Source organism: Enterococcus sp. NPDC086594, from assembly GCF_044746145.1.
GTDB classification, from domain to species: Bacteria; Bacillota; Bacilli; order Lactobacillales; family Enterococcaceae; genus Enterococcus_D; species Enterococcus_D entomosocium.
Genome location: NZ_JBIVBP010000002.1, coordinates 173015 through 230345 on the forward strand (window position 1 = coordinate 173015; position 57331 = coordinate 230345).

58 protein-coding genes and 1 other annotated feature (3 of these 59 running past the window's edge) are annotated in these 57331 nt (G+C 40.9%); of the genes, 37 read left to right on the plus strand and 21 right to left on the minus strand.

The annotated features are described in order from the left end of the window. From ACIPK1_RS05245 to ACIPK1_RS05305, 13 genes are all read left to right on the plus strand, one after another. Positions 1-518 carry the 3' portion of a Gp15 family bacteriophage protein gene (locus ACIPK1_RS05245; protein ID WP_400450115.1) on the plus strand. The gene continues 64 nt to the left of window position 1, outside the view, so 518 of the gene's 582 nt are visible here — the last part of the coding sequence; its start codon lies beyond the left edge, outside the window; it ends in the stop codon at positions 516-518. Beyond that, positions 505-5235 (plus strand): tape measure protein, encoded by a 4731-nt coding sequence (locus ACIPK1_RS05250; protein ID WP_400450116.1) that lies wholly within the window; start codon positions 505-507, stop codon positions 5233-5235. Before ACIPK1_RS05245 ends, ACIPK1_RS05250 begins: the two co-directional genes overlap by 14 nt. Then, the gene (locus ACIPK1_RS05255; protein WP_400450118.1) at positions 5232-5987 is read left to right on the plus strand and encodes a phage tail protein; all 756 of its coding nucleotides are present in this window, start codon (positions 5232-5234) and stop codon (positions 5985-5987) included. The genes ACIPK1_RS05250 and ACIPK1_RS05255 overlap by 4 nt, the downstream gene beginning before the upstream one ends. After that, positions 5984-9154 carry a phage tail spike protein gene (locus tag ACIPK1_RS05260; RefSeq protein ID WP_400450120.1) on the plus strand — a complete coding sequence of 1057 codons (3171 nt, stop codon included), beginning with the start codon at positions 5984-5986 and terminating at the stop codon, positions 9152-9154. The genes ACIPK1_RS05255 and ACIPK1_RS05260 overlap by 4 nt, the downstream gene beginning before the upstream one ends. Next, complete coding sequence (locus tag ACIPK1_RS05265; protein ID WP_400450122.1) at positions 9151-9597, plus strand: DUF1617 family protein; 447 nt, start codon at positions 9151-9153, stop codon at positions 9595-9597. The genes ACIPK1_RS05260 and ACIPK1_RS05265 overlap by 4 nt, the downstream gene beginning before the upstream one ends. Further along, the gene (locus ACIPK1_RS05270) at positions 9584-9805 is read left to right on the plus strand and encodes a hypothetical protein (protein ID WP_400450124.1); all 222 of its coding nucleotides are present in this window, start codon (positions 9584-9586) and stop codon (positions 9803-9805) included. Before ACIPK1_RS05265 ends, ACIPK1_RS05270 begins: the two co-directional genes overlap by 14 nt. Before the next feature lie 13 nt (positions 9806-9818). Further along, complete coding sequence (locus ACIPK1_RS05275; RefSeq protein ID WP_400450125.1) at positions 9819-10946, plus strand: hypothetical protein; 1128 nt, start codon at positions 9819-9821, stop codon at positions 10944-10946. A 48-nt stretch (positions 10947-10994) separates the two neighbouring features. After that, the gene (locus tag ACIPK1_RS05280; RefSeq protein ID WP_400450127.1) at positions 10995-11267 is read left to right on the plus strand and encodes a hypothetical protein; all 273 of its coding nucleotides are present in this window, start codon (positions 10995-10997) and stop codon (positions 11265-11267) included. Between the two features lie 6 nt (positions 11268-11273). Next, on the plus strand, positions 11274-11576 hold the full coding sequence (locus ACIPK1_RS05285) for a hypothetical protein (RefSeq protein WP_400450129.1): 303 nt from the start codon (positions 11274-11276) through the stop codon (positions 11574-11576). Between the two features lie 4 nt (positions 11577-11580). After that, positions 11581-11718 (plus strand): XkdX family protein, encoded by a 138-nt coding sequence (locus ACIPK1_RS05290; protein ID WP_400450131.1) that lies wholly within the window; start codon positions 11581-11583, stop codon positions 11716-11718. A 79-nt stretch (positions 11719-11797) separates the two neighbouring features. Continuing rightward, a complete protein-coding gene (locus ACIPK1_RS05295; protein ID WP_241655697.1) occupies positions 11798-12244 on the plus strand; it encodes a phage holin family protein in 447 nt (148 codons plus the stop codon). A 35-nt stretch (positions 12245-12279) separates the two neighbouring features. Further along, entirely contained in the window at positions 12280-12543 is a 264-nt protein-coding gene (locus ACIPK1_RS05300; RefSeq protein ID WP_400450133.1) for a DUF6275 family protein, read from the plus strand. Between the two features lie 19 nt (positions 12544-12562). Beyond that, entirely contained in the window at positions 12563-13609 is a 1047-nt protein-coding gene (locus ACIPK1_RS05305; protein WP_400450136.1) for an N-acetylmuramoyl-L-alanine amidase, read from the plus strand. A gap of 78 nt (positions 13610-13687) precedes the next feature. On the opposite strand, the gene ACIPK1_RS05310 is transcribed toward ACIPK1_RS05305, so the two are convergent. From ACIPK1_RS05310 to ACIPK1_RS05325, 4 genes are all read right to left on the minus strand, one after another. Further along, complete coding sequence (locus tag ACIPK1_RS05310; protein WP_400450138.1) at positions 13688-14098, minus strand: hypothetical protein; 411 nt, start codon at positions 14096-14098, stop codon at positions 13688-13690. Continuing rightward, entirely contained in the window at positions 14098-14697 is a 600-nt protein-coding gene (locus tag ACIPK1_RS05315) for a hypothetical protein (protein WP_400450140.1), read from the minus strand. The genes ACIPK1_RS05310 and ACIPK1_RS05315 overlap by 1 nt, the downstream gene beginning before the upstream one ends. Before the next feature lie 338 nt (positions 14698-15035). Beyond that, on the minus strand, positions 15036-15296 hold the full coding sequence (locus ACIPK1_RS05320; RefSeq protein WP_400450142.1) for a hypothetical protein: 261 nt from the start codon (positions 15294-15296) through the stop codon (positions 15036-15038). Positions 15297-15693: 397 nt separating this feature from the next. After that, positions 15694-16209, minus strand: a complete 516-nt coding sequence (locus ACIPK1_RS05325; RefSeq protein ID WP_400450144.1) for a DUF308 domain-containing protein — start codon at positions 16207-16209, stop codon at positions 15694-15696. 520 nt (positions 16210-16729) lie between these two features. Here ACIPK1_RS05325 and ACIPK1_RS05330 point away from each other — a divergent pair. Together ACIPK1_RS05330 and ACIPK1_RS05335 are read left to right on the plus strand one after the other, a co-directional pair. Continuing rightward, positions 16730-17035, plus strand: a complete 306-nt coding sequence (locus ACIPK1_RS05330; protein WP_400450146.1) for a hypothetical protein — start codon at positions 16730-16732, stop codon at positions 17033-17035. 123 nt (positions 17036-17158) lie between these two features. After that, positions 17159-18112 carry a peptidyl-prolyl cis-trans isomerase gene (locus ACIPK1_RS05335; RefSeq protein ID WP_400450148.1) on the plus strand — a complete coding sequence of 318 codons (954 nt, stop codon included), beginning with the start codon at positions 17159-17161 and terminating at the stop codon, positions 18110-18112. Positions 18113-18735: 623 nt separating this feature from the next. Here ACIPK1_RS05335 and ACIPK1_RS05340 read toward each other — a convergent pair. Beyond that, positions 18736-19110 carry a hypothetical protein gene (locus tag ACIPK1_RS05340; protein WP_252709004.1) on the minus strand — a complete coding sequence of 125 codons (375 nt, stop codon included), beginning with the start codon at positions 19108-19110 and terminating at the stop codon, positions 18736-18738. 181 nt (positions 19111-19291) lie between these two features. Here ACIPK1_RS05340 and ACIPK1_RS05345 point away from each other — a divergent pair, with 181 nt between their 5' ends. Beyond that, positions 19292-19750 carry a GNAT family N-acetyltransferase gene (locus ACIPK1_RS05345; protein WP_400450149.1) on the plus strand — a complete coding sequence of 153 codons (459 nt, stop codon included), beginning with the start codon at positions 19292-19294 and terminating at the stop codon, positions 19748-19750. A 151-nt stretch (positions 19751-19901) separates the two neighbouring features. Here ACIPK1_RS05345 and ACIPK1_RS05350 read toward each other — a convergent pair whose 3' ends face one another. From ACIPK1_RS05350 to ACIPK1_RS05370, 5 genes are all read right to left on the minus strand, one after another. Then, positions 19902-20546, minus strand: coding sequence for a lytic polysaccharide monooxygenase (locus tag ACIPK1_RS05350; protein ID WP_252709002.1), 645 nt, complete (start codon positions 20544-20546; stop codon positions 19902-19904). A 2050-nt stretch (positions 20547-22596) separates the two neighbouring features. Continuing rightward, a complete protein-coding gene (locus ACIPK1_RS05355; RefSeq protein WP_400450152.1) occupies positions 22597-22809 on the minus strand; it encodes a hypothetical protein in 213 nt (70 codons plus the stop codon). A gap of 15 nt (positions 22810-22824) precedes the next feature. Next, complete coding sequence (locus ACIPK1_RS05360; protein ID WP_252709000.1) at positions 22825-23178, minus strand: hypothetical protein; 354 nt, start codon at positions 23176-23178, stop codon at positions 22825-22827. 371 nt (positions 23179-23549) lie between these two features. Next, positions 23550-23723, minus strand: a complete 174-nt coding sequence (locus ACIPK1_RS05365) for a hypothetical protein (protein ID WP_005236653.1) — start codon at positions 23721-23723, stop codon at positions 23550-23552. Between the two features lie 149 nt (positions 23724-23872). Next, the gene (locus tag ACIPK1_RS05370; protein ID WP_400450154.1) at positions 23873-24892 is read right to left on the minus strand and encodes a branched-chain amino acid aminotransferase; all 1020 of its coding nucleotides are present in this window, start codon (positions 24890-24892) and stop codon (positions 23873-23875) included. Between the two features lie 209 nt (positions 24893-25101). Here ACIPK1_RS05370 and ACIPK1_RS05375 point away from each other — a divergent pair, with 209 nt between their 5' ends. Then, on the plus strand, positions 25102-26070 hold the full coding sequence (locus tag ACIPK1_RS05375; RefSeq protein WP_005236650.1) for a pyridoxal-phosphate dependent enzyme: 969 nt from the start codon (positions 25102-25104) through the stop codon (positions 26068-26070). Positions 26071-26165: 95 nt separating this feature from the next. Here the strand turns inward: ACIPK1_RS05375 and ACIPK1_RS05380 are convergent, their stop codons facing one another. From ACIPK1_RS05380 to ACIPK1_RS05400, 5 genes are all read right to left on the minus strand, one after another. After that, a complete protein-coding gene (locus tag ACIPK1_RS05380) occupies positions 26166-26603 on the minus strand; it encodes a helix-turn-helix domain-containing protein (RefSeq protein ID WP_008381614.1) in 438 nt (145 codons plus the stop codon). A 9-nt stretch (positions 26604-26612) separates the two neighbouring features. Beyond that, entirely contained in the window at positions 26613-28163 is a 1551-nt protein-coding gene (locus tag ACIPK1_RS05385) for an ABC transporter ATP-binding protein (RefSeq protein WP_016613270.1), read from the minus strand. A 97-nt stretch (positions 28164-28260) separates the two neighbouring features. Further along, positions 28261-29082, minus strand: coding sequence for a TPM domain-containing protein (locus ACIPK1_RS05390; protein ID WP_005236637.1), 822 nt, complete (start codon positions 29080-29082; stop codon positions 28261-28263). Next, complete coding sequence (locus ACIPK1_RS05395; protein ID WP_008381609.1) at positions 29079-30200, minus strand: hypothetical protein; 1122 nt, start codon at positions 30198-30200, stop codon at positions 29079-29081. The genes ACIPK1_RS05390 and ACIPK1_RS05395 overlap by 4 nt, the downstream gene beginning before the upstream one ends. Before the next feature lie 16 nt (positions 30201-30216). Beyond that, positions 30217-31446, minus strand: coding sequence for an SPFH domain-containing protein (locus ACIPK1_RS05400; protein ID WP_016621227.1), 1230 nt, complete (start codon positions 31444-31446; stop codon positions 30217-30219). 283 nt (positions 31447-31729) lie between these two features. Here ACIPK1_RS05400 and dnaX point away from each other — a divergent pair, with 283 nt between their 5' ends. The 13 genes from dnaX to ACIPK1_RS05465 all read left to right on the plus strand — a co-directional run bounded on the left by dnaX (position 31730) and on the right by ACIPK1_RS05465 (position 42206). Further along, a complete protein-coding gene (gene dnaX, locus ACIPK1_RS05405) occupies positions 31730-33451 on the plus strand; it encodes a DNA polymerase III subunit gamma/tau (RefSeq protein ID WP_016621226.1) in 1722 nt (573 codons plus the stop codon). Positions 33452-33471: 20 nt separating this feature from the next. Further along, positions 33472-33786, plus strand: a complete 315-nt coding sequence (locus ACIPK1_RS05410) for a YbaB/EbfC family nucleoid-associated protein (RefSeq protein ID WP_005236633.1) — start codon at positions 33472-33474, stop codon at positions 33784-33786. A gap of 14 nt (positions 33787-33800) precedes the next feature. Continuing rightward, entirely contained in the window at positions 33801-34397 is a 597-nt protein-coding gene (recR, locus tag ACIPK1_RS05415; RefSeq protein ID WP_005229813.1) for a recombination mediator RecR, read from the plus strand. Between the two features lie 20 nt (positions 34398-34417). After that, positions 34418-35065, plus strand: coding sequence for a dTMP kinase (tmk, locus tag ACIPK1_RS05420; protein ID WP_005229815.1), 648 nt, complete (start codon positions 34418-34420; stop codon positions 35063-35065). Positions 35066-35097: 32 nt separating this feature from the next. Then, positions 35098-35427 carry a cyclic-di-AMP receptor gene (locus ACIPK1_RS05425; RefSeq protein WP_005229817.1) on the plus strand — a complete coding sequence of 110 codons (330 nt, stop codon included), beginning with the start codon at positions 35098-35100 and terminating at the stop codon, positions 35425-35427. Between the two features lie 14 nt (positions 35428-35441). After that, entirely contained in the window at positions 35442-36374 is a 933-nt protein-coding gene (gene holB / locus ACIPK1_RS05430; protein ID WP_005236622.1) for a DNA polymerase III subunit delta', read from the plus strand. A 29-nt stretch (positions 36375-36403) separates the two neighbouring features. Next, positions 36404-37204, plus strand: coding sequence for a stage 0 sporulation family protein (locus ACIPK1_RS05435; protein ID WP_400450157.1), 801 nt, complete (start codon positions 36404-36406; stop codon positions 37202-37204). 19 nt (positions 37205-37223) lie between these two features. Continuing rightward, the gene (locus ACIPK1_RS05440) at positions 37224-37571 is read left to right on the plus strand and encodes a DNA replication initiation control protein YabA (protein ID WP_077452675.1); all 348 of its coding nucleotides are present in this window, start codon (positions 37224-37226) and stop codon (positions 37569-37571) included. A 74-nt stretch (positions 37572-37645) separates the two neighbouring features. Further along, positions 37646-38506: a 16S rRNA (cytidine(1402)-2'-O)-methyltransferase gene (rsmI, locus tag ACIPK1_RS05445; protein ID WP_400450159.1), complete on the plus strand. Its 861-nt coding sequence runs from the start codon at positions 37646-37648 to the stop codon at positions 38504-38506. 172 nt (positions 38507-38678) lie between these two features. Further along, positions 38679-39896: an ammonium transporter gene (locus ACIPK1_RS05450; RefSeq protein WP_005236611.1), complete on the plus strand. Its 1218-nt coding sequence runs from the start codon at positions 38679-38681 to the stop codon at positions 39894-39896. Between the two features lie 16 nt (positions 39897-39912). Further along, the gene (locus tag ACIPK1_RS05455) at positions 39913-40254 is read left to right on the plus strand and encodes a P-II family nitrogen regulator (RefSeq protein ID WP_005229830.1); all 342 of its coding nucleotides are present in this window, start codon (positions 39913-39915) and stop codon (positions 40252-40254) included. 150 nt (positions 40255-40404) lie between these two features. Further along, entirely contained in the window at positions 40405-41529 is a 1125-nt protein-coding gene (gene dinB, locus ACIPK1_RS05460) for a DNA polymerase IV (RefSeq protein ID WP_005236610.1), read from the plus strand. A 20-nt stretch (positions 41530-41549) separates the two neighbouring features. Next, positions 41550-42206: a DNA alkylation repair protein gene (locus tag ACIPK1_RS05465; protein ID WP_008381592.1), complete on the plus strand. Its 657-nt coding sequence runs from the start codon at positions 41550-41552 to the stop codon at positions 42204-42206. A gap of 135 nt (positions 42207-42341) precedes the next feature. On the opposite strand, the gene nrdG is transcribed toward ACIPK1_RS05465, so the two are convergent. Then, positions 42342-42938 (minus strand): anaerobic ribonucleoside-triphosphate reductase activating protein, encoded by a 597-nt coding sequence (gene nrdG / locus ACIPK1_RS05470; protein ID WP_005236608.1) that lies wholly within the window; start codon positions 42936-42938, stop codon positions 42342-42344. Between the two features lie 80 nt (positions 42939-43018). Continuing rightward, positions 43019-45214, minus strand: a complete 2196-nt coding sequence (nrdD, locus tag ACIPK1_RS05475) for an anaerobic ribonucleoside-triphosphate reductase (protein ID WP_005236607.1) — start codon at positions 45212-45214, stop codon at positions 43019-43021. Between the two features lie 286 nt (positions 45215-45500). Between nrdD and ACIPK1_RS05480 the strand changes: the two genes are divergently transcribed. The 6 genes from ACIPK1_RS05480 to ACIPK1_RS05505 all read left to right on the plus strand — a co-directional run bounded on the left by ACIPK1_RS05480 (position 45501) and on the right by ACIPK1_RS05505 (position 52293). Next, the gene (locus ACIPK1_RS05480) at positions 45501-46265 is read left to right on the plus strand and encodes an ABC transporter ATP-binding protein (protein ID WP_005236606.1); all 765 of its coding nucleotides are present in this window, start codon (positions 45501-45503) and stop codon (positions 46263-46265) included. Then, positions 46255-48309 (plus strand): FtsX-like permease family protein, encoded by a 2055-nt coding sequence (locus tag ACIPK1_RS05485; RefSeq protein ID WP_400450161.1) that lies wholly within the window; start codon positions 46255-46257, stop codon positions 48307-48309. The genes ACIPK1_RS05480 and ACIPK1_RS05485 overlap by 11 nt, the downstream gene beginning before the upstream one ends. A gap of 135 nt (positions 48310-48444) precedes the next feature. Continuing rightward, complete coding sequence (locus tag ACIPK1_RS05490) at positions 48445-49527, plus strand: M42 family metallopeptidase (RefSeq protein ID WP_005236602.1); 1083 nt, start codon at positions 48445-48447, stop codon at positions 49525-49527. A 9-nt stretch (positions 49528-49536) separates the two neighbouring features. Further along, positions 49537-50322 (plus strand): DUF975 family protein, encoded by a 786-nt coding sequence (locus tag ACIPK1_RS05495; RefSeq protein WP_253271647.1) that lies wholly within the window; start codon positions 49537-49539, stop codon positions 50320-50322. Between the two features lie 207 nt (positions 50323-50529). Further along, positions 50530-51270: an MBL fold metallo-hydrolase gene (locus tag ACIPK1_RS05500; protein ID WP_005236590.1), complete on the plus strand. Its 741-nt coding sequence runs from the start codon at positions 50530-50532 to the stop codon at positions 51268-51270. An 18-nt stretch (positions 51271-51288) separates the two neighbouring features. Next, complete coding sequence (locus ACIPK1_RS05505) at positions 51289-52293, plus strand: lipoate--protein ligase (protein WP_400450163.1); 1005 nt, start codon at positions 51289-51291, stop codon at positions 52291-52293. A gap of 47 nt (positions 52294-52340) precedes the next feature. Here the strand turns inward: ACIPK1_RS05505 and proS are convergent, their stop codons facing one another. After that, positions 52341-53774 carry a proline--tRNA ligase gene (proS, locus tag ACIPK1_RS05510; RefSeq protein ID WP_016621221.1) on the minus strand — a complete coding sequence of 478 codons (1434 nt, stop codon included), beginning with the start codon at positions 53772-53774 and terminating at the stop codon, positions 52341-52343. Positions 53775-53815: 41 nt separating this feature from the next. Then, positions 53816-54020, minus strand: a binding site (T-box leader). A 96-nt stretch (positions 54021-54116) separates the two neighbouring features. Beyond that, on the minus strand, positions 54117-55958 hold the full coding sequence (locus ACIPK1_RS05515; RefSeq protein WP_400450165.1) for a hypothetical protein: 1842 nt from the start codon (positions 55956-55958) through the stop codon (positions 54117-54119). 178 nt (positions 55959-56136) lie between these two features. On the opposite strand from ACIPK1_RS05515, the gene ACIPK1_RS05520 reads away from it, so the two are divergent. Continuing rightward, positions 56137-56655, plus strand: a complete 519-nt coding sequence (locus tag ACIPK1_RS05520) for a signal peptidase I (RefSeq protein ID WP_016613282.1) — start codon at positions 56137-56139, stop codon at positions 56653-56655. Positions 56656-56717: 62 nt separating this feature from the next. On the opposite strand, the gene ACIPK1_RS05525 is transcribed toward ACIPK1_RS05520, so the two are convergent. Continuing rightward, a protein-coding gene (locus tag ACIPK1_RS05525) for an energy-coupling factor transporter transmembrane component T (protein WP_086372801.1) crosses the window boundary here: on the minus strand, positions 56718-57331 show its 3' portion. 67 nt of this gene lie beyond the right edge of the window; only the last 614 of its 681 coding nucleotides appear in the window; the start codon falls outside the window, past its right edge; it ends in the stop codon at positions 56718-56720. Continuing rightward, positions 57325-57331: the final stretch of an ABC transporter ATP-binding protein gene (locus ACIPK1_RS05530; protein ID WP_400450167.1), read on the minus strand. 1406 nt of this gene lie beyond the right edge of the window; only the last 7 of its 1413 coding nucleotides appear in the window; its start codon lies off the right edge, out of view; it ends in the stop codon at positions 57325-57327. The genes ACIPK1_RS05525 and ACIPK1_RS05530 overlap by 74 nt, the downstream gene beginning before the upstream one ends.

A 57331-nucleotide genomic window follows, 5' to 3' on the forward strand; every position in this document is an offset into this window, starting at 1 on the left:
TTTCTTTTGATACGGTACTACGCCTTTTTGATTTACTAAAGGATCCAGATCTTTCAGAACCAGAGAAAATACTTTTAGGCTTGCAGCTCTTATTAGGTGTTTCGTTCCTTTATGACATTGAGATACAAAATGATATTTTTTTATCCGTGTTAGAAGCATTCGATATCTGGAAAAGACCAGAACCTCGATACGACGTGAATGGCAATCTTCTCAAACCCAAAGTAAAAGATGTAGCAGAACAACAGTTTTCGTTTAACTATGATGCAGATATTATCTATGCTGCATTCTACCAAACTTATGGCATTGATCTTTTTGAGCAACAAGGAAAAATGCGTTGGGAAAAGTTTATTGCCCTTTTCGGCGGACTTCCGGATGAAACGAGATTTAGACAGATTGTATCCATTCGAACCAGAAAACCACCTAAAGGAAAAGGTTCTAAAGAAGCCAAGGATGAACTAAAGAAATTGAAAGAACTCTACGCACTACCGAAAGAAGGTGAAGAAGATGAGCAGAAGTGATGGCAAGGTAACGATCGACATTATCGTCAATGGAAAACAAGTCACTAAAGAAATCGATATGGTCGAACAAGGTTTTTCCCGACTAGGTAAAAATGCCGACGATGTGATGAAAAAAGTCGGTTCTGATATGGGAACAAACACCGAATCAGGTGCCAAGTCCGCTAATAAAGCGGTGGATTCGGTGGAAAAGACGGTTTCAGATCTAGGTAAGTCGACTGAATCATCAACGGCAAAAGCAGGTAAATCAATCGGTGATAACTTTGATTCAGGATCAAAGGGAGCCAATCAAGCGACTGATAGTGTGGCCAAGACTGTCGCAGATCTGGCATCATCTGTCGAATCTTCTGCACCAATTATGGGGCGCAGTATTAGTGAAACTTTCTTAAGCTCTGCTAAAGATTCAGAAGCATCTACCTACAAGATCTCAAATGCGACAGGGGAAATGAGCGGAGCTGTTGAAGCCCATGCGACTCGAGCATCCAATTCAATAGCCAAAGGCTTCGAATCTGGGGCCAAAGATGCAAGCAACTCCACAGATGGAATCACTAAATCTGTATCGAATATGGTTGGTTCAGTAGAAATAGCCATGCCAGGTCTTGGTGGAGCAATCAGCGAGCCGTTTATTATAGGTTCGAAACATGCCACCGCATCAATGGACGCTATCAAACAATCCTCTGCTAAAATGGTGCCCGAAGTAAATTTGGCTGCAACAGCAGCTGGAAATAGCTTGTCTAGGCACTTAGAGGCTGCTGGGAAAGATGGCGCACGATCGATTGCAGATGCAGTTGCTATCATGAAAAAGGATCTTGGTGATCTCGGAGATAGTGCAGAACAGGTAGGAAATCAAACAGGCAATGCCTTTCATATTCCAGAACCGAAGGCGCAAAAACTAACCGGAACGATCGGACAATTAAGTGCAGCTATGTTACTCACTAAAGGTGCAACTACAGCACTGTCTATGGCCAAAGGATCATTGGACAGTGCTTTTGGTCGTATAGATACCTTAAATAACTTTCAAAACACGATGACACGTTTGACCGGAAGTTCCGAAGAAGCCGAACAAGGGATGGAAGGTGTGCGAGATGCAGTAGTTGGTACCAACTATATGCTTGATAGTGCAGCACAGACAGTCCAACGATTGGTCTTACAAAATAAAGACCTTGAGAAGTCAACAGAGAGTTATAAAGTCTGGGGCGATGCCGTCGCTTTCTATGGTGATGGATCCGCCGATGCAATGGATAACGTCATGGATGCGATGATTCAGATGCGTGCTACTGGTACCGTCAATATGGCACAGATGGACCGCATGGTGCGTCGTGGTGTCGATCCATGGGAAATCTACGCAGATGCGACTGGTCGCAGTGTGGCGGATGTCAGAGATGCTATGCGCGATGGAGAAATGAGTGCTGGAGAATTCTTTGATGCTGTAGAGCATGCCATGAGAGAAGGGGGCAATGAACTAGCTTCTGTTACCGGGATGGCTCAACAAGCAGGGGATACATGGAAAGGTTCATTTGCGAATATGGCTACAGCCACTGCACGTGGAACCGCCAGTATTATTGAATCTATGGATGACGCATTTTCCGAGACACGTTTTGGCTCAATGAAAGAAAATGTCCAAGGATTTGGGAAAACTTTCGAGGGTGTATTAAACGGTGTAGCTGGCGTGATTCCACCTGTTGTCTCAGCAATTGACACGATGGTTGGTGGGATTATTGACCTTAAAGAATCATCGGTAATTTTGGCGCCAGCCATTATTGGCGTAACCACCGCAATCGCAGGGTATATGGTCATAAAGAAAGCAGAGTTGTACACTCGCGGCTTTATCGCTTCAATTAAAACCTTAACTGGTGCTAAAACAGCGGCAGCGACAGTTACAAAGGCAATGACCGTAGCTGAGAGATCACATCTTAGTGCTGCTGCTCAGACAAAAGCGATGACTGCAGGTTCAACAGCAGCTACTAAAATGCACACTATTGCAATGAAGGCTAAGGCGATTGCGGCAGCTGCATTGAAAATGGCAACCAGTGGTGTTGGGTTAGCTATGGGAGCTGCAGCTGTAGTAGGGGCTGTTTTATTCAAGCGCTGGAATGATAATCGAAAAGCGGCAAAAGAGTTAGCAAGTGAAATTGATGGTTTAGGTGATGAATTTGATGGCCTAAATGATGCAACGGAATCCAATGCAAAAGCATTTGAAGCACAAGGAAAAGTCATTGATTCCAATGCTGAACGAAACAAAGACCTAGCTGCAGAATTAGAACGATTGACCGCAATAGAAGGCAAGTCAGCTGTTGAGAAGCAATTAATGGCCGATACCGTGGAAGAGTTAAATAGTTCAGTTACTGGGTTGAATCTTGCCTATGATCAAGAATCAGGCTTGTTAAATGCTACCACTGAGGAAATCCAAAAACGCATTGAAGCTTCTAAAGGCATGGAAGAAGTCAATAGCTTGGTAGAACGTCAAAACCAACTGACGCAAGAAGCCGCTGATTACGAGACTACCCTTAAGGAAGTTGCGAAAGAGCGAGCAATGCTTGAATATGATGCTGCTGTCTCAGGAGTTGACGGAAAAAAAGCTGTCCAGGAATCCCTAGCAGAATTGGATGCTAAAGAAGCAGAGGCTATGGAGAATCTCGAAGGTATTTATGCCGAAAAAGACCGACTTTCGGATGAAGAGCAAGCAAAAAGGCAAGAAACATCCGAAGCGACGGCGGCAGCAAACGAAATGATGATTGTTTCTTATGCAAATTTGAGTGACAGTCAAAAGGCATTAGTCGACGAGTTAAATAGTCAGTTAGATAGTTTTCAAAAGAAGAACGAGGATGTTTTCAAAGATGTCCCTGAAAAAGTAGAATACGGCATGGGGCAGGCTAGGCAACACCTGAAAGATCATCTCACCTATCAAGCCGAACACGCTGACAATATGGAGAAATTGTGGGCACGAGCCGGGGATGGTATGGATACAGGCTTGCTTGAGAAGATGGCAGAAGGCACGCCAGAAATGCGCGCTTTAGCTGCAGATATGGTCAATGCTTCTGAAGAGGAAATGTCGAAGCTGTTAGAGGAATACGCCAAAATAGGTGAAAATGCACCGAAACAGTTCGCCAAAACCCATGGCCTTGGGGAAGAAGATGTGCGACTCGCTTCACGAGAGTTAGCCAATGTATCTGTGGGTACTCTTCGGGATGAGTTGGATAAAGCGGATTTGACCTCCGTCGGCAAAAAAATTCCTGAAGAAACTGCAGAAGGAATGGCTGAAGGTGAAGACCAAGTTGCAGAGGCAGCAGAGAATATCGCACAAGTTCCGGGACAAGTGATTGAAGAAACGATTGCTAATACCAATTACGCAGAAATTACAGATCCACTTGCCGTTGGAACAGCAGACGGTATTTTGGCAGGGATCCAACCTGTTGAAGATGCATCGAAAGAACTAGCTGAAACGCCTGAGAAATTATTTGGTGAAGTGATCGATCAAGATGTTTTTGTCGCTCACGGTGAGACGCCGGGTAAAGGATACGTTGAAGGCATCGATCGAAGTAAGGAAGCAGTTCAGGCAAGTGCCGCCGAATTATCAGGTGTGCCACGAGAAGTCTTTGAAAAAGAAATGGATCCAGAAACATTTAAAGGATTCGGTGTAAATATTGGGGAAGGTGCAGCTGGAGGTATTGATCAATCCGCACCGCAAGTCGAAAATGCCACAAAAAATATGGCTGAATTGGCAAATAAAACCTTCCGTAAGGTTAATGATATCAATTCGCCCTCCGGAACCTACAGGGAATACGGCGGCAACATTACAGCTGGACTAGCACAAGGAATCAACCAGAACAGTAAGGGTCCCGAACAGGCAATCACACAGCTAGCTAAAAAATTGATGTCTTTATTAGATAAAGAACTCAATGCCAATCAGATGGGCAACCAGATTGGTAAGCCGATGATGCAGGGGATCGCTCGAGGGATTGATCAGAATTCTTCCAAAGTATTGACATCGATTGCCAAAATGACAGATGAAATGGTTAAGCAGTCCAAAAAGGCTACAGAAGACGTCGTCAAGGAATTTGAAAAGATGGATCGTGATGTTGATCGAACCTTGCAGAACATGCCAAGGATTGCCACAGCTACCATGCGTGAATCAAATCAAGCCTACCGTGAGGGAATGCGAGAGGCGAACGACATAATCCGAGAGGGTGCTCAACGCATGCCAGATCAGATGAGTCATTTGCCTGATCAGTTTTATCGCATCGGACAAAACTCCATGATTGGGCTAAACAATGGCTTAGTCGCAGGTCAAGCACAAGTATTGAACACTGCAGCTACGATTGCCAATCAAGTAGCCCAAACGATGCAGAGAGCCTTGGACATCAATTCACCATCAAAAGTGATGATGATGGATGTGGGACGATGGATTCCAGCTGGTATTGGTGAAGGGATTGAGCGTTTCAAGCATTTTGCGTTAGATGCCATTGAGGATTTGGGCGCACAACTTGTTTTGCCGAATATCCAAGCCGAGTCAGTGGCCATTGCTGGTAACGCTGGCTTTGGCTTATCATTACCAGTTGCGAAGAGTGAATCGAGAATAACCAACCAAACGATCCATAATACACCGCACATCGACATTCATTTTGACGAGATCACCATTCGCAACAATCAAGATGTAGCAGAACTAACACAGGATATTGCCCAACAAACTGCAGACGAGATAAGGAGGTCATTAGAATGACGAATGAACCGTATTTTGAATTTAATGGCCAGAGATCAACCGCCAAGAACCTCTATCTCCTAAATGAGATGGAGTTGACGATTCCTGAATCGGATCTACGCTTTGACGAGGTCGATGGCCGACAAGGTGCGATCATTTACGACAATGAACGAGAAAAAGATATTATCAAGACATTTCCCATGGAACTTAGAAAAGAAGCAGACAAGTCGCTTTTCCAGCAAGTCAGAGAAATTACTCACTGGCTGAAGGAACCCAAGCGATACAGTCGGCTTCTTTTTTCTGAGGATCCGGAATACTTCTACGAAGGCATCTTTCATTCGCAAGTTCGTATTCTCGATCGATGGCGTGATCACTTTGACGTGGCCTTGCCTTTTCGATGCAAGCCAGTAATGTTTCGGCTTGATGGCCAAACTTCAACTGCCCACGTGTCTGGGCGAACCTTGGAGAACCCCGAACCAATTGAATCATTGCCGTTGATCCAATTTAGATATAGCGGTACGGCAGACGCGACCCTGACCATTAATAGTCGGCAGTTTCGAATCCTGAGAGCGGCCGGTGCTGGCATGATTACGATCGACAGCGAGCTAGGAACGGCTTATCGAGATGGCATAGCCAATATCTCAAGTGCGATCTTGATGCAAAGTGATGGCTACCATGTCCCCGAGTTACGACCGGGAACAAACACGATTTCGTTTACAACTCAAATCACACAAATGACGATTACGCCAAGATGGAGGGTGACTGCAATATGAGTGTGCCGATTTTATACGACAAAGCAAACAATGATTACAGCACGCTTGGTCTAGGGCTTTTAAAAGAGTCAAGCAAAGTTTTTGCGACAAGAAAAAGGAATAACTTTCCTTTTTTAGAGTTTACCTATCCTGTGTTTGGTGTCCTATTTTCACAGCTTGAGAAAGGGAAGAAAGTTGTGGTCGATGTAGGACCAGGAACGAGATCAAAGCATCAACGATTTGAAATCGTCCGGATCACTAAACCACAAAATGGGATTGTATCGGTTTACTGTGAACATATCGCATTGATTACTGAAAAAACAGCACTAAACAAAGGACAGAAGCACACTGCTATTTCGGCGCAAGAAGCGTTGAATCAGTGGCGTGCTCTTTTAGTTCCGCAACGTGATTTTAGCGTGTTTACGGATCTGACGACCGTCACCGCGATAGACTTTTCCGAAGTTGGCCACTTCGAAAGCGCAGCGGAGGCACTAGGTGGTAAAGAAGGCTCAATTCTTCAAAAATACAATGGTGAATACATTTTCGATAACAATGAAATTCGCTTGATGCGAGAAGGTGGTAAGGAGACCGGCGTTGTTATTGCTTATGGTAAGAACTTAGTGGATCTCGTGCAAGAGGAAACGATTGAGAGTACCTACACATCGATTCGCCCTTATGCTCAGGCAAATGAAGAAGGTGCCAGTGAGTTAGTTCTCCCGGAAGTTATTCTTGATGGTCCACACGTCAATAATTTTCCGGAACGTCGAGTTCAGACGGTGGATCTCAGCAGCCGCAATCCTCAGACTGTGGCTGAGCTTCGGCAGTTTGGGCAGTACTATATTTCGAGCAACCAAGTAGGGGTACCTAAAGTCAATCTAAAAGTGAAGTTTGCGGAGCTATACAGCGCAACTGGACAAGAAAAACATCGACAATTAGAACAGCTAGAATTGTACGACACTGTGACAGTGGCCTTTAATAAGCTAGGTGTTAACGTCAATGCGAAGATCAATCAGACGGTCTGGAATGTCTCGTTAGACAAATACGAATCCATTGAGATTGGCGATTCAAGAGCCACGCTAGGATCTAATCAAAAAGAACAAGATCGCGATCGAGACGAACAGATCAATCGACCACCGATTATTGGTCCCGGAAACATAGCCAATGTTCGACCTGGCACGATTACAAATTTAGTCGCCTATGGTGGTTTTAGCCAAGTACTACTGCATTGGGATATGCAGGGGCTGACCGTTCGAGAGTATGAGATCTATGGATCCCAAGAAAAAGGATTTGTACCGGGGCCTAGTAATTTGTTAGGAAAGACAAATGTCAATGCATATACCCACGGAACAGAAACAAAACTGCAGTGGTATTACCGAGTAAGGGCGGTCAACCATCATGATGTAGCAGGTAATTTCAGTGAAGAAGTGTTTGGCCAGACGGCAAATACCAAAGATCTCGATGAACTCGAAGGCGTCTTGGACGATCTAAACAATCGGATTCTTCCGGAATTAGATGAACGTCTGACAGAGAATGATCAGCTGCTTTATGATCTGAAGCAAAATATTTTACCGGATCTTGAAGGGCGGTTAAAAGATCTAGAAGTCGAAATGGATATACTCACCACTGTAAAGTTACCAGGGCTTGAGCAGAAATTGATCGACAACGAGCTTGCGTTGAATGATTTGAACACCGTCGCGCTACCACTATTGGATGAGCGTTTGAAGTCAGCTGAACAAAACTTCATTGATGCACAAAAGCGAATCGATGATGCAATGTCTGAAATTCGAGAAGTTGAGGATTTACTTCATGATTGGCAATGGCAAGACACAGTCGAGATTGATGGTGGCAAGATTCGAGCCGATACAATTTTGGCAAGATCTATTCAAACTGGAAGTATAACAACTATACAGATTCAGGCTGGTAGTATTGTCGGTGATGATCTAGCAATTAATACAATTACGTCAAGGGAAATCAATGCCCAAACAATCACAGCTTTAGAAATTGCTTCTGATGCGATTATTACCAGACATATTTCTACTAATGCGGTGACAGCGAATGAAATTGCCGCTCGTTCGATTACTGCAAATGAAATTGCGACCCTGACGATTGTTTCAACAAACATTGCCTCTGAAGCGATCACTGCTGGGAAAATCGCTGCAGGTTCAATCATTGCATCTAAAATCGCTGCAAATGCTGTGACGACAGAAAAGATTGCCGCAAATGCCGTAACAGCTAACGAAATTGCCGCTCGTACCATTACCGCTGACGAAATTGCGGTCAACACAATCACAGCTTCTCTAATCGCCACTGATGCAATTATTGCAAGACACATCAGTTTTGGTGCAATCGTAGGGGATAAAATAATGGCTCGATCCATCACGACTAATCACTTAGTGGCAGGAGCGATTACAGCGGACAAAATTTTTGCAGGATCTGTTAGAGCAGTTGCAATTGCTGCAGGCGCTGTCACAGCGGATAAGATCGCCGCAAATGCGATTACGGCGGAACACATTCAGGTCGGATTTAATTCAATGGGTAATACGATGAACTTATCACCCACGGCGTTGACGTTTACTGGTGGAGGATCGTTGTTCATGCGTTTGACTGGTACAGCGTTAAGTTTCCATCATACGAACGGCAGTGAGATTGGCGCCTTTTCGAGGGGGATTTATGGTTCTAGACCTGTTGTAGCACTGAGAATACGAACAGGCTCTGATCTGATCTTTGGTCGGGTGAATGCATCGGGGATTGGTTTTCCCTCCATGACGATCAATGGGAATACAGGGGTCATTCTTGTGAATCATGAAATCAATATGGCAAACAATATATTGAGGAATGCACAACTGATCAATTCTTCAGATATTCGTTTAAAAGAAAATATTGAAGAAACATCGGTTTCAGGCATAAAAGAAACAAAGCGTATCCGGATGGTTGATTTTGATTGGAGACAAAACTATCGACCATTTGATAAAGAAAACACATTACCAGAGGGGCGACAATTTGGGTTGATAGCACAAGATGTACCATTCCTTCAAGCACCGATGAATGGTGAAAACCACTATCTAGCACTGGATTTAAACAAGCAGATAAACCTAAATACAAAGACCAATCAAGAGTTGATTGCGATCGTGGAAAATCAGGAGCGACGCATCCAAAAATTAGAACAAGAAATGGAGAAAATTGCATGAAAAAAGTAACGATCATATTGAAAAACCATGAACTGGGGACAACATTGAAATTTGTTGAGGCAATGGAATTAAAGGCAGCAGCTAGTCGACATCGGTCAAAATTTAAAGGGGAACTTATAAAAGCAGTTAAAGGTCTCCAAGAAGCGGAGCTTGCGATTTATGATCAATATGGCAAAAAAGACGGGGATGGCAAGTTGATCATTAATGAAGCAAGGACGAACTATGAAATTGAAGATGAGTTCAAATCTAAGTTTTACAATGAAATGAATGAACTCTTGGATGAAGAAGTGATGATTGAAGGCGGACTTTACTCGAAAAACTTCGCAAAATTTGGTCAAGTTCTTGCTGATTACAATGGTGTGATCTCGGGTCACGAAGCTGATATTTACGATCGCTTGATGGACGAATTTGAAAAGGAGGAAAACCAAGATGTTAAAGACTAACAAAAGCACTAGTGTAAATGGACAGGTTATGATTGACGAAACGATGGTTGTTTATCTATCGGGTTCGATCGATGAAGATAAAGGAGTGTCAACTTCACCATCAATCAGTATCCAGGACCCAGAGTTGTATCAAAAGAACAAAAAGACTTGCCGTGAAGGGATTCAAGAATTTCTGAAAGAACTGTGGGCGTTAGAAGACAACGCTTGAAGGAGGACGGACGATGGAAAATCTCTACGTAACCAGTGAGATCACCTTAAACAAAACAGCGGAAAAACGTTCTTCTCCTGTACCTACCAACACAGAGTTTTTCAGTTATGATCAACGCGTCGCAAAAAAGACGATCAACTTTCATTTTGAAGGTGAGCCGTTGGACCTTTCAGGAGCCAATGTCGTTTTAGGCTTTGATTTCGTGACTGCAGGTCAGTCAGTCATTTTTGAAAGTGCCGATGGCTCAATCAAAATTGAGAATCCCACAGCCGGAAAAGTGAATGTGATGTTACCAAATGACATATACGCGTACTCCGGCTCAGTGATCATTTATGTCTTTGTCGAATTTTCCAATGGTCAATCACTCGACTATCCTGCATTTAGTACGGAATTCCAAGAATCTTGGCTTGATCAGGACCTTGATGAAATGGCTCAGTTTTATGTGAAGCGTTTTGAGGACCTTCGAAAGCTAGTTCTTGAGGAGGCCGCTGGCATTGATCATGATTTAACCGATTTTGAAGATCGGATTCAACAAATCGAGACTGATTTAGCTTCTTTAGATACTGAATCGTTGGTTGAAGAAGTGGCAGAAGAAATCCGTGCTTCCATGGAGAGTCGGCTAAGTGATATTGAAGAGCGACTGGAAGATAGCGACGTTATTACACAAGAAATGATGGACTGGTCTTTTGCGGAACTATTGACTGGGAAAAAGATCTCTATCGATGGACACACTGATTTTTTCGGAAAAGCGAGAGCGAGCTTAGTGGAAAGTCCGCACATTATCAGACAACGGTTGACCGCAAGTTTTCCAAGCACAAGCACGAGTAACAATATAAACGTGGGTACTGAAATCACACAAGAGCAATATGAGGTCTTGGCAATGGATGAAGAAAGCGAAACAAGTATTTCGAATGCATCCTCGTCGGGATTTATCCAAATTTTAGTCGTTATTGATTTATTGGAACATTTCAAAAGAACATTCCCAGAATTACTTGGTTTTTTCAAAGGATCAACCGTGGAAGAAGAAGCCCAGCTTTTTCAATTACTTACTTCTGATGTGACATTTACTGTGAAGGGGAGAGCCCATACATCTAGAAATCGTTTGCTTGCCTTTGCAACACTGGAAGATGGTGGTACGTAAAACCCTCGATATATTTGGGTGGATAAAGATTCCCACAGAGAAAATACTGTGCAAGAATTAAGGGTTCCTGTTACACCAATGTTGCGAGGGATAACGGCAAGTGATAATTCAAACGTAGGAGAAGTTCGACTTGTCCTTTATGGTGATCCAAGGGAACTGTCTATTGTTAACACAAATCGCTTACTAATCAGTTATATGAAAGTCGAGTATCAATTAAAGTATTCGATTTTTGATTTAATTTCGTTAAAAGCGGATTGCCCGACACGAGCGATGCATAATGATTTAGCGCAACGAATTTCAGAATTAGAAAAGAAAGGATGAAAAAAAATGGAAAGACACAAAGCAATTTATGACACAAGGGACTTACAGGATCTACGACCATTGTATGCGTCGGAGAATCGCACCATATTCCATCCCTATACGGAAGTAGCACCACCAATTGATCCACATGTAGTAGTTATTGGCTTTGATTTTAATCGCCAACGTTGGAACGTAGTGAGTGCTGCAACGCCAGAAGAAGTCGAGGAGTTACAAGAAGCAACAGACACTTTGGGTAAACAAGTTGTGCAGCTGACATTACAAAATCTGCAACTGGCACAACAAGTAAGAGAGTTGACTCAAGGAGGGTAGGAAGATGCTTAATTATGAGATGATTCAAGATTGGTACAATCGTGGCTGGATGACTGAAGATGACGTCAATCAGTTTCTGGCACTTGGTGCAATCACAGAGGAACAGTCAAATACAATTTTAGAGGGAGAAGGGAAGTCTTAAGGCTTCTCTTTTTCAATTTCGGAAAGTGAAGGTAATCGGTATGTTTTATTTTGTCAGTCTTTTTATAGGAGGAGATTTTATGGTTCATTTATTCGGAGGAAGTTTAGATGTCATTGATGTCTATTTAACCTTTGTCGTTATTGATTTGGTCGTAGGGTATTTTAAAGCCCTAAAGTCCCATAGTTGGATGTCTGCGGTGAATTTAGAGGGGTTGTTTACGAAATTCATTACGTTTGCGACAATTTTTGCAGCTGCTTCTCTTGATAAAGTGGCGCCAATCATTGGGATTAGTTTACCAATCAACATTGCGCTTGTATGGACGATCTTACTTATTTTCTACGAGATTAGCAGCATTCTAGAAAATGCTTATGAATCAGGGGTCAAGGTTGGTTTCTTGCAAAAGTGGCTTGCGGTTTTCAAGGAAAATGTACACAAAGAGTCAACGCCGCCAGACTATGGTGATGGTCAAAGCGAAACAGAAAAAACAATCTATCAGCACAAAGATCAGGATCAGTCGAAGGGCTGATCTTTTTCTATACCAAAATTTTAGGAGTAATTATCTTGGACGAGAAGAAATTTAGTGACAAATGTCGAGAACTAGTAGCCAGTTATACCAATGATCATTTGGATAAGAGTGATCAGGAAGAAATTACATCGGATGATGTGTTTATTGTCTGGCAAGTTAAGGTACTGCAGAACAACAAAGCGCTGTTAAGTACAAAGCTATTTGATGGGATGTATTACGAGATCACCTACAACGGTGATAAAGACGAGTACTACTTTGATGCATATAAAAAGTGGGGAAACAAAGCTATTAAAGCTTAAAAATTAGGAGGAAAACACTATGACAAAAATTGTAGATTTACGAAGCGATTCAAGAATCATGGGACCAACAAACCCAAATCGATCAGTAGCAGGTATCACAAAAATTGCTCGTCACCACTCAGGAACTACAACAGGCGATGTGTTTGCATTTCAGAATCATTGGCGTAATGCAAATAAATGGGGAACTGGTGGTTACCACGAAATTATTTTGCGTGATGGATCAGTCCAATTAATCTATCGGGATAACGTCACTACAAATGGCGTAGGGAATCACAACAGCAAGACTTACCACATTTGTGTGGTGGGTAATTGCTCCTTTACTGCAGAACAAGAAAAAGCTTTTGACGAGCGAGCTCGTGCAGCCATGCAGCGATTTAATCTGAAACCAGCTGATGTATTAGGGCATAAAGAATTTTCAGGACACGGATCTAATACTTGTCCCGGAATCAATATGGCGACTGTTCGCAGTCGTTTAAGTGGCTCAGCTGGATCTACACCTACACCAAGCCCTGCTCCTACACCTACCTACAATGTGGAGCCTTGGAACAAGCGCCAAACTGTGAGCACCGACGTGCTAAATGTACGTGCTGCTCAAAATACGAACTCTGCTATCATTAAAACGCTGAAACGTGGACAAACGTTCAACGCTACTCGTATCACTCGGAACGGTGAAAGCGTCAATGGCTTTACTACTTGGTTTGAAGTTGATGGTGAAGGGTGGGTGTCTGGTGCTTTAGTAACTGAGGTTTCAAATAGTAATAGCACACCTGCAGCAGCGCCACCTGCTAACGTTTGGCATAGTCGTTCAGGAACCGTCACAGTGATCGCAGCTAAGGGAATCAATTTGCGAGGAACTTCTAGCGGAGATACAACTACACCGACTAATCTAGGTGTTCTTGCTTTGTTGGGACGTGGTCAGCAAGTCAAATATGATCGTGTGTTAGTCCAACGAAATGGATATGCCTTTGTACGCCAACCTCGCTCTGGAGGATTTGGGTGGTTAGCTATTGGACCAACAAAAGATGGTAAAGTGACATCTTATTGGACGTCTGGTATTAAAATTTAAATGAAAAACCCTCTTACTCAGAATCGAGAAAGAGGGTTTTTTTGCGTTGTAAAATGAAAAGAACTCAGGTATAAAACCTTAGTCAGATTTTAGACTTTCCATATACTCTGTGGTTAATTCGGTTGCCCCATACTCGGCATCTTCCTCATCAAAATCTAAATCATCGACCCACTGATAATAATGCTGAATCTCATGGGAGATAGTTTCCAGTATATAGAATATTGCATCATCTTTACCATGTAACTTCATTAATTGAGCGAAGTCACCTGTTGAAATCTTTATTCTTGATCTTTCCGCTTTATCAAAAGGTGCATAGAAAGTCCCGATTACTTTTTCAACAGTTATGCTATTATAAACAAATTTAGCCCCTGTAATATTTATATCTACTTGTAACGGAAATTCATAATTTTTTGAAAGCCACTCAATATAGTTAATTATCTTTTTTGCTATTAGCTTATTCACTGTAGGTCTTACAGATAGTTTTATCACTATTTTCCTCCTTTATGTTTTTTACTTGGCGTATGTTTTTTCATAGGTCTGTTTGGATTTTTATTTGATCTTGATTTGAAATTTTTATTATTTCTAGCTTTATTATTCAACTCACGACCCTGTTTTTTTAGATCGGGTTTTCCTACCGGACCACTTGCTTTATTGGAAAAATAACTTTTAATGGTTTTATAAGCCCAATGACCAGCACCAATTGTCACGCCGCCAAGAATGATGGCGCCAGTAGCGGCCAGTGCTACTTCGCCAACTCCGGGGATCAAATAGACTCCAGCCGCTGCAGCAAATCTAGCCTGACGGCTGATATCACTTGCCGGATTTGTTTCAGAAGCAGTTTTTAATAAGTTGATCAATTTTGCTTTATTATAAGGCACACCGTTTATGAACAGCTTGTTTTTTGTTACTTCAACGGTAGCGAGGTTTTCTTTCTTATCATACTGAACTTTATTCTCATCTTCAATATCCCATAATGTAACTTGGCTACTATCAGCATCATCAGCCAAAGCGCTGATGCCTGGACAAGCTAGGCTAAAGATTAGTGACAAAATACTTAAAAAAACTATTGATTTCAATTTTCCATTCATGATATTCCCTCCTTATAATCTTAATGATAAATAGTAGATCAGGATATCACAATGAAAATAAAATGTATGCTAACGTTTTTGTAAGTTCATAATTAGCAGCTGATAACGTATGTATTTAAATAAAACTTATATAAGAAAAAGACTCATGTTTGCGCTGACATTTAATATAATGTACGATTATATCGTCACGTGCACAAAAAGAAGAGTACTAGGCTAGAAAGTTTGGGGAAGTTTCGGGGGAAGTCTTTCCAAGCTTGCCTAGCACTCTTCTTTTTTATTTTATTATTATTACATAATAGATATTATTGGTCAGAATAGCGTCCAATATATTTCATTCCTCAGATACCGAGTTTTCTGATTGTGTCGTCAGAATTCTCTATTTCGAATTGTGAGACGATGAGCTGATCACGACTGTTGAATTTCCCACTGACTTTCACAACATATTTCTTTTCTTGAATCATTAGCATTTTATCAATGATCAATGGATTGAGTGTTAAGCAATTTAGATTCTTATCTGGCAATTCCAAGGTGAATCTGATTAGTGCTGGATTCATATTGATTACCCTAATCCTATCTAATATACCGACAAAAATTTCCATAAAATCACCTGCTTTTTATTTTATTGTAGCAGAAATGATTTGAAACTAAAAATTTAATTAATATATATAAATTTTACTTAACCCCATTATTGCATATGAAAATTTTGCTTTATCATTCAAGTGTGGGATACGGAAATAGCCTATATTTGACCAGCCTCTCTTATTTTTTTATAGGAGAAATGTTGCTATTTATGTACTAAGTTTAAATTTTTGTTATAAAAAAACTGTACGGACTGTATGAAAAATTTAAAGATGTGACAATGAGTTGATTAGAAATCTGATGTATATATTTTTTTAGATTTGGATAATTAAAAGGCTGTTTAATCTAATTTGATTAGGCAGCCTTTTTGATTTCAGTCATATTGATGAATCGATAGGGAAGGATTTATTGTTTTGACTAAGACCTGAACATAAAGTATCCAATGACTTCTAGTATGCCCATGGCAATTAAGGTAAATCCAAATACCTGTAGAAGAATCAATAAACTTGCGAATGGATTAAATAGAAGTAATGCACCACCAATAACAAGAATTATGCTATAGATAATCCAAGCTACAGATTTGGTATTAAGACCTAGTACTAATTGAAAGGCTCCATTAGAGATAATAGATAGACCGAGAAGTATTGGGAGAATAGATGCAATGGTAGTCGCAAATAGAAGTACAACAAGGGCTAATACAAGTAAAAATATCCCACTGAATAGACCTAATCCCCAGTTACCAGATTCTTTTCTCGTTTTAAAATCTTCGAGAATATTAATTAAACCAATCAAGGTTAAGTACCCAGCAAGTACATACCCAATAAAATTGAAGAAACCAGCTGGATTAATTGCAATAGCAATCCCGAAAATTATATAGATAATAGCTCGGAGAATTGCGTGACTTTTGAAGTTTCTTTTTAAAATAACTAACATTATAAACACCTCTTTTATATTTTCTTAATTTTTCATTTTCTTAATGCAGAAAGCGAGTATCTAGCTAATTAATTGTAAAAATGAAAAAATGAGATAAAACAAAGAAAGCTATTTAACTAAGTTTGAGATTGAGATGTTTTTAATATAATCATTCTTAATAAAATGTTCTGATGAGAAACGTGTTCAGCATCCAGGTGATTAATAGGAGTAAAGTGTTTAAATACTTCAAATATATGAAAGAAGGGTTTATATAAAATAGAGTTGAATAATTATTTATTAGCAAAAAAATCATATTGGGATCATATTTGTGTAATAAAAGAATATTTTATTAAGAACGATTGTTTTTAAATGTGGTAAAGACTTTGTTTATTCAAACTTAATTTTCGAACAATTGTTACCTTTCGTTAATGTAAGCTTAACTTAAATGATAATTAAAGAAATGAAATAAAAATATTCCTTCCTATCGTTTAAATTAAAAGTGTGTCAAGGACACAAAAAAAATAGATTGGAAGTGGATTTTATGAAAAAAGTTTTTTTGGTATTAACAGCGGCATTGGCAGTCATTGGTTTAGCAGCATGTGGTCCTGGAGCTTCAAAAAAAAACCCAGAAAAATCACCGCAAATCGAGCAAAAGCAAAAAAACAAATCCAGTACCGAGCAATCGTCGAAGAAACCGGTTCAAAGAAAACAGACACCCAAAAAACAAACGCCTAAAAAACAGACACCTAAGAAACAATCGCCTAAGAAACAAGAACCTAATAAAAATAATGAACAAAGAGATGAATCAAAGTCAAAGGAAACAAATGATCGGAAAACGCAAGAATAAATTTGTCTATCAATTATAGATAATGGTTAAAGAAGTCCCGGTTCAAACAGGAGAACCAGGACTTCTTTAAGTGAAAATACGTATTTGATTATCAAACATTCATAAAAATGGAGGATCGGTAAGATGAGAAAAAAACTTTTATTTGTAGCTATGTCAGTAGGATTGCTTTTGTTTTCTGCATGCTCTAAGAGTGCTGAAAAAGAAACTGCAGTAAGTTTTAAAGGTGGTACGATAACACAAAAAGACATTAATGATCAATTAAAAAAAATTAAAGGTGCTGATTCAGCTATTCAGCAGATGGTAATTAAACGAGTCTATGAGAATAAGTATGGAGAGGAAATAACTGAGAAGGATATTGAGAAAGAGTTTAATAAAATCAAAGAGCAAGCTGGTAAATCATTTAATTCTCAATTAGCTAAGTCTGGCGATACGGAAGCAGAATTGAAGCGGAAGATAAAGCAACAACTAGCCTTTAAAAAGGGGCTTGAAACCAATGCAGAAGTAAATCAAGAGAAAATACAAAAAATATGGGAGACCTTCCATCCAGAAGTAAAAGTCCAGCAAATTAAATTTAAAAATGAAGAGGATGCAAAAAAAGCAAAGCAATCTTTAGATGAGGGAGAAGATTTCTCGAAGTTGGTGAAGGAAAAATCAATAGATCAAAAATCAAATTCCAATGATGGGAAAGTGACATTTCATTCACATACATCATCTGTACCAGAAGAAGTGAAAGAAGCGAGCTTCAAACTAAATAACAAAGATATTTCTGATATTATTCCGGTGAAGAATCTCATGACAAAACAAACGAGCTACTATATAGTTAAAATGATTCAGAATCAGGAAAAAGGAGATGATATTGAAAAATATTCTGACGAGTTAAAGAAAATTGCAATTGAAAAGCAATTAGCTGATCAAGAATTTGTAAAACAATCAATAAGTCAGGAATTAAAAGCTGCAAATGTGAAAATCAAAGATGCAACATTAAACAATATTATGGATTCTTTAATACATCAGGAGAAGAAACAAGTGCCTAATAAAGATAACAAAAAAGAGGAAGAGTCAAAATCTAAAGAGTAACTGTTTTGTGAAATCCAGAGAATACTTAAATAAGCCCCGCTAATGTAGGCGAACCGGGGCTTATTTAAACGGAAAGATGCAGTTGTTTTTTCTTGTGAATTTTTATTAATGATAAGCATGTCTGCAAGGTATGGTTTGTATTTCTCTTCAACTTCAATAGGATAAGACTTTCAAATATTAGCTATAGATTTTGACATCATTGAATTGCATTGTTCAAACGTATTTTGAGAATAGAATTTTTGCTTTAATAGAAAATGAGAGATATTTTGTGTTATTCCAGAAAATACCAATCGAATTTAGATAAGACTTGCTGTTTGAGATAACATTATTTTTAACATACCTTCACTAGGTAGCATGTGCAAAAAGAAGAGTATTTGGCGGAGAAGCTTGGGGAAGTGTGCCTAATACTCTTCTTTTTTATTTTATCATTTTATAGGTTCAATTGATATGGCAGGTCTAAATTTTATTTACATGATGTAAATTTACGATACGCTATAGGATCAACGGATACTTTTTAAAATACAAATAAACTTTATAAAAAATGTAAGCACCCTAATTTATTTTAACAAAAGAAAGAATGATTTTCCTAGTACTTCTAATCTAGTTAAATTCTTCTCTCAGAATTACATATTCATAGCAACACCAATAAATATTAATAATAACGTAGGTGCTGAAATAATCAGATTTAGGACAAAAAGCCAACCTGAAAAGTGACGATAAATATTTTTTGTAAAAAGGTAAAGTGGTGTGATGAGTGATGCTAAGATTGTTACTATTATGATACTCAAATATAGTGAATCCGTTGTTAAAGGAAGAAAATTTGAAATAGTAATAGAAAGTGAGTTAATTAAATTAAAACCAGGTATTGTGGGGTCGGCTATACCTTTATTTATGATGAAAAAACCTGCTATTTGCATCAATGACAGGTAAAAACCCAATCCGTAGGGAATTAGTAGTATTGAAGAAAGCCAGTAATTTTTTTTCTCTGAATATGTCATAGATAAAACCTCCTTTAGTATTCTTAAAGAATATATGGAAAACAAGTGTTTTGAAATTTGATAAGCTAACAAAACTCTTTCGTTTTTGTAAGTATCAGTCACTATTTATCAATTAAACGAATTTTCACTTAAATTTTTGAGGTATAATAAGGATCAGTGTTTTCAGAGAGGGAGGATCGCTATGAGTTATTATGTGCTGAAGAAAAAAGATTCTAAATGGTTGTCAGTAGCTGCAGAAATAAACAAGGCTGATTGGAAAGCTGCTAAGTATTTGGCAAAAAAGATGACAAATTATGACTTTAAAGAATGTGAAGGAATTGTTATATCAGAAAATAATGATCAGATTGTTGGTTTTTGTTCGTTTGTTCTTAAAGATATTGTTGATTTAGCATATAGCCCATATATAGCAATTGTATATGTTGATCCAACTTTTAGAGGAAAGGGAATAAGTAAAGAGTTAGTTGAGATTGCCGAGCAACAGTTGATAACAGAGGGATTTCAAGGTGTTTATATTGTAACGCAACACGTTGGTCTTTATGAGAAATGGGGTTATTCTCAAATTGACGAAGCAGAGGATAAGTTTGGAAGAAGTATGAGAGTATTAGAAAAACAATTTAATATGATATCTGTTGATGAGTAAGTACAATCTACTTTACTTTAGATCTTAAATTACTATCTTAATTAAATATAGGATTTCTATTATGAAGTAAAAGAACCTCTTACTCAGATCCGAGCAAGAGGTTTTTTCGATTTTTCATATGAAAAGAATAGATTATTCTGTCTTAAATAATTTAGATACCTAAACCAGGTGTAATATTCGCATCAATCACATTATAAAATGCGTTTTGAGTATCAGCGATATCCCAAACTGCTAATATTACATGATATCCAATTCGATCTTCAGGTATTGTTATACTGTGCGTATCACCAACTACAGGCAATGTACCGTCGTGTGATACTTCTGCTATTTTTTCAAATGATGCACGATTCAGGGGTTCATTTGGATTCCAACCAGGTTTTGTAATATAGTAGTGCCATTTAGTTGTACGATGCAAAGCAGTATAAGTCCACTTCAAATCCAAGTTGCCAGTTTTAACTGATTGCTTTGTCCAACGATCTGCATCCTGGTTATCCAGAACGAAATCGTTAATCTGACCTAATCCACCTTCTGCAGATGCAATTCTTCCATCTCTAGGACCAGCTTCAGGAAAACCTTTTCTATACTCTAAAGATTGCGGATTTGAAATTACGTTTCCATAAACTTGATGCGCAGCATTCCAACCCCATTCCCTATTGTGTAATTGACCTTGATATCCTCGACTGATCGGCGTGCTTACATATCCATGTGCATGTGACTCCTTCGGAAAGGCCAAAAATACAACTGAGCTAATGAGTGTGAGACAGGCGGCAGTTAAAACAGATTTCTTTGACAACATATGAAAACCTCCTTAATATTTGGTTGCGGTTACATTTTAATGTTAAGTTGTCTGTAAGTCGAATCGATTAATTCTTACCTATACGAATTAATCGATTTTCAATAACTTTTGTTTTGGTGTATAATTTAAAAAATATGGTATTTTCTTAACGATAAAAACTATTTTTAATAGAGTCGTGCAGGAGAGATATAACTATTACTTTTGTTATTGGTTGTGATTTGTACACAAATGAATGTATCTAAAACTTTTTTAGAGTATGCCCACTTCACTACATGGAGTGGGCTTTTTATTTGCACAAAATTCGAATAAAAAGTAACCTTAAAATACCCTTAGCTAACACTTTTTCATTTTTAACCTTCTTTACAATGCCACTCCTCCCCGGGAGTGGTTATTTTTTGCGAAAAAAAGCACAGCATATTCTCATACGCCGTGCAGGTGGAACTATGTTCCGTCATCAATGTAATTATACACTAAGCTATCGAGTGGGCAAACAAACCTGCTTACCTAGCAATTACGATTGAGAAATATTAATAGGCTTGGATCTGGCAAAATATCATCTTACTCACATTAGATTAGAAACGGCATTTTGTTAATTTCAAAAATATAAATCGTATTTTAATAAGAGAAGTTTAAGATAAAACATAATGTTTGCGATTCCATTCTCTTTAACGTACCATTATCATGTAATATGTGTAAGAAAAGTACTAGGCAGGGGGAAGCTTGGGAAGTGTACCTAGTACTCTTCTTTTCTATCTTACCATTGATCAGCACTCAACGACACGATTGCTCAGAATATCGTCATCGGTTTCTTTTTGGATACAAATTATTGATAAGTATCAGTACCCAATATAAAATTAAATTATCCTATAAAGTATCTTTTTCAAAATTCTGTTTGCCCACTTCTCCCCAAGAAGCGGGCATTTTATTTGCACAAACAGAATCCTGGGTGTAGCATTAACTTACCCGGATCAGTTAAAACTATGTTTCATTTTTTAACCTTCTTTACAAAAATCCCTGTCCTTAATTGGATAGGGATTTTTTGCGTTCTTCAATTAATTAATCTAATTCTTTGAGATATTCTTTAGGTGCCTTTTAAGTAGGTCAAAAGGGATAAGCTATACGCTTGCTGTTAAAATACTTCCAATGTAAAATTTTTATGACAACATTGTATCGTCAATGAAGAGTATCAGGCGGGGAAAGCTTGGGGAAGTATGCTTGATACTCTTCCTATATATTTTTTCATCATTTTTATTTAATAGATATTATTGATTAGAAAACCGTCATAAATTTGTTGAGTTTGATTAATAAAAGATGTATTGTAAACTCATACCCAAAATGTTTATTTTTCGTTTTCTCTTTCGAGATCTACTCTAGAATGCCTAGAGTAGATTTTTTTATTGAAAAAAAATTATTAATCGAATAATATATTATTGGTGCTAATGCACTAAAATAGAGTACTAGGCAGAAATTGGGGAATTTCGAGACTTGGCCTAGTACTCTTCTATTTATTCTATATAAAAATATAGAATATCCTCTTATGAGAGCTACTTAATTGAAATACTATGATAAATACTATACCATTTAAGTATGGTCTCTCTGTAACATCTAGAGCAATGGGAAAAGCGGCTTGGGGAAGTCTTCTTTTGACCATTGCTCTTTTTTGATTGTAGCACTAAAAAATTTAAATAGATATAAATAAAGCTTGATAATCTTGTTTAAAAAAGCAAATGATTTGAGTTTTTTTGAGTGAGATTTTAGAATAGTATATAGCCCTATCCGAGGCTAACATTTCTAATTTTTTCTGTGTAGCCACTCTTTATGCTGAGTGGCTCTTTTTTGAGCAAAAGGTTTGAATAAATTTTAGATTGCTCATATAATTAATTTACCATATAAAAAAACTTTTTATCTAATTGTGCCACTCCTCCCCGGGAGTGGTTGTTTTTTTGTAAAAAAAGCACGGCATATTCTCATATGCCGTGCAAGTGGAACTATGTTCCGTCATCATAATAATCATCATATAGTAATTTACTGAATAGGGAAAGTAATAAGCTTATCGAACATTAATATTTTCAAATTCAATCATAATCTTTGTTTTTCCAATCGCCGAATACTTCTTAACACCAAATTGTTTCCTACTATTATACTCACCAGCTACCAAAATCTGCATTCCTTCATGCACATCGGCTAAGAAGTTCAAACTATGCGAAGCAATCAAACAGTTCACTCTATCAAGCGAAAACCGCACCAAAGGGACCTTGCTCATATTGAGTAATAAGATTCATACATCAAACCACTTTACTTCACTATAATAGTCAACACTTCGTATTTCATCATAATGGACTAGAGTGTCGTCTAAATAAAATCCTAGATCATCGTAACCTTTCAGTGTTCCTGTAAAATCAGGCATGTATTTATCGTCTACCACATGATTAAGTTGAATTGCTAGCTTTCTATTTTTTGTGACTGCAGTTTGCAAAAATTCACTTATTTCTTTTTCATCCATTTCAGGTTTAGCAGGGCAAGTATATTTTAATTCTTTTTCTATTCTTGCGATGTCAGCTGTATGTTCTGACAAGAAAAATCCTACCCATTTTAGCTTTTTCCGATCTTCATATGGCTTAATCATTCCCATAAAATTTCCCTCCTCTTAGCGAAAATTATACGAACTAACGTTCGCTTTGTAAAGAGAACAGATTGTTAAATTGAGTAGCGTTTGTTATTTTCCTTCTATTATATAGAGTGATATTTGACCATACATTGACCTAAAAAATGAGTGCTAGTCAAAGATTGTCGAAAGACAGTTTTCTGCGCATTTATTATTATATCAGGCGATAGTGTCAGTAGAGGATAGCAAGAGAATTAGAATATAGATACAGTTAAATAATTTTTCTTAGTGTCAAATCCTTTCGTATGAAGGGGTTTGGCGCTTTTTTTGTTAGAGGCTGAGATTCCTAAAAAGTAATAAGCAGCGATCCTCGTTTTTTTATGAGCGAGGATCGCTGCTTATTTTTTTCGAAATTGTTGGAATAAGAACACGAAAATAAAAAAGAAAAATGCTTCCCACAACGTTGTGGTCCAACTAAAGCTGCGGTTAATACCAAAAACGAGATTACCAATATTGGAAACCACCAAATACAAGGCTGTTGCTAGCAAAGAATAGCCGAATCGTTTGCCCATCATTACGCCTCCCTTTGCTATGATTGTAACAAGTCAAAAGAGTTGTGGCAATCAATTCTGATGCAGTGATGATAAATTGATCGATAGAAAGAGAAAAACCGAACGGTCCGTAGTGATCGTTCGGTTGAAGAGGATGTAGCCCGGTTCGCTTAATCCAATGGAACATCAAAGATCCAACCGGTTGGTGCCGAAATATCGCCGAACTGAATGCCGGTCAATTGGTCATACAATGCTTTTGTTTGTGGACCAACTTCCGTTTCGCTATAGAACACATGGAAATCCTCGCCGTTTTGGATCCCGCCGATCGGGGAAATAACAGCAGCTGTTCCGCAGGCACCCGCTTCGACAAAACGATCCAGCTCATTGAGATAAACATCACCTTCCACAGGGGTCAATCCTAATGAATGTTGCGCTAGATGCAGCAATGAATATTTTGTGATACTTGGTAAAATAGAAGGAGATTTTGGTGTCACAAATTCATTAGCAGCCGTGATCCCGAAAAAGTTGGCAGAACCGACTTCTTCGATTTTGGTATGCGTTTCTGGATCAAGGTAGATGCAATCGGAAAATTTCCGTTGATGGGCTTCGTATCCAGGTAACAAACTCGCCGCATAATTTCCACCCACTTTGGCTGCGCCAGTACCATTTGGTGCCGCGCGATCATAATCAGAAACAATGAAATTGGTTGGTGTCAATCCGCCCTTAAAGTAAGGTCCGACCGGCATACAAAAAACCGTAAAAATATACTCTGGTGCTGGGCTGACACCGATATTTTCTCCGACGCCAATCAATAGAGGACGAATATACAAGGTGGCGCCGCTGCCATAAGGCGGAACATATTCCTGATTTGCTTTTACTACTTGTTTTACCGCATCTAAGAAAAAGGCCTCAGGAACCTCTGGCATACGCAGGCGATAGGCACTGCGGTTCATCCGTTTGCTATTTTCGTCTGGACGGAACAAATTGATGCCGCCATCTTTTGTTCGGTAGGCTTTTAGTCCTTCAAAACATTGCTGTCCATAATGAAGAGCGGTTGATCCCTCGTGGATATGCAGATAATTATCCTCGGTAAGTTCGCCTTCATTCCAAGAACCGTCTTTCCATGTTGCCAAAAAACGCCATGGCGTTTTGATATAAGAAAACCCTAAATTTGACCAATCGATTGTCATTCGTTCACACCCTTTTTTAATTTTTCTAAGTATAGCACTTCAGAAAAGAAATGTCATTATTTTCTGAAAATTCTTCTGTAAAAAATCAGCTAACACGTGGGCGTGAAGGAGCAGAGAAAATCTTTTACCGACGCGAGGGAATCAGTTTGTCTTTCTCCAAATTCTGTGCTTCAATGAGAGTATAAAAAAACAAAAAAGGGGGAACGTTTGTGATTGAGGAAGTGTTGACGGACAGTCTGGGGATCGCTGCTGCGTATCGACGATTGAAACCAATCATGATCCATACACCACTTGCACCAAGTAATATTTTAGGCAAAGAAAAAGAGGGCACGATATTTTTGAAATTAGAAAATCTACAGCGTACCGGCTCCTTTAAAGCGCGGGGGGCGTATAACAAACTCGCGTCATTGACTGATGCAGAAAAACTTCGCGGTGTCATTGCCTGTTCTGCAGGAAATCATGCGCAAGGTGTTGCTCTCGCCGGATCGTTACTGGGGATCAATGTCCGAATCTTTATGCCATTAACGGCTGCCAAAACAAAAATAGAGGCGACAAGAAGTTATGGCGCACAAGTCGTTTTAGCAGGAGAGACGTTTGATGAAACCAAACAACTGACACTAGACGCCATGAAAGATAGTGGCGAAGTATTTGTCTCTCCCTTTGATGATCGTGCAGTAATGGAGGGGCAAGGAACGATTGCGATCGAACTGTTGGAGGATCTTCCAGATGTTGATAATGTCATTATTCCCATCGGCGGTGGTGGGTTGATTGCTGGGATTGCTTTAGCCTTAAAAGAACTTCGTCCAGAAGTCAAAATCATCGGCGTTCAATCCTATGGCGTTTATGGCATGATCGCCTCACTTTGGCAGCAAAAGCTAGTAGCCAATCGCCGCAGTAGAACGATCGCCGATGGCTGTGATGTTGCTTTGGCAGGGGAACTGACCTATGATGTTTTAAAGACCCGTATCGATGAAACGGTCTTAGTTGAAGAATCCGATATCGAACAAGCGATCCATTACTTAGCATTGAGGGAAAAAGTCATCGCAGAAGGGGCTGGTGCATTAAGTACGGCGGCGATTTTAAGCGGACAGATCGATCATTTGCTTCGAGGAAAGAAAACTGTGGCATTGGTCTCCGGCGGCAATATTGATTTCTCTGTGTTTAAGGAAATCATCTGAGTGCAACAAGCCTTCCAAAAAAGAAAGAAGAGACCTGATTAGACATTCTCCTAATTGGGTCTCTTCTTTTAAATTCAAAGCAGGCGCTCAGATGATTACTTTGGGAGAGAAAGTATTGTTTCGATCCACTGTCCAAAGGTTGTTACATATTTCAACGGTCCGACCAATGTAAATCGTGCCATCGTTGGGTTGATTTTTTCAAAGTAAAAACGCCGACTTTCCCCTGAGTAAAGTGCATTGAACTCATCAATAACGATTTTTTTTTGCTGTTGTAGCAATTCCTCTGATTCAATAAAGAAATCAATGGCAAGTAAGCTTTCGGGTATCTGTTTTTCTGAACGTATTGAAGCAAAAGAAAGCAGGGGATCTTCAAATGGTTCGCCCATCAACGAAGCCACATCTTTGTAAGAAAAGCGCCACTGCCCGCCAATTTTTGTCCCTTTAAGTTGGTTGGTCTTTTGATAATTTCGGATGGTTCGAGTCGTTACGCCCAGTTTTTCAGCGACTTCTTCAACGGTATAATAATCTTTCATCGGTTCCTCCTACAAAGCGATTGTACGATCACAAAAGCGTTGCTCCTCTTTCTTATGACTAGTATAGATGATCATGCGTTTTTCTGCATGTTTTTTTAAACACTTCATAATCTTTTCGGCAGCTTCATCATCAAGGCTGCTGGTAGCTTCGTCTAAAAGAATGATTTCGGCATCACTTAATAATATGCGAGCTAGAGCGATTCTTTGCTTTTCTCCTCCAGACAAGTCGGCACCATTTTCCGCAAGCCTGCTAGTCCATGAGCGCTGTTGAAAAATGGGCGCTAAAATACCAGAGGTTTCGATAATTGTTTTTTCTTCTCCCGTCATTTTTCTTCCCCATACAAGATTTTCTTCAATTGTCCGAGAGAGAATCGTAGGGTCTTGAGCAAGGTAGAGGGTTTTATCTGTTTCAGGGTTTCTTGGCTTGATGCGTTTACTCTTCGTTGAAAGCGAAATTCCTTCTGATGGATAAAGGCCAGCAATTGCCTTTAAAAACGTTGATTTTCCTTTTCCTGAAGCGCCAGCCAAGTAAATATGTTCACCAGGTTTCAAGGTTTCTTCAATGGGAAAGGAAAAGCTGTGGTTGCCAATGGATACGACAGGGTGGTCGAAAGTAAGACTCAGAGTAGCTTCACACGTTTGGTTCCAGCGGTCATCGGGAGCAGCCAATTCTTCGTTAACAAAACGTTGATTGGTCCTCAGAGTAGCTGTATCAAGATTGATTTTCGTTAAACCACTTAATGCAGAAAAGTAAATGGGTAATAGCACGCCAATCAAAATCAACGCAGAGGTTGGCAGTTCATCTTGTAATATTCCTTGAATCATAAACAAATAGACGCCGATCTGGGCGATCTGATTGATCGCATTAAGGACTAAACTAGTCGTTTGGGCAAAAGTATTGGTGTTTGCTAATGTTTGATACATCGATGTCAATTGAGAGGAAAACAGCTGCTCAAGAACAGCGTCACTCCATTGCTTCATTGTATCAATATGGGACAATGTTGTTAACATTTCCTTATTGCTAAGAGCAAATGCTTCTTGCATATTTTTCATCTTAATACTCAACTGTTGATTGATCCATCGAAACCCAAAAACATTGATGGGAAATAGCGATAGTAAAATGAAACCCAGTAAATAATGCAATTGGAAACACAAAAAAAGTGGGATCAGCAATAAGAAAAAGCAGCGAATGGCTTCGCTAAAACTACCGCAAATAAACAAGTATAAGGAATCAACAACGCCAAAGATGCGGTTTAATAGATAAGTGGGCTCCTTTTCAGAGAGTTCTACATAACTCTTCCTTTTCATTTTTTTTAACAATTCTAAGAGATGGCGAACATTCATCGAAGCTGCATAGCGCTCTTTCATCACAATCAATAAGAATTGCGCGCAATAAGTAATACTTAATATGAACGCTAATAAGCCGACGAGATGATCAAAGCGCAGTGCGTGATCTTCTTGTAGAAGCAAAGGGAAAGCGAGGTTTGTCAGGACAGTCAAAAAAACTAGCAAACTACTCAAACTGATAAAAAGTTTATTGTTTCTAATAATTTCAAACATATAATCAACTCATTTCCTATATTTTCCTAAATAGTAGATGTTTTTATGAAAATTGTCAACAAAAAAAGAGTTCCTGATTAAAGGAACTCTTGAAAAATTAAAAGCTGCGTCCGCCGCCGCCGAATGTTCCGCCACCAGAAGAGTGGGTCGTACTGCCACCGCCGCCGCCAGAAAAACCGCCACCACCGCCTCCACCATTATTCGAAGGACGGGGGATGCGTCTGGTTGTGACAAAGGAATTGACTAAGCGATCTTCTTTTTGGGTCAGATCAATACTTGATTTTTCTAGATAGTTAAATTTGTAGCCGCCCATTTTTAATTGGTAACGGGATTTAACAATGATGAAAAAAGCGATACTGATCACTGCCGCGATCGCTAAGCAAATAGCAATTTCTAGTGGCGTTATCACTTTGTAATAAGTAATTTTTCCGGTATCACGATCGATACGATAATGATCGGCAGGAACACCTGCTTCCACAAAACCCTCTGCTTTTTGCAGATAGACCAATGCAGCTTGATAATAATTTCCCTCTGCCATCTGGTCAAATACCGCATCAAGTAGCTTATCTAGACGTGAATCGGTAAGATAATCGATCATATTTCCGGAAGTCGAAACGTGAAATTTCCGTTGCGCCATATCGATCACCAATGCCGAACCGTTGTTGTCGTTGCCGATCCGTCTTGAAAGATATCGATCAGTGTACAACTCGATATCTCCCGTATTGCTGTTTGTTGTTTGAATAAAAACTTCGCCTTTGATCTTTGCATTCAGCGCTTCTGCTTCTTCGTTCAACTTCTGGATCTCTTGTTCGGTAAAGAGTCCAGCGTGGTCTGCGACTGTCTCTTCGGCTGCGAAGGCGGGCAGGGCGGTTAAGAAAAAACCAACCAGCAGTAACAACAAATAAGATAGTTTTTTCATAAGAAATACGCTCCAATCAATGCGAGGATGGTCGTTGCCGCGAAAATTGCGCCACTGACGATTCCCAAGCGCTTGTAACTAATCGGTAAAACACCGCTGACTTTTCCGGTTTGCCCATTCATCGCATAATAAAAGGCACTCTTGTTTTCATCATCGGCTCGATAGGTCACTAGCCATACAGGAAGCAAAACGTAGTTGTTTTCTTCTTTTGTTAGATTGATGGAACGATTGTTGCGTTTAAAACTAGTATAGCCATTGACGGTACCTGCTAGCAGATTTTCAGCATAACCCGATAATTCGTTTTTGACTTCGTCAGAAAGATCAATGTATTCAATGTCTCTTTTTTCTGCTTGGAAGCCGGCTAAATATTGACTGCGAAAATTAACAGCTTTTTCAAGGGGAAACGGCTGAACGCCAGTCACCATTTTTTGCTGAACGTTTTTTGACAGCGCATGCTTGAGCAATTCATTCACCTTGATTTTTCCTCGTCGCAAGACATCGTATTGTTTGTGCTCAGTATATTCAATATCACCAACGCGCCAAATACGCAAAGAGGTACCCATACCTGAAAGCGAGCCATTCATCTCAGCATCGACGACCCAATAAGGGAAGTACACACCAGTCAATTTCTCTACTTGTGCTTGATCGAAGAAATCCCGTGGCACAAATTTTTTCTTTTGCGCCCATTCTAAGAATTTCGCAGTTGCTTCTTCCTTTTCGATGGCAAAAGGGAGGACTTTGTTAGGTAAAAATTCTCCTGAAAGCCGTCCCGACAAAACGACCGGGTTATGGCAAAAGTAGCAATAGGTTGCGGCTGTAGTCGCATCCGTCACGATTTCAGCACCGCAGCTGGGGCAGGTGAAAAGGTCCATCTGCCCCGCTTGTGCATCGGCTTGCTCTCTAACTTCTTCTTGAAGGGACGGTTCAGTCTCGGTCGCTGCAGAAGGATCTGAGACAGGAGTATCGGCCATCTGCGCTTCTTTTTGCTTTTCTTCGAAGGCAGTGACTTCGTCTTCAGTAAAAATACTCAGACAAAATGGACAATGAAATTTTTGATCACCAGGTTCAAAGGTTAAAGCGCCCCCACAATTGGGGCACTTATGTGTGATAACATCCATCAGCAATCCTCCTCAATTAGTCTACTGGGACACCTTTGAAAGGTTTGCCGCAATTCGGACAGAATTTTGGAATGCCGTTGGCTAAATCGATCACTTCACCACAATCGCTGCATTTCATTTTCAGGCTTGGTCCATCGCTCGTTGGTTTTGGCGTCCCGCAATTGCTGCAGAATTTACCAGTATTAGAGGTGCCGCATTGTGGACAGTCCCAATGATCTGCGCTGTTTTGTGCGGAAGCCTGTTGCTGCTGCATCTGCTGCTGGTTGTTTTGAGACGCTTGGTTCAAATAACCGCCGCCAGCGTTCATCCCCATGCCCATGCCAACAAACCCAGTCGTAGCCCCAGCGGCATTGCTACCGGCAGATTCCATACCACGAGCAACCGAACCTTGAACATAGCCTTCACGAATCGAAGGGTCGCCTAACATTGCCCCTTGGTTCCGCATGTTGATCAGTTTTACGGAATCATCCGTATAAGAGATGCTCGCTACGGCAACAGAAACGATTTCCATGCCGCGGAGTTCTCGCCAGCTGTCATCAAGAACTGTTCCCATATATTTGCTTAATTCCATGCTCTTAGATGGAACGTAAGAAATTCGTTCGCCATCAGCGGACATTTTGTTGATCGCGGTTTGTAGGGCGGTCAAAAATTCAGCTAAGTACTGCTCATTGATGTCGTTGATATCGACTTGACTTTTGTTTTTTGGGATCGCATTCGTATAGAACAAAATTGGATCGGTAATTCGTAAGGAATAGTTTCCGTGCGCCCGTAAGAATAGCTCTGCGTTATAAAAGTTGTCAAAATAGTTCAAAGGCGATGAAGTACCGAAGCGAATTCCTTTGATTTCTTGAAGATTGATATAAAAAACTTGTTGTTTTTGTGGTGTAACGCCGCCAAACTTAAAGCGGTCGAAGGTTTCAGAAATCGCATCTTTCAATGAACCATTCAACATCGAAGGCGCTAATTCATTTTTGACGGTATAGTAGCCTTCTTCAGCGGTATAATCGATGATTCGCCCGCCATCAACCAATAACATCATCATATTCGGATAGACATGGATCACTGACCCATCAGTGATGACATCTTCCGTGCCTTTTCTGTTAGAACCGCGTTTGTCATTACGCCGCACTTTGACACCTTTTGTCATTACTGTCGAATCGCTCATATTGTCAGGCTCGATCACCTCTAGCCATTGATCTGCTAATCCGCCGCCAATTGCGCTTGTTGCCGCTTTGATAATACCCATTTTCAGTCCTCCTTTAAATTGTTTTCATCACAATAGATGAACGTAGATTCATTATACCATAGGAGGTGAGATTTACGTTATCAGTCTAAAGTTGGAGAAGAGGAATGGTCTTTTTTCTTGAAAATAGGGAGGAATAAAAGGATATAGTGAGTGAAAGCGCGCGGAATGGCTCTTCGAATTAAATTTCCATTTCTTTTAAGATTCCACCACGCAAACGGTGGTTTTTTTAGCTGATATTACGTATAATAGAAGGTAGCGAATTTTGAAATGAGTGTGGAAAACTATGGCCTATCAAGCATTATATCGTGTTTGGCGTTCTCAGCGTTTTGATGATGTTGTCGGACAAAAAGCAATTACCCAAACCTTAAAAAATGCAATCGATCAAAATCAAATCTCGCATGCTTACTTGTTTACGGGCCCTCGAGGAACCGGGAAAACAAGTGCAGCGAAAATTTTTGCCAAAGCCATCAATTGTCCGAACCAAGTCAATGGCGAGCCTTGCAATGAGTGTGACATGTGTCGCTCAATCACAGCAGGAACGCAAGAAGACGTGATCGAAATCGATGCGGCAAGTAACAACGGTGTAGAAGAAATTCGCTTTATTCGTGATCGTGCGAACTATGCACCGACCCAAGCAGAATACAAAGTTTATATCATTGATGAAGTGCACATGCTGTCAACAGGCGCATTTAATGCATTACTAAAAACATTGGAAGAACCACGGAAAAATGTTGTCTTTATTTTGGCAACAACAGAGCCCCATAAGATTCCAGCAACGATTATTTCCCGAACCCAACGATTTGATTTCAAACGGATCAATACGCAAGACATCGTGGGTCATTTGGAAACGGTCCTTACTACTAGCGAGATCAATTACGAAGCAGAAGCTTTACAGATCATTGCGCGAGCCGCAGAAGGCGGTATGCGGGATGCCTTGAGTATCACCGACCAGGCGATCGCTTTTAGTGATGGAACCGTAACGACCCAAGATGCTCTAGAAGTGACGGGCAGCTTGTCCTATGAAATGATGGACCGTCTGATGCAGGCTTGTGGGGAAAAAGAAGTTGCCGATGCGTTAGCGACCTTGCGGGAGTTATTAGCCTCTGGTAAAGAAGCCCGCCGTTTATTGGAAAACTTGTTGGTTTATTGTCGAGACTTGCTGATGTATCAACAAGCGCCGCAGCTGCTATCTGAAAAGTCTCTGCAGTTGACTGAAGCGTTTCAAACACTGGCAAAAATTACCCCGCCAGCAAAAATCTATCACTGGATCACGGTCTTAAACGATACGCAAAATGAAGTACGATTTACGAACAATCCTACGATCTATTTGGAAGTGGCTGTGGTCAAATTAGCCAATGATCCAGAAAGTGCTGCTGTTGCCAGCAATTCAGCTGACAATAGTCAAGAAGTGGCGCAGTTACGTCAAGCACTGCAAAAACTTCAGGCAGAGGTGCAACGACTGCAAGAGAATCGACCGACAGGTGCCGTTGCTGAAACCACCGCGCCAGTGAAGAAAACCAAGGCGACCACTACGTTCCGTTTACCAAAGGAACGCGTGTTCCAAGTGCTGAAAAGTGCAACGAAGAAAGACTTGGCAAATGTTCGTAATGTTTGGGACGATCTTTTGATGTCTCTTTCCGTGACGCAAAGAGCTATGCTGCACTCCAGTGAAGCAAAAGCTGCCAGCGAATCGGGCGTCGTGATCGCTTTTGACTATGAGATCTTATGTCAGCGAGCAAGTAACGACCAAGAGTTTCAATTGATGATCCATAATCAATTGTCCCGTATGATCAAAGACTACGCCCCACAGGCTGTCTTTATTACAAAAGAAAGTTGGCCGACGCTACGACAAGAGTTTTTGGCTGGCGGTCAAGCAACGGAAGAGTCAGAAATTGAAGTAGAGCAAGAAGAGACCGAAGCCGCTCCTGTCGAACCAGAAAATGACGACTTAGTAACAAAAGCGCAAGAGTTATTTGGTGAATTAACCAGCATTGAAGAAAATTAATGAATATGGAGTGATGAATAATGATGCGAGGCATGGGAAATATGCAAGGCATGATGAAACAAATGCAAAAAATGCAAAAAGAAATGATGAAAGAACAAGAAGCACTAAACAGCAAAGAATTTATCGGCGAATCGACAAATGGCTATGTCAAAGCGACCTTTACTGGCGATAAGACGTTACAAGACATTGCTATCAATGAAGCAATCGTTGATGCTGACGATGTGGAAATGCTGCAAGATATGATCATTTTAGCCATCAATGACGGATTAAAAAAAATTGAAAAAGAATCGGAACAAACAATGGGCAAATATACAAGAAACATTCCGGGTCTATAAAAGGAGAAATGACGGTGCAATATCCTGAACCGATCGCCCGATTGATCGACAGTTACATGAAACTGCCGGGAATTGGACAAAAAACCGCAACACGTTTGGCATTTTATACGATTGATATGAAAGAAGAAGTCGTCAATGAGTTTGCTAAATCGTTGCTTAGTGTTAAACGAGATTTGCACTTTTGCAGTATTTGCGGAAATATAACGGAAGAAGATCCTTGTGAAATCTGCAGTGATCCCACAAGAGACAAAGAAACGATTTTAGTAGTTGAAGAGCCTAAAGATGTCATGGCATTAGAAAAAGTCCGCGAGTATCATGGACTTTATCATGTGCTGCATGGCGTGTTATCCCCGATGGAAGGGACAGGTCCAGAAGATATCAACATTGCATCCCTGATACAGCGGCTGCATGATGATCAGGTCAAAGAAGTGATCATTGCGACCAATGCGACCACGGAAGGCGAAGCGACGGCGATGTATATGTCGCGTTTGATCAAGCCTGCCGGTATTAAAGTCACGCGTTTGGCTCATGGCTTATCTGTGGGCAGCGATATTGAATACGCGGATGAAGTGACCTTGCTAAAAGCAGTAGAAGGTCGCCGAGAATTATAAAGATATTGGAGGCAATTAGGGTGAATGGATTGTTTATAACCATCGAAGGACCGGATGGTGCTGGAAAAACCAGTGTGATCGAAGAATTGTATCCTCGGTTACAGCTTGAAGCAACAAGAAAAATCGTTAAAACAAGAGAACCTGGCGGAGTTAAAATCGCTGAAAAAATTCGTAAAATTATTTTAGATCCGCGAAATGAAGAAATGGATGAGCGGACCGAAGCCTTACTTTATGCAGCGGCACGCCGCCAACACTTGATTGAGGTTGTCCTGCCGGCATTGAACGCCGGACACATCGTGATCTGTGACCGCTTTGTTGACAGTTCGCTTGCCTATCAAGGAGCTGGACGTCGCATCGGGATTCCTGAGATCGCACGGATCAACGAGTTTGCGACGGAAGGAACGACCCCTGATTTTACCTTGTATCTAGATGTTGACTCTGATACTGGCTTGCGTCGCATCCAAGAAAATCGTGCACATCAATATGACCGACTAGATTCGGAAGGATTGGAGTTTCATCAACGGGTTCGTCATGCGTATCTAAAGCTAGCGGAAGAAAATCCTGTACGCATTCATAAGATTGATGCTAGAATGGGGTTACAAGAAGTTGTTGAATCCAGCTATTCAGCAATCGTTGAATCGTATCCTGCTTACTTCAAATCAATCTAGGGTAGGTTGGATAACACAAAGGAGATGGTCCCATGAAATTAATTATGGCAATCGTACAAGACAAAGACAGTAATCGTTTGGCAAATGAGTTTATTGATGCCAATATCCGTGCTACAAAATTGTCATCAACGGGTGGTTTTTTAAAGGCTGGTAATAGTACGTTTATCATTGGTATTGAAGATGACCGTGTGCAAGATGCGTTAGAATTGATTAAAAAAACCTGTCAATCAAGAAAGCAATATGTCTCGACACCGATGTCACTAGATATATCCTTAGATGGTCAAGTTCCTTATCCGGTCGAAGTCGAAGTCGGTGGCGCCACCGTATTCGTGCTGCCAGTTGACGGATTCCATCAATATTAAAAAAGGAGCATTTCATGGAGGAGTTATTTCTACAAGAATACCAGCCTCTTGTTTTTGCCCAACTAAAAAAAAGTATCAAGCATGGGCGCATTGCTCATGCTTATCTTTTTGAAGGGGACAAGGGGACTGGCAAGCATGAACTAAGTCTATGGCTCGCAAAACGCCTTTTTTGTGCCAATGTACAAGAAGAAGCGCCATGTGGTGCATGCAGCAATTGTCTACGGATCGCCCAAGGAGAGCATCCTGACGTTATCCAAATTGAACCTGATGGGCAGATGATCAAAGTCGACCAGATTCGACAGCTGCAAGAGGAGTTCTCAAAAAGCGGCTTTGAAAGCCGTTTGAAAATCTTTATTTTGTCTCAAGCTGACAAAATGAACAACAGCGCTGCCAACAGTTTACTAAAGTTTTTAGAAGAACCAGTGGGAAACTTTCTGGCGATCTTAGAAACGGAGAGCCTTGGTCGTATTTTGCCAACCATCCAGTCTCGCTGTCAGATCATTCATTTCTCTCCTTTGTCAAAAGAAAAACTGCAAGAAAAGTTACAAGAAGAGGGACTTTCTAAAGAGACAAGCCGACTTCTAAGCCACTTGACCAATAGTTATCATAAAGCAGTTGAAATCTCGCAAGATGAATGGTTTAATGAAACTAAGGATGCTGTTAAGCGTTGGGTGAATTACCTTTTGAAGAAAGACCCGCAAGCATTTATTTTTGTTCAGAAAAAATTATTGGGTCTAGCAAAAGAAAAAAATCAGCAATCAGAAATCTTTTTGCTCTTGTTATTTTACTTTCAAGAGGAGCGGGATCGATTGTTGGGGCAAGGTTTATGGGGAAAAGAGATCAATCGTGCCATTGAAGCCGCATTGCAAGCACAAAAAAAGTTGCAAGCCAATGTGTCTTTCCAAGGTGTGGCAGAACAATTTTCCGTGAAAATCATCTATGGATAAAACGCAGCAGCCGGAAAAGGAGACCAGAGATGATCGAAGTTGTCGGAGTGCGTTATCATGACGTAGGCCAGATTTATTTTTACACACCGAAAAAACAGACCTATACTATAAATGACCAAGTCATCGTGGAATCACAAGATGCTAAATGTCTTGCCACAGTCGTCACCAAAAGCAGAGAAATGAATGAGATCGATTTGCCTCAGGTAGTCAAACCTATCTTACGTCGGGCGACGAAGAAAGATTTGGAACAGGCAGCAGCCAATCAAAAGGCGGCAGATGAAGCGTTAAAAATTGGAAAAGAAAAAATCCGCGCACATCAGTTGCCAATGAAACTGATTCGAGTAGCCTATACCTTTGAGCGGACAAAACTGATTTTTTCGTTTACTGCAGAAAGCCGTGTTGACTTTCGCGAATTAGTCAAAGACTTGGCAAGTGAATTTCATACCCGGATTGAACTGCGCCAAATCGGTGTCAGGGATGAAGCGAAGGCACTAGGCGGAGTTGGGCCCTGTGGTCGCAAACTATGCTGTGCGACGTTTTTAGGGGATTTTATCCCTGTATCCATCAAGATGGCTAAAGATCAAGGACTTTCCTTGAATCCTGCGAAAATCTCAGGATTATGCGGTCGTTTGATGTGCTGTCTTAAGTATGAAAGTGAAGAATATGAGCGGGCGAAAAAAGAATTGCCGGATCGCGGCAAGGAAGTTGAAACGCCAGATGGCAAAGGACGTGTGGTTGGGCTGGATCTGTTGAGCCGAGTGATCAAAGTCCGTTTGCATGATCGGCAAACACCAATCGAATATGATTATGAAGAACTAGTGACAAAATAAGTAGGTGACCATAATGAGCATGGACAAACGATCAATATATGACGGATTGAATCAGTTAGAATCGGAGTTGCAAAATTCCTTAAATAATCTAGCGGAAATGAAGCAGTCTTTGCAAGAAATCGTCGAAAAAAATACGACATTAGAATTGGAAAATCAACGCTTACGTGAACACATTCGTGAGTTGAACCAAGTGGCAGATGCACCCGCTGAATCGGTCAAACAAGAACTTTCTAAATCACGAATGAATTTAGAAAAGATTTACGAAGAAGGATTTCATGTTTGTTATGACTTATACGGTTCTCGCAGAGAACATGATGAACCTTGTGCATTTTGTCTAGAAGTGATCTATCGTGAAAGCGGCAAATAACTGACTGACAGTCTAATAGGTTCGTTAGAAAAAAGATCAGTTTCCACTGGTCTTTTTTTCGAAAGGAGCAGTACATGCAAAAGCAACAAAGTTATAAACAAGACACTGGAAAACTGTATCTTGTTCCGACACCGATCGGGAACTTGGAAGATATGACGGTCCGCTGTGTCAAAATTTTAAAAGAAGCGGACCTGATCGCAAGTGAAGATACTCGCAATACCCAGAAATTGTTGAATCATTTTGAGATCTCGACGCCGCAAAAAAGCTTACATGAACACAATTATAAAGAGCGAGTTCCGCAGTTGGTAGAACAGCTGCAGATGGGCAAGACCATTGCCCAATGCAGCGATGCTGGTATGCCCTCCATCAGTGATCCGGGGCATGAATTAGTCAAGGCCTGTCTAGCTGAAGGAATCGCGGTGATTGCGCTTCCGGGACCTACGGCAGGTTTGACAGCGTTGATTGCTTCAGGCTTATCGCCGCAACCAAATCTCTTTTATGGCTTTTTACCTCGTAAGAAAAAAGAACAAAAACAAGCCTTGAGTGAATTAGCGACCCAGAAAGCAACGATGATTTTTTATGAGTCACCCTATCGAATCGCAGCGACGATTGAAACAATGCTAGAGGTATTTGGTGAACGTCAGGCAGTCATTTGCCGAGAATTGACAAAAATCCATGAAGAATACTTGCGAGGGACCTTTTCTGAATTGATCGACTATTTAGAGCAGCAGCCAATCAAAGGAGAATGCTGTCTGTTGGTGGAAGGCTCTTCTGAAATACATGAAATTGTTTATGAAGGAAGTTACGCAGAACAAGTAGCTGCCTTGATGGAAGAGGCCGAAATGTCCTCAAAAGAAGCAATCAAAGAAGTGGCTAAACGTAATCAAGTAAAGAAACAGCTTGTCTATCAAGCGTATCACCAAATAGAAGAGTAATCATACCGAGACTTCTCTCGGTATTTTTTTGTACCACACGCTCACTTATGTGATATTACCTAACATATAAAGTCAGCTATTTTCAGAAAATTCATGTTTTTCTCAGAAAAATCTAGCTTATTCGAAAATATGGTGTTAGGATAGCTAACATATAGAAAGGGAGGCGTGTAAAATGGATACAGGGAATATTGCATTTATTTTAATTTGTAGCGGTATGGTTTTTCTAATGACTCCAGCATTGGCATTTTTTTATGGAGGATTGGAACGACGCAAAAACATCCTCAATACCATGATGATGGTGATTTGTACGATGGGCTTGGCGTCCGTCCTCTGGGTCGCTCTAGGGTATACATTATCCTTTAGCGGGACAGGATCATTTATTGGCAATTTAGACAAAGTCTTTTTCAATCATGTTTCGATGTCAGAAGGAGAGGGAATTCCAGAAGGGTTGTTTGCTGCCTTTCAAATGATGTTTGCTTTGATCACAACGGCGATTATCACTGGATCAGTCGTTGGAAGAATGCGGTTCTCTGCTATTTTTCTATTTATTGGCTTCTGGCTGGTTTTCGTGTATTTTCCAATGGCGCATATGGTGTGGGGCGGTGGCTTCTTAGATGCGATCGGCTCGATCGATTTTGCAGGAGGCAATGTCGTTCACATCAGTTCGGGAATCAGTGGGCTAGTCTTAGCGATCGTTGTCGGTAAGCGACGAGAATTTCATCAAACCGAATATCGTCCTCATAATATTCCCTTTGTTGTACTAGGTGCCGGTCTTTTATGGTTTGGCTGGTTTGGCTTTAATGCTGGCTCTGCGTTAGCAGCTGATGGTCTAGCGATCCACGCCCTAATGACCACGAATACAGCAGCAGCCAGTGCGATGCTTTCTTGGATGCTGATCGAAAAAATCGTCGTGGGAAAACCGACAATCGTCGGTGCTTGTACAGGTGCAGTGGTGGGCTTAGTTGCCATCACACCAGGGGCGGGGTTTGTCTCCCTTTGGTCTTCCTTTATCATTGGCGCTTTAGTCAGTCCGTTTTGTTACTTCTTTATTTCCGTCATCAAACATCGATTAGGGTTAGATGATGCATTGGATGCCTTTGGTTGTCACGGGGTAGGCGGAATCTTCGGTGGTTTGATGACCGGGATCTTTGCCGATCCCGCTGTTGGCGGACATTCAGGATTGCTTTATGGCGGTGTTGATCTTTTTATCGCACAAGCCGAAAGTATCGTATTTACGATTTTGTTCGCTGGTATCCTATCCTTTGTCATAATTACCTTGATCAAATGGGTGATGCCGATTCGCGTATCTCAGCAAGAAGAAGCGGTGGGGATGGATCGGATCGAACATGATGAAACGGCCTATCCTACCTTTATGGGGTTAGATTCTTAAGAGTGGAGGAGCAGTCATGAAAAAAGTTGAAGCGATTATTCGCCAAGAAAAATTAGAGGAGCTAAAAGCCGCTTTGGATCAATCGGATCTGATCAGTGGGATGACGGTCAGTCAAGTTCTCGGGTGTGGCAATCAAAAAGGGTTAAAAGAGTTTATTCGTGGCCAAGAAGTGATCACGACTCTTTTACCGAAAGTAAATGTCCGCTTTGTTTTGGCAGATGAAAAAGTCGATGCCGTGATTGAGCTGATTGTATCGATCTGTCGGACAGATGAAGTCGGTGATGGCAAAATATTCGTCTACCCTTTGGAAGAAGCGATTCGGATTCGCACCAATGAACGAGGAGAAGCTGCCTTATAGCAGAACTTCTTGGGTCATGAACCGTGCAGCAAAAGTAGCGAACGTATAGGGAAGGGCCAATGAAAATTGGTCCTTTTTGCGTCTTTGTCTTGATTCCTTGCTTGATAGGGAACTTCTGTTCGTTTATAATAAGAAGCGAGGTGAGCAACGATGTCGGAACTGCAATTTCCCTTAAAAAATGATACGAGCCGCAAAATTATTCATATTGATATGGATGCTTTTTTTGCTTCGGTGGAAGAACGGGATGATCCTGAGCTGGCCAAGCATCCCCTTGTCATTGCCCGTCACCCAAGTGATACCGGCGGCCGAGGAGTGGTCACGACAGCGAATTATCTGGCGCGACAATATGGCATCCATTCGGCAATGAGCGCACAAAAAGCCTACGAGCTTTGTCCGCAAGCGATTTTTAAACCGGGGAATCATCAAAAGTATCGTGAAGTGTCCCAGCAAGTCAGAGAAATTTTTCACCGATACACCGACATCATCGAACCAGTTTCAATTGATGAAGCGTATCTGGACGTCACAGTTAACAAAATCAACTGTCCTTCAGCAATTAAGATCGCTCGTCTGATTCAGCGAGACATCTGGCATGAGACCCATTTGACTTGTTCGGCAGGCGTCAGTTACAACAAGTTTTTGGCAAAATTGTCCTCGGATTATCATAAACCACGAGGGTTAACAGTGGTGATGCCGGATGAGGCAGTGGCCTTTTTACAACAACTACCCATCGATAAATTTCATGGGATCGGGAAGAAAACTGTCCCCAGGATGCATGAGTTAGGCATTTTTACAGGAGCAGATCTATACGCTTGGAGTGAGATGGCGTTGATCCGCGAATTTGGCAAAATGGGGTATTCTTTGTATCGCAAAGTTAGAGGAATCCATGATTCACCAGTCAGTGTGACCAGAGAACGAAAATCAGTCGGTAAGGAGCATACATACGGCAATCCATTAACGAGTGAAGAACAAGTCTTAAGTCAATTACGCGCCATCGCAGAAGAAGTTGAGAGATCACTAAAGCGCACACAGAAACATGGCAAAACAGTCGTGTTGAAAGTCCGTTACAGTGATTACTCTACGATCACTAAACGAGTGACTTTGCCGATTTACGTTCATAAAAAAGAACAGTTATTTTCAGAAGCCAGTCTCATTTGGGAAGAGATTTTAGGTCTTGAAAAAGGCATTCGTCTTTTGGGAATCACCGTCACAAATCTCGATCCTCTGACCTATGAAAATATCGTACTGCCTTTATGGCAAACATCTGACGATCAGTAGACCTAAAAAGGAGGACCAATATGACGATCTATCAAGTATATGAAACGATGATTGCTTTGGCTGATGAAGAACGAAGGGAAAAAATGGCCGCCTATATGCGGCATCAGTTTGAGTTTTTAGGCATCCCTACACCGTTGCGCCGTCAGCAGGAAAAAGCAGCCTTTAAAGTAGCAAAACAAATGAAACGAATCGATTGGGAATTTATCGATCAATGTTGGCAAAGCAGCTATCGGGAACACCAGTACCTTGCGATTGATTATTTAGTGGCGCTGGAGCCCTTTTTATCAGCCGTTGATCTAGGAAAAATTGAACAGTTAGTCATAACGAAATCTTGGTGGGATAGCGTGGACGCACTAAGTGAGGTCGTCAGAAAGCTTGTTCGCCGACTGCCAGCGTTAAAGGCTGAGATGCTTCGTTGGAGTCTTGAGGATAATCTTTGGCTACGGCGAGTGGCGATTCTTCACCAATTGTTGCAAAAAGAACAGATGGATCGACCATTACTTGAAGAGATCCTTGTCAACAATTTGGGGAGTTCTGAATTCTTTATCAACAAAGCCATTGGCTGGAGCTTGCGAGACTATGCCAAGACGAATCCTCTGTGGGTCCAAGATTTTCTTCTACGCCATCAAAAAAGTCTGGCGCCTTTGACGGTTCGTGAAGCAAGTAAGTACCTTTAAAAAGCTTGGTCACTGATTTTTATATAACAAAAAAACACCGTGCATCATCTTTGAAGGAAGATGTGGTGACCCCAAAAGTTCGATTTTTTGGTCTAACTTTTGGGGTCATCTCAAGATGCACGGTGTTTTGAGTCGTTAAATTTGTTTTTTGATTTGTTCGTAACTTGCTTCAGCATCTTTGCACTTTGCCCAGATAACCGCTTTTCCTTGTTCTCGAGATGCAGCAAGATCAATGATTCGTTGATTGCTGCTACCACGAAACTGCAAGTTTAGGTTTCGCTTGCTGAGTTCAAAACGGCCGTCCACCAAAATATCAATTTTGGATAAAAGTTCTAGTTTGTCAGGGGTCTCCAAGAGCAGTTCTTCGTAAGTGTAGCCTGACCAGCTCCAAATGTCCTTGCTATGACCAAATTCGGCGCGAACGCGATCAACAACTTTCAGACAGACCGTCGTGTTCAAGAAAGGTTCGCCGCCTAGGAGGGTCAGTCCTTGAACATAGTCATGTCGCAGATCCTCAATGATTCGATCCTCTAGCTCTTGGGTAAAAGGTGTGCCGTAGCGAAAGTTTTGGACGGCTTTGTTGAAACAGCCTTCACAAGCAAACAGGCAGCCGCTCACATATAAACTATTTCGGATGCCTTCACCGTCCACAAAGTTGAAGGCTTTGTAATCAGCAATATAATTTTGACTGTACTCGTTTGCTTTCCATTCTTGGGGCTTAGGATTTCTCATACGAAAACTTCTTTCTATTGTGAATTACAGGGGTTGTTGGATAAAAGGAGTGTAGAAGAAATCTAACACTCCTTTTATGATTATTCTTGCAAATGTTTGACCCGAGCAGAGATTTCTTTGTGACGACCGTTGACCATCGGGCGAGCTTGAGGATTTCCAAGATACCCGCAGGTTCTTTTGACAACATCACAACTTTTTGGATCGTGATTGCCACATTGTGGACATTCAAAGCCTCGTTCGGTTGGATTAAAGTCTCCTTCATATCCGCACTCGTAACAGTGATCGATAGGGGTATTTGTTCCAAGATAAGCGACCCGATCATATGCGTAATCCCAAACCGCTTCTAACGCTTTTGGATTTTGCTGCAAGACTGGATATTCACAGTAATGAATAAAGCCACCAGAACAGTATTTTGGATAGTCCTTTTCAAAATCAAGTTTCTCAAATGGTGTCGGATTTTTCCGCACATCATAGTGGAAGCTATTGGTATAATATTCTTTGTCGGTAATATTTTCAACTTCACCGAATTTTTCGGTATCTAAGCGACAGAAACGATCGGTCAAGCTTTCACTAGGGGTCGAGTACACACTGAAATGATAGCCGTATTCATCGCCCCAGGCATCGGCATGAGCTTTCAATTCTTTCACGATCGCCATCGTAAAGGCCTTTGCTTCTGGGTCTTGTTCCCAAGTTCCACCGTAAAAAGCCGAAGCAGCTTCGTATAAACCAATGTAACCAAGCGAAACAGTGGCACGTTTGTTTTTGAATAATTCGTTGACATTGTCTTTGCGATCCAAACGTTCACCGAAAGCCCCATACATATAAAGGATCGGCGCATTGGCGGGACTCGCTTCTTTACAGCGTTCCACTCGATAGACAAGGGCATCTTTAACGATTTGCAGACGGTCCTCCAGCAGTGACCAGAATTTTTCTTGATCGCCATTTGCTTCTAAGGCGATCCGTGGAATATTCAATGTCACGACACCTAGATTCATCCGACCGACATTGATTTCTTCACCACGTTCGTTTTTCCAGCCTTGCAAGAAAGAACGACAGCCCATCGGCACTTTAAAGCTCCCAGTCAATTCAACCAATTTATCATAATTCAAAATATCCGGGTACATCCGTTTAGTGGCACATTCTAAAGCCAGTTCTTTAATATCATAGTTCGGATCGGTAGGGGCCAAGTTGACCCCACGGCGAATACTAAAAATCAATTTTGGGAAAATAGCGGTACGCTTTTCACTGCCTAACCCGTTGATGCGAATTTGGAGAATCGCTCGTTGAATTTCCCGTTCGAACCAGTTGGTTCCTAAACCAAAGCCAAGGGAAGTAAACGGCGTTTGTCCGTTAGAGGTGAATAACGTATTGATTTCGTATTCTAGACTTTGCATTGCATCGTAGATATCTTTGCGGGTTTTGCTCTTCGCGTAAGCTTCCCGACGTTCGGGTGTCTCAATCCATTCTTCGGCATCTTTTAAATGTTTTTGGTAATTCAACTCAGCAAAAGGAGCCAATAATTCATCTGTTCGATCAGCAGAACAGCCACCATATTGACTCGATGCTACATTTGCAATGATTTGTGAGATTTGAGCGGTGGCCGTTTGGATCGATTTTGGCGATTCCACTTCGGCGTTCCCAATTTTAAATCCATTATTTAGCATGCCTTTAAAATCGATTAGGCAGCAGTTAGTCATTGGGGTATATGGATGATAATCCAAGTCATGGTAATGAATGTCGCCTTTTTGGTGGGCATTTGCCACGTGAGGAGGCAGCATTTTCAAACCAATCGATTTTCCTACGATCCCAGCGGTCAAATCACGTTGTGTGTTGAACACGTTACTATCCTTATTGGCATTTTCATTGACGACCGATTGATCTTTATTCATCAATTTATTGATCGTAAAGTTGATGTCTGTTGCTTTGCTGCGTTCGAAATCACGATGGGTCCGGTAGTTGATATATTCTTCAGCCAAGGCATACTCGTTCTTTGCTAACAAGATATGCTCGACGATATTTTGGATCTCATAGATTTTTACATTTGTACGAAAACGTTCCGCGATCTCGTGATCGACACTGTCAACGATCTCGGTGATTTTTTCGTGGTCGATGGGAGAAAGCTCACCGTTGATTTTTCTCAGGGCTTTCACTAACGCATCATAAATTTTTTGATCATCAAAATCGACAAGCCGTCCATCACGTTTTACGATTTTTAACTGACGCAAAGCGGACTGTCTTTCCAACCCTTGCTCAGGATTTCTCTTAATGTTCATCATTTCTACCACTCCTTATCTTCCACAATATAATAAAACAAATTGTAGAAATGAGCAACTATATATAGTAGTCGTAAAGGGTTTGTGTTTTGGATATACACAATATATGGTGTATATTCATTTAGGTATTTCCGAGAAAACTTGATAAGATTAAGGATTTGGTTGTTCCATGTTTCACATAATGAATAAAAACTTTTTTAAATTTATTTTTTCTCTGTTTTGAAGCAGAAGTATTCAATGATAAAGTATGCTACCATAAGGAGAGAATTTTTTTAAAGGAGGGTTCTGTGTGAAAAATATGATCGATGTGAAGCATCTGACAAAAAGTTACGGCACCCGTTTCAATCAAACCAAAGTATTAGATAACCTTTCTTTTGCAGTGGATCAAGGAGAATTTGTTGGGGTCATGGGGCCAAGCGGTGCTGGGAAAACGACCTTGATGAATCTTTTGTCTTCAATCATGCGACCTAGCTTAGGCTCGATCTATATCGATGGCAAAGACATTACCCGAATGTCGGAAAAAGCCCTCAGCGATTTTCGCCGTCAGCAGATTGGCTTCATCTTTCAAGATTTTAATCTTTTAGAGACATTGACAGCCAGAGACAATATTTTGCTGCCTTTAGCGATTGATCGCTTGCCCGTGAAGGAAACCCAAGTACGTATCGAGGAGACGGCCAATTTGTTAGGGATCGAGCACTTGTTGGATCGCTACCCAGAAGAATTGTCTGTAGGGCAAAAACAGCGGGTCGCTGCTGCTCGAGCAATCATCAGTCGTCCGGCGGTCCTTTTTGCTGATGAACCCACTGGCGCCCTTGATTCAAAAGCGGCGACAGAATTATTACGGTATTTAGCACAAATCAATCAACAAGAGAAAACAACGATCTTGATGGTCACCCATGATCCTTTCACCGCCAGCTACTGCAATCGGATTCTGTTCATTCGCGATGGTGTCTTCTTTGCGGAAGTTGTCAAAAAAGGCAGCCGTCAGGAATTTTTCGAAAAAATCATCGATATGCAGGCTACGATTGGAGGCGGTCCGCGCCATGTTGTTTAAAATCGGCTGGCGGAGTTTTTTGCGGCAGTTTCGCAATTATATGGTGTATTTTATTTGTATGATGACCGCCGTGATGATTTTTTATTCCTTTAACGCCTTGATGAATGATCGTCTGCTGAATCAACGGGTCCAGCAAGACATCCGCATTGAAGGGGTATTAGGATTTGGCAGCAGTGTGGTCGCATTTGTTGTCTTGTTTTTTATGCTGAGTGCCAATCATTTTTTTCTTAGTCAGCGACAAAAAGAAATCAGTGTTTACCAGCTTTTGGGGTTGCGACAAGGTCGTCTTGCTTGGCTGTTGCTACGGGAAACGTTTTTACTAAATTTTTTTTCTCTAGTGACCGGTATCTTTATGGGAATTATTTTTTCAAAATTCTTCTCAATGATTTTGATTCGGGCGATGGGCCTAAATTTGACCAGTCATTTCTTTAATTCACCGCAATCGATTTTTTCGACGGTCTTTGTCTTTATCGCCGCAATGATTATATTGAGTATTCAAGTGATCCTTTTTGTTTGGCGTACCCCAATGAGTGAATTGATCAAGACCGAATACCGCTTACCGATCAAAAAAATGAAAATGACTCCGTTTCGTACATTGATGGGGGTCCTAGGTCTGATTTTACTTGGGGTAGGGTATTATCTGTCATTGACCCTAAGGGAAACATGGACCAACTATATCACGTATACGCAAGATTTTTCAGCGATTCTATGGATCCCTTTACTGATTCTATTTTGCTGTATAACGGCAACCTATCTCTTTTTTGATTGTTCCTTGCCAGCACTGTTGTATTTTTTGAGTAAACCAAAAAAACGCCTTATCAAAGGGGCGAAGTTGATTGCTTACAATAACGTGCGTGCTTACTTGCAAAGGACGTGGAAAAGCTACGCCCTTTTGACGATTATCACTGCAATCGCGATTTCATTGATAGGGGGAACAATGGGGGTCATCTCTTTGAATTACCAAGCAACGAACCGTATCTATCCAACTTCCTTTCAGGTGTCAGGAGAGCAGGCAGGGGCCTTGCGTACCCTTTTAGAAAAGTCGGATGTGCCAATTAGAGCGGAACAAGCAATTCCCTACAAAATGACCAATATGACGGTGCAGACACGCTACCTAGGAGAATTGCAAGATGAAAGTGTCGAAAATATGATGGTGAATCTGGTGGCACTTTCGGATTATCAGCGTCTGCGAAAACTGGTTCCGGGTGCTCCTGAGATTCGACTGAGTACTGATAAGCAAGCTGTACTTTTTGACAGTCAATACGACGTAACTCGTTCATTTATCACATATCGCGATGAAGTCAAAGTCGGCAGTCAGCATAATTTTAAACTCATTCAAGCCGAACAAGATTATTTTGGTGATAGTGCTTTACGCTATTCTTTACCCAATGTCCTTGTCATTCAAGATGAGGCGTACCAACAAATCAAAGGATTCACCTATACCATTGCTTATTTACAGACCGAAAATGTGCAAACAGACGCGCTGACACAGTTGTTGGATGAAGAGCTGCCAATCGAGTGGGCGCATCCATTGACCTATGAATTTAGCGACGACCAAAAAAACGTACGCTTTTATCCAGAGACCGCTCGGGATTCAAGTAGTGATAGTGGTCAGACGACCGCATATCGGCTAACGTTAGCCAATCGCTTTACAACAATGCGCGGGGTGCGACGACAAGCAGGAATCATTTTGTTCGTATCGCTATTTGTTGGGGTGATCGTTTTGATCACCACGTCTAGTAGTTTGATCGTTCGGCAATTTTCTAACACGGAGCGGGAAAAGTACAATTACCGACTATTGACAAAATTAGGCTACACCCGTAATGAAGTGCGCAAGTTGGTGTACTGGCAAAACATTTGGATTTTTATGCCTGGCACCTTATTGGCGATTTTGCATGCGGTATTTGCCATCAATACTTTCACACAGATCATCGATAGTCCCGGGTATTGGGTTGCTCATTTGTTTGCAGCAGTGGCAGCAGTCGTCTATCTGTTTGCCTATTTGATTACCGTCAAGCTGTGTCTGCGGATTATTGAAACTTGATCTATTTATACGATAAAACGATTCTAGGAAACTAGGATCGTTTTTTTTCGTTTAACCAATCTTTTTGTATTTCCCTCTGGCACCAGATTAAGAGAATGGTATAATCATAATCAATGAGACAAAGGAGGAAGCAAGATGGAGAAAAAAGAAGAACAGCTTTTAATAGACCTAACGACTGCACGTGGGGTTCCTGGGAATGAGGAGGAAGTGCGTGAAGTCTTTAAAGAATATGCCAAAGACTTTGCTGAAGATATCTTTTTTGATGGTTTAGGAAGTGTCATTGCCAAACATGTTGGTGATGGCGGCGGTCCGAAAATTTTTATTTCGGGACATATGGATGAAGTCGGCTTTATGGTAACGAAAATTACGGAAAAAGGCTTTATCGAATTTCAAACCCTTGGTGGCTGGTGGGGGCAAGTGATGCTGGCACAGCAAGTGGAGATCAAAACCAATGATGGCAAATTGATCCACGGTGTCGTCGGCTCAAAACCACCCCATGTGTTGAGTCCAGAGACTCGAAACAAACCTTACGATATCAAAGATATGTTCATCGATATCGGCGCGTCAAGCGAAGAGGAAGCCAAAGGCTGGGGCATCCGTCCTGGAGACATGATCACCCCCTATATCCAATACAAACGGATGAACGACAGCAAATTTTTGCTAGCCAAAGCATGGGACAATCGAATCGGTACGGCGGTATCACTACGGGTATTAGAAACCTTGGCAGCCGAAGGACATCCAAACTGCTTGTTTGCCGGCAGTGACGTGATGGAAGAAGTTGGACTACGAGGTGCGCGAACAAGCACTCACTTAGTGAATCCTGATATCGCTATCGCCCTAGATACTGGTACCGCTGGGGACACACCTGGAATGACACCAAAAGAAGCGGATTCTGTGTTAGGCAAAGGCCCACAAGTCTTGATTTTCGATGCTTCCATGATTCCTCACAAGAAATTATTGGATTTTGTGATCGATGTCGCCGAAGAGATGGAAATTCCTTTCCAATATACCGTGATCACTGGTGGGGGAACCGATGCTGGTCAAATGCATTTGACTCGTGATGGGGTTCCTTCGATCGCTATTACTGTGCCAGTTCGTTACCTGCATTCTCATACTTCTGTCATTCATGAGGATGACTACTTCAATACAGTCAAGCTTGTAACGGAAGTGGTTCGCCGCTTAGACGATAAGACCGTTAAAGCATTGCGCAGTTATTAAGGTGAGTCTATGAGATCAAATACAATGATTCGAGAGACGGCTAAAAACTCCTTGCGCGGATTCTGGGGAACGTTCGTCTTAAGTATTTTAGCAACGGTTGCGGTACAAGCGGTGGTCAGCTCGCTTTTTAGTAGTATTGGGACTTCTTTTGGTGCAAACAATGCAGAGAGCTGGATCGATCTGATCTTGGACAATTTTGTCTTCTTTGCTTTTTCAGTAGCATTGAGTATTATGGCACTCTATCTGGTTCGTGGCAGAGGAATCCAGGTGGCGGATATTTTTCTCGTCTTTGATAAGCGTCTGTATGTACCGTTTTTGCTACTAAATTTAGTGAGCGCGCTTTTAAATTATCTTTTGAGTTTTGCGATTTTCTTGCCGCAATTTGTCTTATCAGGCCTTAATCAATATTTGGGCTTGGTATTCAATTTTAATCGGGGAATTTCTATTGATGTATCGATGTTTAACGGTTCGATCGCTTTTGTTATTGGGACGATTCTCTCCATCATCTTGTTCTTCTTTTTGTCGCAAGTCGTTACTGGTGTGATCCAATTAGCAATCTATCTACGCTATGATCAGCCGGAATTAGGGGTTCTTCAGTCTATCAAAGTAGCCTTTGCTCTCTTGCGACCGCATCTGGGGCAATACATTTGGCTGCAGTTATCACTGATTGGTTGGTTTATTCTGGGTTTCTTGGCGCTTTTGATCGGGATGTTGTGGGCAAACGCCTATGCGTATGCGGTCAACGCAGCATTCTATGAAGAATTGATCAATGAACAACGAGCGCTGATCAGATAAGCAAAAAAAGACGACGTACCATTGAAATGGTTCCTTAAGGATAGAGTTGAACACTCATTCAAGGGATTCATCAATAGACGTCGTTTTTTTCTCATTTTCTTGATCCTTTTTCGCAAAAAAAATGGTCAGATTTTAGTCAAATCAGCTGAGATGTGATAGCATAAAAGAAGTAGAAAATCAGCTGGAGCCAAAGAGGAGGAAACACATGTGAAAATAACTGTCTTAGGTTGTTTAGGTGCCTATCCGTATAATGGTGAAGGGACTACTGGCTATTTAGTAGAGTCAGATGGCTTTCATTTGCTGCTTGATGCGGGAAGTACCACCTTGGTCCAATTAGAAAAGATCCTTGATCCCTTAGACTTAGATGCAGTGATTTTGACACATTACCATCACGATCATATTGCGGATCTGGGGGTATTACAATACTATTGGCAATTATATCCCGAAAACGAAGAACGGCAGGTTTTGCCGATCTACGGTCATGGGGAGGACAGGGTTCATTTTGAAAGTCTGACGATGCCGGGAGTGACCCAAGGATTTGATTACCTTCAGTCTGAGTCGTTGGAATTGGGCCCTTTCACCATTACCTTTATGAAAACGATCCATCCAGTCACTTGCTATGCCATGCGATTTGTTGAGAAAAGCACGGGCAAGGTCTTTGTTTTTACTGGAGACTCTGGCTATTTAGAATCTTTCGTTCCGTTTGCTGAAGGGGCTGACTTATTCTTGGCAGATACCTATCTTTTTGCAGGAAATGAGCGGCACAAGGCTCATTTTACTTCAAAAGAAGCAGGGGAGATCGCCCATGCAGCGCAGGTGAAAAAATTAATGTTGACGCATTTGCCGCAACATGGTGACTTAGAACAGTTACGAGAAGAGGCTGCACTAGCTGCCAATGGAATCCCTGTTGAGTTGGCGGCTGTTCAAAAAATAGTAGAAATCATCTAATTAGGAGGAACAAATAGTATGCTTTTTGTACCGAATGAACTGAACGACCCACGCATCAATTTAGCCATCGAGATTTTTCTTCTTCAAGAAATGAAAGTGGATGAACCCATCTTACTTTTTTACATTAATGAACCATCGATTATCATTGGACGCAATCAAAATACGATCGAAGAGATCAATAAGGAATATGTGGATGAACATGGGATTCATGTCGTTCGTCGTTTCAGCGGCGGCGGTGCAGTCTATCATGATTTCGGAAACTTGAATTTCAGCTTTATTATGCCTGACGATGGCAATTCTTTCAGAGATTTTGAAAAACTGACCAAACCAATCGTCCAAGCCTTGCATGAGATGGGGGTTGAAGGGGCGCAACTAAAAGGGCGCAACGATCTTGTGATCAATGACATGAAGTTTTCTGGGAATGCGATGTACGCAACGAATGGCCGGATGTTTGCTCATGGGACGATCATGTTTGACAGTGACATCAATGAAGTGGTCAACGCCTTGAAAGTCCGCAAAGACAAAATCGAATCAAAAGGCATCAAATCGATCCGCTCAAGAGTGACAAATATCAAACCATTCTTGCCAAAAGAGAAGCAAGACATGACGACTGAAGAGTTCCGTCAAGAAATCTTATTGAAGATTTTTGGTGTCGATTCCGTGGAAGAAGTCAAAACCTATGAACTGACTGAAGAGGATTGGGACAAGATCAATGAGATTTCCGATAAGTATTATCGCAACTGGGATTGGAATTACGGTAAATCTCCAGCTTTTGATATTGAACGCCGTCATCGCTTCCCAATCGGCTCCATCGAAGTTCGTTTGAATGTGGCAGAAGGAAAAATCACGGATGCCAAAATCTTTGGCGACTTTTTCGGACTAGGGGACATTGCAGATGTCGAACAAGCCCTGATCGGAACTCGTTATGCCAAGGAAGATTTGGCACAAGTCATCGCCAACATTGATGTTAAAAAATATTTTGGCAACATCACGCCTGAAGATTTTCTTTCATTGATTTATTAATCAAAAAACGAAGCAGCCTTTTCAATCTGGCTGCTTCGTTTTTTCTATTAGTATGCGCGGGCGATCCAAACGGTATGCTTGGCAGGTTTGCCACTGACGATATCGACTGTTTTTTCCATTGGTGCTTCAAACGGAATGTTTCGGGTAGTAAAGCCGGTTTCTTCTTTGATTTTCGCTTCCGTTTCTTCCGAGCCGTCCCAACCGATCAAAACAAAGCCAGTCACTTTGTCTTCTTGTTTGCACGTTTCGATATGGGCTTTTAGTTCATCCAATGTATCGATGTTGGTGTACTCATTATCTTTGTTACGTTCCTTCGCAGCTGCCAATAAGCGTGGGGTCATTGCTTGCAGTTCTTGATCAACGAAGGCTTCCAAGTGCTCAAGGGCGACTGTTTGCTTGTCAGCCAAGTCGCGGACTTTGACCATCACTTTGCCAGCTTCTAAATCTCTTGGGCCACATTCGATTCGCAAGCAAGCGCCTTTTAGTTCCCATTCATTGAACTTATAGCCAGGTGAGTTATCAGAATCATCCAATCGAACACGAATGCCCTTGGCTTTAAAGTTGGCATACAGTTCTTCTAATTTTTCTAAGATGGCTGGATTCTTTTTCCATGGACCGACTGGTAACAACACAACTTGGGTTGGTGCAATGGTTGGTGGGAAAACTAACCCATTTTCATCGCCATGGGTCATGATCAAGGCCCCCAACAAGCGGGTAGAGACACCCCAAGAGGTTGTGTGGGCATGGACATGCTTGTTTTCTTTCGTTAAATACGTAATATCAAATGCTTCAGCAAATTTTGTCCCCATGTAGTGGCTGGTTCCTGCTTGGACTGCTTTGCCGTCTTTCATCATCGCTTCGATCGAATAAGTATCAACTGCTCCAGCAAAACGCTCGGAAGGGGTTTTTTGTCCGCGATAAACAGGGATCGCTAGGAATTCTTCGCAAAGGCGGGCATATTCATCCAAGATTTTCATGGTGCGTTGACGTGCATCTTCTTCGTTTTCATGAGCGGTATGGCCTTCTTGCCATAAAAACTCTGAGGTACGCAAGAAAGGCAATGTTTTCTTTTCCCAACGAAAGACGTTTGCCCATTGATTGATTTCATAAGGCAGGTCACGGTAGGAGTTGATCCAATCAGAAAAGGCAGAGCCAATCATGGTTTCTGAGGTTGGACGCAAGGCCAAAGGTTCTTCCAATTTTTCATTGCCGACTTCTGTGACCCATGGCAATTCAGGCGCAAAACCTTCAATATGATCGGCTTCTTTCATAAAGAAATTTTGCGGAATCAGCATTGGGAAGTACGCATTGCGAATGCCCTCTTTTTTCAAGAATCGATTGAACTCTTCTTGGATATGCTCCCAAAGTTCGAAGCCGTCAGGACGGAAAATAATGGAGCCTTTCACTGGGGAGTAAGCCATCAATTCGGCTTTTTGGATCGTTTGGATATACCATTCTGTAAAATCATTTTTTTGTGTCATTCTTTTTCCTCCTTAAAAAAATAAAAAAGCATCTCGTCCTAAAAAAGGACGAAATGCTTGGATTTCGCGGTACCACCTTTGTTGATTATCTATCGGGATAATCCAACTCGTAAAGGATAAGGCCTTTCCACCGACCGTTTTGCGGTCATTGCCATTGGGTAGGTTCATTTTATCAGTGGGTGTCGATTTTTCAGCTGCCATCGACTCTCTAAGACCATCATAAAACTACTATTCCAATGCTTGTTGCTGTTCTTTATCATGCTAAAGCGAAAAAGCGAAAAAAGCAAGAGTTTTTTCGCTTTTTCTTAAAATCGCTCCTTTAAAACTAATGTAGCAAGACGGTCAGTCGAAAGACAGCGGATCTATTTTCGCCCTAAGTGTCAAATGCAAGAGGTGAAGCCCGTCAGTTTCTTCAATCCGGATACTTCCTTGGTAGGCTAAACAAAGTTGTTCTAGCATTTGAATGTCAGCCTGCATCGCCTGTCGTTTGGTTTCATTGTTCTGTAGTTTTTCTGCTTCTTCATTTGAGAGAAGCGGCATTTGGCAGTCGATATGCAACTGGCCGTTCGTGTCATTCACCCTCAACGCGAGTCTTCGCTTTTGAGGATCAGTGACCGCACAAGAGTATCGGATGGCGTACTCTAGGCAATGAGCGATCAAGGATAGACGATCATTTTCCGCCAATTGTTCCAGTGGTTCTATGATGCCATCACAGGCAAAGGTGATCCTTTTTTGAGCAGCTGTGTGTTTATAATTAGCAAGCAGCATCGTCGTGAGTGATTCTTTTTCAACGGAAGGACTCGTTAACTGCTGCTTGATCTGTTCTTCAATCTCACTAAGGCCTTCATAGGCCGCTGCCAACTGCTGATCTTCTAACATATCCTTGACCGTATGGGTTCTTTGTTTGATGGTCCGTAAAACTTGCTGCCATTTTAACGTTTGTTCAGGGCTGATCGCTTGTTGGTTCTCATATAAACGCACTTTGATGTCTGCCGTATCGATCTGCTTATTTTTACCCTCGCTGGCAAAAAAGAGTTCAAGGAAGCCGTAGCAAGTAAAAATGATAATTAATAAGAAAAAGATGATCGAACGCCAATTAATATCAGATTGTGGCAAAACTAAAATATCCTGAATATACAAGAAACAATGACCAATAGCCGCAATCACGATCCAAGGCGCACAAATGACATAAAAAGGATTTTTTTTCAATGCTTCATAGATTGCTGCAAAAGAAGTAATGAAGGTACTGGTAATATTCAACAAGAACATATAATTCATGATGACGGGCAAACTTTGTGCTTGGAAAAGTGCGAAAAGTATCGCTAATAGACCGAATGAATAGTGGAAGTATAACCATTTCTGGTAGTACTTACGAATAAAATGCATATTTGTACAGTAAAAGCCGATCAAGAACATTGGTGTAATAATAGAAAGAATATTTAACATTACGGAGTTGACGATCGGGGGAAACAGTAGTCCACCAAGCATATCGCTGAAGCCCGCTTCCAAGCCTGCTGTTAAGGCAAAGCCGCTGAATAAGAGAGAAGATATTTTCAGCCTTCGTTGATTGATAAAAGAAACTAAGACATAAAATAAATTGATGATACAAATAAAACCAGTAAATAAAAGAATGTAAATATTTAAAATTGACAGACTGAAGACATAGCCGATCAGTGCATTTGCAGGGCCAAAAAAGACTTCTGCTGGGAAGCCAGAATAGGTGTCAAAAGGACTAGTCACGTATATTTTCAAGGTTTTACCAACATAATCCTCAGGCAAGGTGATAAAAGACAATGTTTTGCCTGGATGATTGAGAGTCAGTGGATCATTGGGCTCATCGTTGGTGTAAATTTCTTGATCATCGAGATAGACAGTCATGTGTTGATGATCGCCAATTAGTAACATTGTAGGGTATTTATAATCGTTGGTCATTTTTCGCTTCATCACAAAACGATCATTGGCTTTTACACTAGGTAAATGTTTCACATAACGGCTAATAAAAGTAGATTCGGGATTGTCCTCAGCATAGAAAATCCAGTCTTCCTTTTTCTCCACTGCATGGATATCAGAAGTTGGGAATAAAAAAAGAACGAGAAAAAAGACAATACTTCCCAGTAAAAATAGGACCAGAAGGATGAAGGGAATCCAACGCTTTAAAAAAAACTTGTTATTTAAAAAAGGCATACTTTTTCTCCTCTGTTTTTTAATCGCCTTTAGCATAATATAAATAATTAAATAAAGTCAAATAATAATCGAGTAATCTTCGTATAAAAATTCAATGAAACGTTTTTAAATATTTGAAAAAATTAGAGTTATGTTATAGAATCATAAAAGAAACTGAGGTTTAGAAGGAGAATAGAAAATGAAGCTTTTTCCAAAACAAAGTATCATGCTCTCACTTTTTGTACTGATGTTCATGCTGCTGTCTGTACTAATTGTGGTGATCCCACATGCGTTTGGTTTCACAATGGCTATTGTTGCTAGTGATGCAATGGAACCGACATATTCTGAAGGGACACTCCTTTTTGTAAAAAAAGCTTCTGAAGATAATTTAGTGGTTGGCAACGAAGTAACGTATTATGTTGATCAAGGTAGACAGATGCGGACGCGGCGAATCGTTGCGGTTGGGGAAAATCAATCGGTGCTCTACACCATTGGCGACAATCAAAATCAGATGGAACCAAACGAAATTCAAAAAAGTCAATTGATTGGCCAGCCGATATTTTATATTCCCAAAGTAGGGGCCTGGTTGAACCAAACGACGATCCAGCTGTTTAAAAACATGTATCTTCTTTTCGCCTTGTATATATTAGCAACGACGATGTTTGTTACGTTTTACCAAATCAAATCTGGCTCAGTAAAAAAGACGATCACTTCTTAATAAATCAATGAAAAAAGACAAAGAAACCCTTACGTTTCTTTGTCTTTTTGTCTCTTTCCCCTTTATAGGATGAGTGTTCCGCCAAGTCCCACCATCAAACATAAGGATAAAAACAGCGTATCCATAAAAGTGATTCGAAATGTCTTGGCATAAGTTCGCTTTCCTTCACCGTCGAAACCTCTTGAAAGCATTGCCGTCGCCAAAAGTTCGGACCAGCGAATGGATTTGACGAGTAAAGGAATCAACATTTTGAAAGAAAACGAATTGACTGAGATTCCTCTGGAACGCATGCTATTGCGGATGTTTTGATACTCTGCTGGAATGATCGGAGCAATTTGAAACGCAGCGAGCAGACCGTACGCAAAAACGGCAGGTAGATGCAGCTGTTGCTGCAGCGAATAAATCAATTCATTGATCGTGGTCGTCACACTGAAGGAACTGCCCAGAATACCGAAGCAGTAGATACGGCTCGCCATGTCAAGCCCATAGTGAATAGCTGTCGTTGAGGAGGGGTCGCCTTGATGGTCTTGATAGTAAAGGAGACCAGTGAAAAAGACCCCTACAGCTGCCAATGTCAATGCAGAAAAGAGCAAAAGACTTTTTTTCAAGGAGCGCTCTTTTACAGTAATAACGAAGAATAGGACAGAGAGCAATAAATTCAATCTGAAATTATTTT

What these genes read in the sequence shown, in the direction of transcription:
- ACIPK1_RS05410 (WP_005236633.1), top strand. Translation starts at nt 33,472, where the DNA reads ATGATGCGAGGCATGGGAAATATGCAAGGCATGATGAAACAAATGCAA.
- ACIPK1_RS05270 (WP_400450124.1), top strand. Translation starts at nt 9,584, where the DNA reads ATGTTAAAGACTAACAAAAGCACTAGTGTAAATGGACAGGTTATGATT.
- ACIPK1_RS05520 (WP_016613282.1), top strand. Translation starts at nt 56,137, where the DNA reads ATGAAGCTTTTTCCAAAACAAAGTATCATGCTCTCACTTTTTGTACTG.
- ACIPK1_RS05440 (WP_077452675.1), top strand. Translation starts at nt 37,224, where the DNA reads ATGGACAAACGATCAATATATGACGGATTGAATCAGTTAGAATCGGAG.
- ACIPK1_RS05265 (WP_400450122.1), top strand. Translation starts at nt 9,151, where the DNA reads ATGAAAAAAGTAACGATCATATTGAAAAACCATGAACTGGGGACAACA.
- ACIPK1_RS05275 (WP_400450125.1), top strand. Translation starts at nt 9,819, where the DNA reads ATGGAAAATCTCTACGTAACCAGTGAGATCACCTTAAACAAAACAGCG.
- proS (WP_016621221.1), bottom strand. Translation starts at nt 53,774, where the DNA reads ATGACACAAAAAAATGATTTTACAGAATGGTATATCCAAACGATCCAA.
- ACIPK1_RS05345 (WP_400450149.1), top strand. Translation starts at nt 19,292, where the DNA reads ATGAGTTATTATGTGCTGAAGAAAAAAGATTCTAAATGGTTGTCAGTA.
- ACIPK1_RS05370 (WP_400450154.1), bottom strand. Translation starts at nt 24,892, where the DNA reads ATGACAATCGATTGGTCAAATTTAGGGTTTTCTTATATCAAAACGCCA.
- ACIPK1_RS05385 (WP_016613270.1), bottom strand. Translation starts at nt 28,163, where the DNA reads ATGTTTGAAATTATTAGAAACAATAAACTTTTTATCAGTTTGAGTAGT.
- rsmI (WP_400450159.1), top strand. Translation starts at nt 37,646, where the DNA reads ATGCAAAAGCAACAAAGTTATAAACAAGACACTGGAAAACTGTATCTT.
- ACIPK1_RS05315 (WP_400450140.1), bottom strand. Translation starts at nt 14,697, where the DNA reads ATGAATGGAAAATTGAAATCAATAGTTTTTTTAAGTATTTTGTCACTA.
- nrdD (WP_005236607.1), bottom strand. Translation starts at nt 45,214, where the DNA reads ATGATGAACATTAAGAGAAATCCTGAGCAAGGGTTGGAAAGACAGTCC.
- ACIPK1_RS05305 (WP_400450136.1), top strand. Translation starts at nt 12,563, where the DNA reads ATGACAAAAATTGTAGATTTACGAAGCGATTCAAGAATCATGGGACCA.
- ACIPK1_RS05435 (WP_400450157.1), top strand. Translation starts at nt 36,404, where the DNA reads ATGATCGAAGTTGTCGGAGTGCGTTATCATGACGTAGGCCAGATTTAT.
- ACIPK1_RS05390 (WP_005236637.1), bottom strand. Translation starts at nt 29,082, where the DNA reads ATGAAAAAACTATCTTATTTGTTGTTACTGCTGGTTGGTTTTTTCTTA.
- ACIPK1_RS05450 (WP_005236611.1), top strand. Translation starts at nt 38,679, where the DNA reads ATGGATACAGGGAATATTGCATTTATTTTAATTTGTAGCGGTATGGTT.
- ACIPK1_RS05505 (WP_400450163.1), top strand. Translation starts at nt 51,289, where the DNA reads ATGCTTTTTGTACCGAATGAACTGAACGACCCACGCATCAATTTAGCC.
- ACIPK1_RS05360 (WP_252709000.1), bottom strand. Translation starts at nt 23,178, where the DNA reads ATGGGAATGATTAAGCCATATGAAGATCGGAAAAAGCTAAAATGGGTA.
- ACIPK1_RS05490 (WP_005236602.1), top strand. Translation starts at nt 48,445, where the DNA reads ATGGAGAAAAAAGAAGAACAGCTTTTAATAGACCTAACGACTGCACGT.
- ACIPK1_RS05250 (WP_400450116.1), top strand. Translation starts at nt 505, where the DNA reads ATGAGCAGAAGTGATGGCAAGGTAACGATCGACATTATCGTCAATGGA.
- ACIPK1_RS05330 (WP_400450146.1), top strand. Translation starts at nt 16,730, where the DNA reads ATGAAAAAAGTTTTTTTGGTATTAACAGCGGCATTGGCAGTCATTGGT.
- ACIPK1_RS05365 (WP_005236653.1), bottom strand. Translation starts at nt 23,723, where the DNA reads ATGGGCAAACGATTCGGCTATTCTTTGCTAGCAACAGCCTTGTATTTG.
- ACIPK1_RS05260 (WP_400450120.1), top strand. Translation starts at nt 5,984, where the DNA reads ATGAGTGTGCCGATTTTATACGACAAAGCAAACAATGATTACAGCACG.
- ACIPK1_RS05485 (WP_400450161.1), top strand. Translation starts at nt 46,255, where the DNA reads ATGTTGTTTAAAATCGGCTGGCGGAGTTTTTTGCGGCAGTTTCGCAAT.
- ACIPK1_RS05425 (WP_005229817.1), top strand. Translation starts at nt 35,098, where the DNA reads ATGAAATTAATTATGGCAATCGTACAAGACAAAGACAGTAATCGTTTG.
- ACIPK1_RS05255 (WP_400450118.1), top strand. Translation starts at nt 5,232, where the DNA reads ATGACGAATGAACCGTATTTTGAATTTAATGGCCAGAGATCAACCGCC.
- dnaX (WP_016621226.1), top strand. Translation starts at nt 31,730, where the DNA reads ATGGCCTATCAAGCATTATATCGTGTTTGGCGTTCTCAGCGTTTTGAT.
- ACIPK1_RS05290 (WP_400450131.1), top strand. Translation starts at nt 11,581, where the DNA reads ATGCTTAATTATGAGATGATTCAAGATTGGTACAATCGTGGCTGGATG.
- ACIPK1_RS05295 (WP_241655697.1), top strand. Translation starts at nt 11,798, where the DNA reads ATGGTTCATTTATTCGGAGGAAGTTTAGATGTCATTGATGTCTATTTA.
- ACIPK1_RS05340 (WP_252709004.1), bottom strand. Translation starts at nt 19,110, where the DNA reads ATGACATATTCAGAGAAAAAAAATTACTGGCTTTCTTCAATACTACTA.
- ACIPK1_RS05465 (WP_008381592.1), top strand. Translation starts at nt 41,550, where the DNA reads ATGACGATCTATCAAGTATATGAAACGATGATTGCTTTGGCTGATGAA.
- ACIPK1_RS05400 (WP_016621227.1), bottom strand. Translation starts at nt 31,446, where the DNA reads ATGGGTATTATCAAAGCGGCAACAAGCGCAATTGGCGGCGGATTAGCA.
- ACIPK1_RS05515 (WP_400450165.1), bottom strand. Translation starts at nt 55,958, where the DNA reads ATGCCTTTTTTAAATAACAAGTTTTTTTTAAAGCGTTGGATTCCCTTC.
- ACIPK1_RS05495 (WP_253271647.1), top strand. Translation starts at nt 49,537, where the DNA reads ATGAGATCAAATACAATGATTCGAGAGACGGCTAAAAACTCCTTGCGC.
- dinB (WP_005236610.1), top strand. Translation starts at nt 40,405, where the DNA reads ATGTCGGAACTGCAATTTCCCTTAAAAAATGATACGAGCCGCAAAATT.
- ACIPK1_RS05355 (WP_400450152.1), bottom strand. Translation starts at nt 22,809, where the DNA reads ATGAGCAAGGTCCCTTTGGTGCGGTTTTCGCTTGATAGAGTGAACTGT.
- holB (WP_005236622.1), top strand. Translation starts at nt 35,442, where the DNA reads ATGGAGGAGTTATTTCTACAAGAATACCAGCCTCTTGTTTTTGCCCAA.
- ACIPK1_RS05380 (WP_008381614.1), bottom strand. Translation starts at nt 26,603, where the DNA reads ATGAAAGATTATTATACCGTTGAAGAAGTCGCTGAAAAACTGGGCGTA.
- ACIPK1_RS05335 (WP_400450148.1), top strand. Translation starts at nt 17,159, where the DNA reads ATGAGAAAAAAACTTTTATTTGTAGCTATGTCAGTAGGATTGCTTTTG.
- ACIPK1_RS05350 (WP_252709002.1), bottom strand. Translation starts at nt 20,546, where the DNA reads ATGTTGTCAAAGAAATCTGTTTTAACTGCCGCCTGTCTCACACTCATT.
- ACIPK1_RS05325 (WP_400450144.1), bottom strand. Translation starts at nt 16,209, where the DNA reads ATGTTAGTTATTTTAAAAAGAAACTTCAAAAGTCACGCAATTCTCCGA.
- ACIPK1_RS05285 (WP_400450129.1), top strand. Translation starts at nt 11,274, where the DNA reads ATGGAAAGACACAAAGCAATTTATGACACAAGGGACTTACAGGATCTA.
- nrdG (WP_005236608.1), bottom strand. Translation starts at nt 42,938, where the DNA reads ATGAGAAATCCTAAGCCCCAAGAATGGAAAGCAAACGAGTACAGTCAA.
- ACIPK1_RS05320 (WP_400450142.1), bottom strand. Translation starts at nt 15,296, where the DNA reads ATGGAAATTTTTGTCGGTATATTAGATAGGATTAGGGTAATCAATATG.
- ACIPK1_RS05455 (WP_005229830.1), top strand. Translation starts at nt 39,913, where the DNA reads ATGAAAAAAGTTGAAGCGATTATTCGCCAAGAAAAATTAGAGGAGCTA.
- ACIPK1_RS05395 (WP_008381609.1), bottom strand. Translation starts at nt 30,200, where the DNA reads ATGGATGTTATCACACATAAGTGCCCCAATTGTGGGGGCGCTTTAACC.